At 28.5% G+C, this 57671-nt stretch carries 58 protein-coding genes; 49 read left to right on the top strand and 9 right to left on the bottom strand.

Translation table 11 applies throughout. From position 1 onward, the window contains the following. The first annotated feature begins 29 nt into the window (after positions 1-29). The 10 genes from ACRDDE_RS09715 to ACRDDE_RS09670 all read left to right on the top strand — a co-directional run bounded on the left by ACRDDE_RS09715 (position 30) and on the right by ACRDDE_RS09670 (position 8491). Positions 30-290, top strand: a complete 261-nt coding sequence (locus ACRDDE_RS09715) for a hypothetical protein (RefSeq protein WP_438627061.1) — start codon at positions 30-32, stop codon at positions 288-290. A 229-nt stretch (positions 291-519) separates the two neighbouring features. Next, a complete protein-coding gene (locus ACRDDE_RS09710; RefSeq protein ID WP_438627060.1) occupies positions 520-1062 on the top strand; it encodes a hypothetical protein in 543 nt (180 codons plus the stop codon). 399 nt (positions 1063-1461) lie between these two features. Next, the gene (locus tag ACRDDE_RS09705; protein ID WP_438627059.1) at positions 1462-2148 is read left to right on the top strand and encodes a polyphosphate polymerase domain-containing protein; all 687 of its coding nucleotides are present in this window, start codon (positions 1462-1464) and stop codon (positions 2146-2148) included. Positions 2149-2167: 19 nt separating this feature from the next. Beyond that, positions 2168-2857: a DUF4956 domain-containing protein gene (locus tag ACRDDE_RS09700; protein WP_438627058.1), complete on the top strand. Its 690-nt coding sequence runs from the start codon at positions 2168-2170 to the stop codon at positions 2855-2857. A 45-nt stretch (positions 2858-2902) separates the two neighbouring features. Then, positions 2903-4747, top strand: a complete 1845-nt coding sequence (locus ACRDDE_RS09695) for a CotH kinase family protein (protein ID WP_438627057.1) — start codon at positions 2903-2905, stop codon at positions 4745-4747. Between the two features lie 216 nt (positions 4748-4963). Next, positions 4964-5737: a TSUP family transporter gene (locus ACRDDE_RS09690; RefSeq protein WP_438627056.1), complete on the top strand. Its 774-nt coding sequence runs from the start codon at positions 4964-4966 to the stop codon at positions 5735-5737. Between the two features lie 158 nt (positions 5738-5895). Continuing rightward, positions 5896-6237 (top strand): zinc ribbon domain-containing protein YjdM, encoded by a 342-nt coding sequence (locus tag ACRDDE_RS09685; RefSeq protein ID WP_046823737.1) that lies wholly within the window; start codon positions 5896-5898, stop codon positions 6235-6237. A gap of 208 nt (positions 6238-6445) precedes the next feature. Further along, the gene (locus tag ACRDDE_RS09680; RefSeq protein ID WP_438627055.1) at positions 6446-7165 is read left to right on the top strand and encodes a DeoR/GlpR family DNA-binding transcription regulator; all 720 of its coding nucleotides are present in this window, start codon (positions 6446-6448) and stop codon (positions 7163-7165) included. A 13-nt stretch (positions 7166-7178) separates the two neighbouring features. Next, entirely contained in the window at positions 7179-7841 is a 663-nt protein-coding gene (locus tag ACRDDE_RS09675; RefSeq protein WP_438627054.1) for a B3/B4 domain-containing protein, read from the top strand. A gap of 35 nt (positions 7842-7876) precedes the next feature. Then, the gene (locus ACRDDE_RS09670; protein ID WP_438627053.1) at positions 7877-8491 is read left to right on the top strand and encodes a DUF488 domain-containing protein; all 615 of its coding nucleotides are present in this window, start codon (positions 7877-7879) and stop codon (positions 8489-8491) included. 72 nt (positions 8492-8563) lie between these two features. Here ACRDDE_RS09670 and ACRDDE_RS09665 read toward each other — a convergent pair whose 3' ends face one another. Both ACRDDE_RS09665 and ACRDDE_RS09660 read right to left on the bottom strand, forming a co-directional pair. Beyond that, on the bottom strand, positions 8564-9538 hold the full coding sequence (locus ACRDDE_RS09665; protein ID WP_438627052.1) for an L-threonine 3-dehydrogenase: 975 nt from the start codon (positions 9536-9538) through the stop codon (positions 8564-8566). Positions 9539-9566: 28 nt separating this feature from the next. Continuing rightward, positions 9567-10778, bottom strand: a complete 1212-nt coding sequence (locus ACRDDE_RS09660; protein ID WP_438627051.1) for a glycine C-acetyltransferase — start codon at positions 10776-10778, stop codon at positions 9567-9569. A gap of 253 nt (positions 10779-11031) precedes the next feature. On the opposite strand from ACRDDE_RS09660, the gene ACRDDE_RS09655 reads away from it, so the two are divergent. Next, positions 11032-11688: a YitT family protein gene (locus tag ACRDDE_RS09655; RefSeq protein ID WP_438627050.1), complete on the top strand. Its 657-nt coding sequence runs from the start codon at positions 11032-11034 to the stop codon at positions 11686-11688. 17 nt (positions 11689-11705) lie between these two features. Here the strand turns inward: ACRDDE_RS09655 and ACRDDE_RS09650 are convergent, their stop codons facing one another. After that, on the bottom strand, positions 11706-12356 hold the full coding sequence (locus ACRDDE_RS09650; protein ID WP_438627049.1) for a superoxide dismutase: 651 nt from the start codon (positions 12354-12356) through the stop codon (positions 11706-11708). Positions 12357-12542: 186 nt separating this feature from the next. On the opposite strand from ACRDDE_RS09650, the gene ACRDDE_RS09645 reads away from it, so the two are divergent. From ACRDDE_RS09645 to ACRDDE_RS09625, 5 genes are all read left to right on the top strand, one after another. Beyond that, positions 12543-14015 (top strand): phytoene desaturase family protein, encoded by a 1473-nt coding sequence (locus tag ACRDDE_RS09645; RefSeq protein ID WP_438627048.1) that lies wholly within the window; start codon positions 12543-12545, stop codon positions 14013-14015. Positions 14016-14535: 520 nt separating this feature from the next. Beyond that, on the top strand, positions 14536-15585 hold the full coding sequence (locus tag ACRDDE_RS09640; protein WP_438627047.1) for an efflux RND transporter periplasmic adaptor subunit: 1050 nt from the start codon (positions 14536-14538) through the stop codon (positions 15583-15585). Then, positions 15578-16258 carry an ABC transporter ATP-binding protein gene (locus tag ACRDDE_RS09635; protein WP_438627046.1) on the top strand — a complete coding sequence of 227 codons (681 nt, stop codon included), beginning with the start codon at positions 15578-15580 and terminating at the stop codon, positions 16256-16258. Before ACRDDE_RS09640 ends, ACRDDE_RS09635 begins: the two co-directional genes overlap by 8 nt. A gap of 2 nt (positions 16259-16260) precedes the next feature. Then, on the top strand, positions 16261-17499 hold the full coding sequence (locus ACRDDE_RS09630) for an ABC transporter permease (RefSeq protein WP_438627045.1): 1239 nt from the start codon (positions 16261-16263) through the stop codon (positions 17497-17499). A 20-nt stretch (positions 17500-17519) separates the two neighbouring features. Further along, on the top strand, positions 17520-18146 hold the full coding sequence (locus ACRDDE_RS09625; protein WP_438627044.1) for a YIP1 family protein: 627 nt from the start codon (positions 17520-17522) through the stop codon (positions 18144-18146). 45 nt (positions 18147-18191) lie between these two features. Here the strand turns inward: ACRDDE_RS09625 and ACRDDE_RS09620 are convergent, their stop codons facing one another. After that, a complete protein-coding gene (locus ACRDDE_RS09620) occupies positions 18192-18917 on the bottom strand; it encodes a tRNA 2-thiocytidine biosynthesis TtcA family protein (RefSeq protein ID WP_438627043.1) in 726 nt (241 codons plus the stop codon). 314 nt (positions 18918-19231) lie between these two features. Between ACRDDE_RS09620 and ACRDDE_RS09615 the strand changes: the two genes are divergently transcribed. Beyond that, positions 19232-20185: a carbohydrate kinase family protein gene (locus tag ACRDDE_RS09615; protein ID WP_438627042.1), complete on the top strand. Its 954-nt coding sequence runs from the start codon at positions 19232-19234 to the stop codon at positions 20183-20185. A gap of 49 nt (positions 20186-20234) precedes the next feature. Here the strand turns inward: ACRDDE_RS09615 and ACRDDE_RS09610 are convergent, their stop codons facing one another. Then, positions 20235-21464 carry an aminopeptidase gene (locus ACRDDE_RS09610; RefSeq protein WP_438627041.1) on the bottom strand — a complete coding sequence of 410 codons (1230 nt, stop codon included), beginning with the start codon at positions 21462-21464 and terminating at the stop codon, positions 20235-20237. 319 nt (positions 21465-21783) lie between these two features. Between ACRDDE_RS09610 and ACRDDE_RS09605 the strand changes: the two genes are divergently transcribed. From ACRDDE_RS09605 to ACRDDE_RS09575, 7 genes are all read left to right on the top strand, one after another. Beyond that, entirely contained in the window at positions 21784-22578 is a 795-nt protein-coding gene (locus ACRDDE_RS09605) for a nitroreductase family protein (RefSeq protein ID WP_438627040.1), read from the top strand. Between the two features lie 89 nt (positions 22579-22667). Next, the gene (locus tag ACRDDE_RS09600; RefSeq protein WP_438627039.1) at positions 22668-23924 is read left to right on the top strand and encodes a sensor histidine kinase; all 1257 of its coding nucleotides are present in this window, start codon (positions 22668-22670) and stop codon (positions 23922-23924) included. Between the two features lie 12 nt (positions 23925-23936). After that, positions 23937-24662 carry a LytR/AlgR family response regulator transcription factor gene (locus tag ACRDDE_RS09595; protein WP_438627038.1) on the top strand — a complete coding sequence of 242 codons (726 nt, stop codon included), beginning with the start codon at positions 23937-23939 and terminating at the stop codon, positions 24660-24662. Positions 24663-25055: 393 nt separating this feature from the next. Next, entirely contained in the window at positions 25056-25772 is a 717-nt protein-coding gene (gene pyrF / locus ACRDDE_RS09590) for an orotidine-5'-phosphate decarboxylase (RefSeq protein ID WP_438627037.1), read from the top strand. Positions 25773-25785: 13 nt separating this feature from the next. Next, positions 25786-26832, top strand: a complete 1047-nt coding sequence (locus ACRDDE_RS09585) for a carbamoyl phosphate synthase small subunit (protein WP_438627036.1) — start codon at positions 25786-25788, stop codon at positions 26830-26832. 39 nt (positions 26833-26871) lie between these two features. After that, on the top strand, positions 26872-30078 hold the full coding sequence (gene carB / locus ACRDDE_RS09580; RefSeq protein ID WP_438627035.1) for a carbamoyl-phosphate synthase large subunit: 3207 nt from the start codon (positions 26872-26874) through the stop codon (positions 30076-30078). 171 nt (positions 30079-30249) lie between these two features. Beyond that, a complete protein-coding gene (locus ACRDDE_RS09575; protein ID WP_438627034.1) occupies positions 30250-31446 on the top strand; it encodes a phospholipase C in 1197 nt (398 codons plus the stop codon). 44 nt (positions 31447-31490) lie between these two features. Here ACRDDE_RS09575 and ACRDDE_RS09570 read toward each other — a convergent pair whose 3' ends face one another. After that, the gene (locus ACRDDE_RS09570; RefSeq protein WP_438627033.1) at positions 31491-32003 is read right to left on the bottom strand and encodes a ferritin; all 513 of its coding nucleotides are present in this window, start codon (positions 32001-32003) and stop codon (positions 31491-31493) included. Positions 32004-32169: 166 nt separating this feature from the next. Between ACRDDE_RS09570 and ACRDDE_RS09565 the strand changes: the two genes are divergently transcribed. The 5 genes from ACRDDE_RS09565 to ACRDDE_RS09545 are packed head-to-tail and all read left to right on the top strand — an operon-like array spanning position 32170 to position 35153. Beyond that, positions 32170-33042 (top strand): class I SAM-dependent methyltransferase, encoded by an 873-nt coding sequence (locus tag ACRDDE_RS09565; RefSeq protein ID WP_438627032.1) that lies wholly within the window; start codon positions 32170-32172, stop codon positions 33040-33042. Continuing rightward, complete coding sequence (locus tag ACRDDE_RS09560) at positions 33042-33713, top strand: RluA family pseudouridine synthase (RefSeq protein ID WP_438627031.1); 672 nt, start codon at positions 33042-33044, stop codon at positions 33711-33713. Before ACRDDE_RS09565 ends, ACRDDE_RS09560 begins: the two co-directional genes overlap by 1 nt. Positions 33714-33715: 2 nt before the next feature. Continuing rightward, positions 33716-34420 carry a UPF0489 family protein gene (locus ACRDDE_RS09555; protein WP_438627030.1) on the top strand — a complete coding sequence of 235 codons (705 nt, stop codon included), beginning with the start codon at positions 33716-33718 and terminating at the stop codon, positions 34418-34420. A gap of 55 nt (positions 34421-34475) precedes the next feature. Continuing rightward, positions 34476-34982 carry an SEC-C metal-binding domain-containing protein gene (locus tag ACRDDE_RS09550; RefSeq protein ID WP_438627029.1) on the top strand — a complete coding sequence of 169 codons (507 nt, stop codon included), beginning with the start codon at positions 34476-34478 and terminating at the stop codon, positions 34980-34982. 9 nt (positions 34983-34991) lie between these two features. Further along, positions 34992-35153 carry a hypothetical protein gene (locus tag ACRDDE_RS09545; protein WP_021428093.1) on the top strand — a complete coding sequence of 54 codons (162 nt, stop codon included), beginning with the start codon at positions 34992-34994 and terminating at the stop codon, positions 35151-35153. A gap of 24 nt (positions 35154-35177) precedes the next feature. On the opposite strand, the gene ACRDDE_RS09540 is transcribed toward ACRDDE_RS09545, so the two are convergent. Then, positions 35178-36095: a pseudouridine-5'-phosphate glycosidase gene (locus tag ACRDDE_RS09540; RefSeq protein ID WP_438627028.1), complete on the bottom strand. Its 918-nt coding sequence runs from the start codon at positions 36093-36095 to the stop codon at positions 35178-35180. 1 nt (position 36096) lies between these two features. Continuing rightward, on the bottom strand, positions 36097-37185 hold the full coding sequence (locus ACRDDE_RS09535; RefSeq protein WP_438627027.1) for a PfkB family carbohydrate kinase: 1089 nt from the start codon (positions 37183-37185) through the stop codon (positions 36097-36099). Between the two features lie 219 nt (positions 37186-37404). Here ACRDDE_RS09535 and yabG point away from each other — a divergent pair, with 219 nt between their 5' ends. From yabG to ACRDDE_RS09485, 10 genes are all read left to right on the top strand, one after another. After that, positions 37405-38301 carry a sporulation peptidase YabG gene (yabG, locus tag ACRDDE_RS09530; RefSeq protein WP_438627026.1) on the top strand — a complete coding sequence of 299 codons (897 nt, stop codon included), beginning with the start codon at positions 37405-37407 and terminating at the stop codon, positions 38299-38301. 165 nt (positions 38302-38466) lie between these two features. After that, positions 38467-38733 (top strand): Veg family protein, encoded by a 267-nt coding sequence (locus ACRDDE_RS09525; RefSeq protein WP_021428036.1) that lies wholly within the window; start codon positions 38467-38469, stop codon positions 38731-38733. 94 nt (positions 38734-38827) lie between these two features. Then, positions 38828-40378 (top strand): DUF3794 and LysM peptidoglycan-binding domain-containing protein, encoded by a 1551-nt coding sequence (locus tag ACRDDE_RS09520; RefSeq protein WP_438627025.1) that lies wholly within the window; start codon positions 38828-38830, stop codon positions 40376-40378. A gap of 114 nt (positions 40379-40492) precedes the next feature. Then, entirely contained in the window at positions 40493-41374 is an 882-nt protein-coding gene (ispE, locus tag ACRDDE_RS09515) for a 4-(cytidine 5'-diphospho)-2-C-methyl-D-erythritol kinase (RefSeq protein WP_438627024.1), read from the top strand. Then, positions 41367-42050, top strand: a complete 684-nt coding sequence (locus ACRDDE_RS09510; RefSeq protein WP_021428109.1) for a GntR family transcriptional regulator — start codon at positions 41367-41369, stop codon at positions 42048-42050. Before ispE ends, ACRDDE_RS09510 begins: the two co-directional genes overlap by 8 nt. A 117-nt stretch (positions 42051-42167) precedes the next feature. Further along, entirely contained in the window at positions 42168-42830 is a 663-nt protein-coding gene (spoIIR, locus tag ACRDDE_RS09505) for a stage II sporulation protein R (RefSeq protein ID WP_438627023.1), read from the top strand. Between the two features lie 28 nt (positions 42831-42858). Beyond that, positions 42859-43386 carry a cell wall hydrolase gene (locus ACRDDE_RS09500; protein WP_438627022.1) on the top strand — a complete coding sequence of 176 codons (528 nt, stop codon included), beginning with the start codon at positions 42859-42861 and terminating at the stop codon, positions 43384-43386. Positions 43387-43514: 128 nt separating this feature from the next. Continuing rightward, a complete protein-coding gene (locus tag ACRDDE_RS09495; protein ID WP_438627021.1) occupies positions 43515-44582 on the top strand; it encodes a D-alanine--D-alanine ligase in 1068 nt (355 codons plus the stop codon). A gap of 17 nt (positions 44583-44599) precedes the next feature. Then, positions 44600-45409, top strand: coding sequence for a glutamate racemase (murI, locus tag ACRDDE_RS09490; RefSeq protein ID WP_438627020.1), 810 nt, complete (start codon positions 44600-44602; stop codon positions 45407-45409). A gap of 59 nt (positions 45410-45468) precedes the next feature. Next, positions 45469-45891, top strand: coding sequence for a DUF1934 domain-containing protein (locus ACRDDE_RS09485; RefSeq protein ID WP_438627019.1), 423 nt, complete (start codon positions 45469-45471; stop codon positions 45889-45891). A gap of 31 nt (positions 45892-45922) precedes the next feature. Here the strand turns inward: ACRDDE_RS09485 and ACRDDE_RS09480 are convergent, their stop codons facing one another. Then, a complete protein-coding gene (locus ACRDDE_RS09480; protein WP_438627018.1) occupies positions 45923-46621 on the bottom strand; it encodes a polysaccharide deacetylase family protein in 699 nt (232 codons plus the stop codon). Positions 46622-46885: 264 nt separating this feature from the next. Here ACRDDE_RS09480 and tilS point away from each other — a divergent pair, with 264 nt between their 5' ends. The 10 genes from tilS (at position 46886) to ACRDDE_RS09430 (ending at position 57445) form a co-directional block, all read left to right on the top strand. Further along, positions 46886-48274: a tRNA lysidine(34) synthetase TilS gene (gene tilS, locus ACRDDE_RS09475; RefSeq protein ID WP_438627017.1), complete on the top strand. Its 1389-nt coding sequence runs from the start codon at positions 46886-46888 to the stop codon at positions 48272-48274. Positions 48275-48305: 31 nt separating this feature from the next. Beyond that, positions 48306-50285 (top strand): ATP-dependent zinc metalloprotease FtsH, encoded by a 1980-nt coding sequence (gene ftsH, locus ACRDDE_RS09470; RefSeq protein ID WP_438627016.1) that lies wholly within the window; start codon positions 48306-48308, stop codon positions 50283-50285. A 65-nt stretch (positions 50286-50350) separates the two neighbouring features. Next, the gene (locus ACRDDE_RS09465; RefSeq protein WP_438627015.1) at positions 50351-51328 is read left to right on the top strand and encodes a biotin--[acetyl-CoA-carboxylase] ligase; all 978 of its coding nucleotides are present in this window, start codon (positions 50351-50353) and stop codon (positions 51326-51328) included. Continuing rightward, positions 51321-52280: a P1 family peptidase gene (locus ACRDDE_RS09460; RefSeq protein WP_438627014.1), complete on the top strand. Its 960-nt coding sequence runs from the start codon at positions 51321-51323 to the stop codon at positions 52278-52280. Before ACRDDE_RS09465 ends, ACRDDE_RS09460 begins: the two co-directional genes overlap by 8 nt. 157 nt (positions 52281-52437) lie before the next feature. Further along, positions 52438-53034 (top strand): ECF transporter S component, encoded by a 597-nt coding sequence (locus ACRDDE_RS09455; protein WP_021429522.1) that lies wholly within the window; start codon positions 52438-52440, stop codon positions 53032-53034. Positions 53035-53051: 17 nt separating this feature from the next. Then, the gene (locus ACRDDE_RS09450; protein ID WP_438627013.1) at positions 53052-53822 is read left to right on the top strand and encodes a type III pantothenate kinase; all 771 of its coding nucleotides are present in this window, start codon (positions 53052-53054) and stop codon (positions 53820-53822) included. Between the two features lie 102 nt (positions 53823-53924). Beyond that, positions 53925-54893: a tRNA dihydrouridine synthase DusB gene (gene dusB / locus ACRDDE_RS09445; protein ID WP_438627012.1), complete on the top strand. Its 969-nt coding sequence runs from the start codon at positions 53925-53927 to the stop codon at positions 54891-54893. A 101-nt stretch (positions 54894-54994) separates the two neighbouring features. After that, positions 54995-55474 (top strand): transcription elongation factor GreA, encoded by a 480-nt coding sequence (greA, locus tag ACRDDE_RS09440; RefSeq protein ID WP_438627011.1) that lies wholly within the window; start codon positions 54995-54997, stop codon positions 55472-55474. 15 nt (positions 55475-55489) lie between these two features. Further along, positions 55490-57016 carry a lysine--tRNA ligase gene (gene lysS, locus ACRDDE_RS09435; RefSeq protein WP_438627010.1) on the top strand — a complete coding sequence of 509 codons (1527 nt, stop codon included), beginning with the start codon at positions 55490-55492 and terminating at the stop codon, positions 57014-57016. Positions 57017-57241: 225 nt separating this feature from the next. Further along, complete coding sequence (locus tag ACRDDE_RS09430) at positions 57242-57445, top strand: hypothetical protein (protein ID WP_438627009.1); 204 nt, start codon at positions 57242-57244, stop codon at positions 57443-57445. Positions 57446-57671 lie beyond the last annotated feature (226 nt).

The following is a 57671-nucleotide window of genomic DNA, read 5'->3' as shown; positions in this document are numbered from 1 at the left end:
GTGAAATAGAGCAAAGTGAATTAGACAAATTGATTATATATGCAAATGGAGTCCGAAAAGATGTAGGTCTTGCAAAAGGTTTTAATAAGCATACTTATAAGTTAATATGGAAAGAAATAGAAAAGGAAGATGGTGAATATTTTACATCTGAAGATTTATCAGAAAAGATAAAAGTTGCTAGAGTAACTGTTAGAAGATACTTAGAATACATGGAAAAAGAAGGGCAGTTAGAAAAATTGGTTGAGTATGGAAAAGTAGGAAGACCTCAACATAAATTCAGGAAACTATAAAATTACAGTTTTAAATATAGCAATGATATTAAGATGATAATATGATATAGGCAAAATAGATTATACATTACGAATTTTAGATAATTAAATTATTGAAAATTTGACAATATAGCACATATTTCGACGTTGATACATATTATACACTAGAGGTTCTTTAATAAGAATTTCTTAATATTATATAAATGGAGAGATATAAAGATGATTTATTCAAATAGATGTCATAAATGCTATGATTGGTATGAATGGAATAAATATTATAAATGGTATAATTGTGATAAATGCTATGGATATGAAAACTATGAAGAATGGCATAAACCTTGTGAATGCGATAAATGGCATAAACATGATGAATGCGATAAATGCCATAAACATGATGAATGCGAAGAATGGCATAAACCTTGTGAATGCGAAGAATGGCATAAACCTTGTGAATGTGATAAATGGCATAAATATGATGAATGCGATAAATGCCATAAACATGATGAATGTAAGAAATGTAATAAATGGGATGAATGCGATAAATGGCATAAACATGATGAATGCGACAAATGCCATAAATGGGATGAATGTGATAAATGTCATAAACATGATGAATGTGATAAATGGCATAAACATGATGAATGCGATAAATGTCATAAATGGGATGAATGCGATAAATGTCATAAATGTCATAAATGGGATGAATGTAAGAAATGCCATAAATGGGATGAATGTAAGAAATGTCATAAAGCTCATGAATGTAAGAAATGCCATAAATAATGTAACGGCATAAACAAAATCAAAATATTTATAAATTCGAAGACAGTGTTAAGTTAGTTGCAAAAAAGTAATAAGTGAAGTTATACCAATAAATATATTCCCTTATTGCGTGAAAATGCAAGTTTTGCTGATAATAACTGTCATAAATTTATTTTTACTAATGATATTGAAGTACTTTTAGTATAAGTTTAATTAGAAATATTATAATTAAACTTATTAAGAACTATGATGATAAAAATCATAGTTCTTTTTCATGTATATAGTTGTATTTTTATCTATTTAGGAAGTTTATAAAATTTTATAGAATAAAAAAACTGTATTGCTTAATGGATATACAGTTTTTTTATTCTATTTTAGGTAATTTTAAGTTTGTTTATATAATATTGATTTCGAACAGATAGGGGGTGAAATTATGAAAGAAAAAAAGTTTAGACATGAAATTAAACACTATATAAACACGTCAGATTACTTAGCTATTAAAAATAGATTAACTCAAATAATGAGTTTAGATAAAAATGCTAATGAAAAAAAAGAATATAAAATTAGAAGTCTTTATTTTGATAATTTTAGAGATAAAGTTCTTATGGAAAAAATTAATGGAATAAGTGTAAGAGAAAAATTCAGGCTAAGATACTACAATGATGATCACTCTTTTATTAAGTTAGAGAAAAAGTCAAAAGTTAATGGCCTATGCTCTAAAGATAGCGAATTAATAACTAAGGAAGAATGTGAGAATCTGATTAAAGGAGATATAGATTTTTTAATTAAAAGCAATAAGCCTTTATTTATTGAATTTTACTCAAAAATTAAGTCAGAAATGTTGAGACCTAAAAGTATAGTTGATTATACAAGAGAAGCTTATGTATATAAGATGGGAAATGTAAGAATAACGTTTGATAAAAAAATTAGGACAGGAATTCAAAATACTAATTTATTTGACAACAATTTACCAACTATAGGGTCTATAGACAAGGATGTAATAGTTTTAGAAGTGAAGTTTGATGAATATCTACCAGAGATAATACAAGATATCATACAAACTAATAATCGTAGAGCGACTGCTATTTCAAAATATGCAGCATCTAGAATATATGGATAAAAATTAGGAGGAAAAAATAATGTCTAATCAAGCAGTAAATTTTAGCGACGTTTTTAAATCAAGTTTCATTGAAAAAATGACATCAATATCATTTTTAGATATGTTAATAGCAATGTCACTTGCATTTGTGTTGGGTTTATTTATAATGCAAGTTTATAAAAAAACATTTAAAGGGGTTATGTACTCATCCACATTTAGCATGTCTTTAATGGCTCTTACATTAATTACAACATTAATTATATTAGGAGTTACGTCTAATGTCGTACTTTCATTAGGTATGGTGGGTGCATTATCTATAGTTCGTTTTAGGAGTGCAGTAAAGGAACCTATGGATATAGCATTTTTATTTTGGTCAATTAGTGAAGGAATAGTATTAGGAGCGGGATTGATTCCACTAGCTGTATTAGGAGCTATTTTTATAGGGATTATAATGGTTGTATTTGCAAATAAAGAAACAACTGATAATCCATATATATTAGTTGTAAATTGTGATAGTGACAATAGTGAGAATAAAATATTAGAAAAAGTAGGAAATAGTGTAAGTAAGTATTGTGTTAAGTCTAAAACTGTTTCACCAACAAATGGAATTGAAATTACTGTTGAAGTTAAGTTAAAAAATATTACAACAAATTTTGTTAATGAAATATCTTGTATAAGTGGAGTTTCAAATGTAGTTTTAGTAAGTTACAATGGCGATTATATGGCTTAAAAGCAATAGCATACTAACTTATTGCAAATAAGGTGGTGAAGCAAGATGATAAATGACAAACAAAGTAAATATATATCTGTAATAAGTATTATACTAGTTGTAGTATTTATTATAGTGTCTATATACATACCCCAAAACGAAACTGATATAGAGACTGTAGCTAAAACAGAAGATGTTTTAGATAAAAACAGCATAACTAGTATAGATATAAAAATTAAAGAAAGTGATTGGGAATGGCTTTTAGAAAATGCTACAAAAGAGGAATATAAAAGTGCGGATGTAACTATAAATGGAGAAGTATTTAATAATGTTGGAATAAGGCCAAAGGGTAACTCAAGTTTAACTTCTGTGGCAAACGACAGTACTACGGATAGATATAGTATAAAAATTGATTTTGGACAGTATGTTGATGGTCAAACATATCATGGAATTAGAAAATTGGCTTTAAACAATAATATATCTGATGCTACTTATATGAAAGAAGCTATTTCTTATGATATATATAATTTACTAGGAATAGCAACTCCAGAATATTCTTATACAGATATAAAGATAAATGGATCTGATTGGGGATTATATTTAGGTGTAGAAGTTATTGATGAAAGATTTATTGAAAAAAATTATGGAGAATTAAGTGGTAATTTATATAAGCCAGAAACAATGAATATGGGCGGTAATAAGGGTAATAATGGAGAAATGCAAAGACCAGAGATGGATGGAAACATGCCTGAAATGGGTGATAACCCTCCAAAAATGGATGGGAATATTCCTAAAGAGGGTGAAGAGGCTCCAGAGATGAACGGAGATGCTCATAACATGGTCCAAAATCAAAATGTTTCACGTGAAGATGGAGATATTAAAAATTTAGAAGCTAATAAAAATAATGAGGAAGATAATGGTGGAGCACCTAGAATGAGAAATAAAGATAGCGAAGGTGCAGATTTAAAATATATAGATGACGATGTAGATAGTTACTCAATTTTAAGAGATAGTGCAGTTTTTAAGAGTACAACAGATAAAGATTTCGAAAGCGTTATTGATATGATGGAAAGTCTTAGTACTGGAAACGATATAGAAAATTATTTAAATGTTGATGAAGTTTTAAAATATTTTGCAGTAAATACATTTTTAGTTAATTTAGATAGTTACTCAGGAGGCATGTATCACAATTACTATCTATATGAAAAAGATGGAGTATCTGAAATATTGCCATGGGATTTAAATATGTCATTTGGAGGTTTTTCTGTTAAAGATGGAGAAAAAGCAATAAACTTTCCTATTGATTCGCCTGTTACAGGAAATTTAGAAGATGCCCCTCTTATAGGTAAACTTTTAGAAAATGATAATTACAAAGAACTTTACCATAATTATTTAAACCAAATAGTACACAGTTACTTTAGTAGTGGTGCATTTAATAATAGAGTTACTCAGATAGATAAACTAATTAGTAATTATGTAAAGAAAGATGCTACAGCATTCTATAATTATGAAGAATATAAAACTGGAGTGACTGAACTTTTAACTTTTGGAAAAGATAGAACTAAAAGTGTTCAGGCTCAATTGAATGGAGAACAATCAGCTACAGAATATGGGAATATAGTAACTACTTTAAACTTATCTGCATTAGGGCAACAAAATATGGGTAAAAACCAAGATGTAAATAAAAATCAAGATACAAATAAAAAAGAGCAACCTGGTGATAACAATCAAGAAAAGTCTCAAGAAATGATAAAAAATGGTGATCAAAATGATAATAAGCAGATGATGCCACCAAATATAAAAGATAATAAACAAAATACATGGATTTACTATGGGGTTTCAGTTATAAGTTTAATTACATTAGTAATTTCAACAATATTTATTAGTAAATATAAAAGAAAGCTATATTAATTAAGAAAATCTAGAAGATTATAGTCTTCTAGATTTTTAAATTTAAGAAATAAAAACCTTATATTTAATACTAATTGAATATGAAAAATAGATAATAATATTTAATGTATGGGTCAAATATTATTTTCACCTAATTTGAATTGAATAGATACTAGTTAACGGATTTAATAATAGGGTATAAATTTAATCAATATGAATTTTATAGGAGCGAGTAAAATGCAAATTATATATTTTTTAGTTGCACTTTTTTCAACTATATTAGGTTCTTCAGCAGGTCTTGGAGGCGGGATAATAATTAAACCTGTCTTGGACTCACTAGGAGATTATGCACTTCCAACAATAAATTTATTATCATCTTCAACAATATTTATAATGTCTATAGTAACTGTATTTTATCAATTAAAGAAAAAAGATAAGATAAACCCTAGAAATACTATAGTAGTTGCAATTGGGTCTATAGTAGGAGGAATAATAGGTCAGAAGCTTATGAGCTTGATATTATCAAAAGATATTAACATAGGCCTAATTAATAACATTCAGAGTATTATTATAATAATATTATTAATATCAGTATTTTTATATATGAGAAATAAAGATAATATAAAATCTTATAAAATCAATAATATTTTAGTAATTGGGTTGCTAGGTTTATTCTTAGGTGCAATATCTGCATTTTTAGGAATTGGAGGCGGTCCAATAAATGTAGCTGCATTTACAATATTATTTTCGATGACAGCTAATGAAGCTGCTAGAAATTCAATTTTAGTTATATTTTTTTCTCAAGGATCTAAAATTATTTCAATTGCAGCAACTACAGGATTTTTAAGTTATAATTTGGACATGTTACCATATATGCTTGTAGGAGGATTATTGGGAGGAATTATTGGATATAAAATAAATAAAGCTGTTTCTGAAAAATCTATAATTAAAATTTTTAATAGTGTAACTTTATCGATAATTTTATTAAATTTTTATAATATCTTTAAATAGATTTGTATATTTAGAAATTTAATGAATTTACAAGTTAAATAACCGAATATATCGTTTTTTAAGGTCAAATTGGATGAAAATTTGTAAATATGATAAGACTATGATATTATATATACCTATGAATGATTAGGAATAAAATTGTGAACGGAGGAATAAATATGGAAAATTTACCAAATTGTCCAAAATGTAATTCAGAATATACTTATCAAGATGGAAGTCTTTTAGTTTGTCCAGAATGTGCACATGAATGGAATCCAGAAGATTCTGCTGAAAAAGAAGTTGTTATAAAAGATGTAAACGGGAACGTATTAAATGATGGAGATTCTGTAACAGTAGTTAAAGATCTTAAAGTAAAAGGAAGTTCATCTTCTATAAAAATAGGAACAAAAGTAAAGAGTATACGTTTAGTTCCAGATGCAGCAGATGGGCATGATATAGAGTGTAAAATAGATGGTTTCGGAGCTATGAAATTAAAATCTAGCGTTGTTAAAAAAGCATAGTTAAAATTAAAAAGCACTAATCTTTTAAGATTAGTGCTTTTTAATGTATAAATATAATAATAAAAATATCACGCTAAGAATTAACTTATAACGCTATTTATATCATTAATATTATATTTTTAGTATAATATAGTAATTAATAAGAATCAATAAAAAATAATAATAAATAATATAAAATAAGAAAAACATAACAAAGAGGTGAAAACATTTGTTTTTAGAGGAAAGATATGAAAATATTGTAGGTATAATAAAAAAGAATGGAAGGGTAAAGGTTAAAGAGTTATCGAAATTATTTGAGGTTACAGAAGATTGTATAAGAAAAGATTTAAAAGAATTAGAATCTAGAGGCTATTTAATAAGGGTATATGGAGGGGCAATTGCTCAAAAAAATCACATAGATATCAAAAACATTGATGAAAGAAAAAATATAAATACTCAAGAAAAAAAATTAATTGCATTAAAGGCTATTGATTTAATAGAAGATAAAGATATAGTTTTTTTGGATGTTTCAACGATTAATTTAGAAATTGCAAAAGAGTTAAATAATATTAATAAAACAATTACTGTTGTAACAAATATGATAGAAATTGTGCTAGAACTAAGAATGAATAATAATATAAAAGTTATTTGTATTGGAGGAGAGTTTAATAAGGAAATAGGAGCAATAGTAGGAGCGGCAGCGGATAGATATATTAGAAAATTTGCATATGATAAAGCTTTTATAGGATTAGGTGGAATTAATAAAGAAACGGGGTATGTAAGTACAATATATTTAGAAGATGGAGATACAAAGAAAACAATAATAGAATGTTCAACTAAGATATATTTAGTTATGGAAAAAGAAAAATTCAATTATGATGAGTTTTATAAATTTGCAACTTTAGAAGAAATAACAGCTATAATAACAGAAGATACTATAATAGACTAAAGGGGTGTTAAATTTGATAAGTATAAAAATTGACGATATCTTAAAAGATAAGTGTGAAGAAGTATCTATTGGGAGTATAGAAGCAATTGTTGAGATTGGAGATGGAAATGAGGAATTATGGGAAGAGATTAATTTAAAATGTAATGAAATAAGAAATTCATTTAATCAAGGAGATATTGTTAGTATAAAAAATATATCAGATTCTAGACAAGCATACAAAAAATTAGGTAAAGATCCAAACAGATATAGGTTGTCATCAGAAGCTTTACTAAAAAGAATAGTAAAAGGAAATGATTTGTATAAGGTCAACAATATTGTAGACATTAATAACTTAGTTTCTTTATATAGTTGCTACTCAGTAGGGTCATATGATGTGAGCAATATAGATGAATGTGTAACTTTTACATTTGGAGGACCAGGTGAAAAATATAGTGGTATAGGAAAAGGGGACGTTAATTTAGAAAATTTACCTGTATTTGAAGATAGTAGAGGAAAGTTTGGGAGTACAACATCAGATTCTACAAGAGCTATGATAACTAAAGACACAAAGCATATAATAATGAATATAATCTCTTTTAATGGAGATGAAGATTTAGATATGTATATAAATTATGCTGCTAGTTTACTAAAAAATTATGCCAATGCAGATATAGTAAATACCACTATATTTAAATAGTATATTGTTACATTATGCCTAAGGAGGATGAAGTTATGGAGATTTTTGCAATTGGACATTCAAACTATCCTTATGGAAAATTTATTGAGATGATTAAAAAGTATAATATTAACTGTATTATTGATATAAGAGAAACACCATATTCTAAATATAATGTACAGTACAACAAAGAATATTTTAGAGAAATATTAAAAAAAGATGGATATACATATATTTATATGGGTGAAGAATTTGGAGCTAAAAGAGGTAGCAAAGAATCATATAATAATGAAGGATATGCAGATTTTGATAAGGTTATAAAAGAGGACATATTTTTAAAAGGAGTAAAACGAATCAAAAACGGAATAGATATGGGATATAGAATAGTCTTATTAGGGGCAATGCAAGAACCTATAAGATGCCATAGAAGCATTATGGTAGGTAGATTTTTAAAAAATAAAGGTATAGATGTGAAATATATATTACATGAAGGAACTTTAGCTACTCAAGATGATATAGAGGAAGATTTGCTTAATAAGTATTTTGAAGATAGAAATCAAATTACCATAGACAGTTTAATAGGCCAAGGACAAACCAAAGAAGATATAATAGAACAAGCTTATAAGCTAGCTAATAAGGATATTGGATATAGAACAGAAAATATTAAGTAAATAAAGAATAAGCTGCCTCAACATATGTAATATTGATTACAAAAACTTAGAGGCAGCTTATTTAATTATATTCTAAGCGTTATGCACACTTTCTTTACCTATACCTTTTTCACTTAGTTTTTGTAGCATATCTATGGTCATTTTTCTTAAATCATATTCAAATTTGAATCCCCATTCATTAACAGCACAAGATGGATCTATAGAATTAGGCCAAGATTCAGCTATAGATTGACGAACTGGATCAACATTGTAGCTAAATTCAAACTCAGGCATATTCTTTTTAATCTCAGCGGCTATCTCTTCAGGAGAGAAGTTCATAGCTGTTATATTGAATGCATTTCTATGAATCAATTTGGAACTATCGGCTTCAAGAAGGTCAACAACAGCTTGAAGAGCATCTGGCATATACATCATATCCATTTTTGTACCCTCAGCTATAAATGATTCATATTTCTTATTTTTTAAAGCCTCGTAGTATATATCAACAGCGTAATCAGTTGTTCCACCACCAGGAGGAGTTACGTATGATATAAGTCCAGGGAATCTTACACTTCTTGTGTCTACCCCAAATTTATGGAAGTAATAATCAGATAATAATTCCCCTGAAACCTTAGTTACTCCATACATAGTATTTGGTCTTTGTATAGTATCTTGAGGAGTTAAATCTTTTGGAGAATTAGGTCCAAATGCAGCTATAGAGCTAGGTGCGAATAATGTAGCACTAGTTTCTTTAGAAACTTCTAAAGCATTTACTAAACCACCCATATTTAATTTCCATGCAAATTGAGGTTTTTGTTCTCCTACTGCGGATAATAAAGATGCTAGATGTATTATAGTATCTGCATTGTGTTTTTTAGCTAGTTTTCCCATAGCTTCAACATCCATAACATCTAAAGTTTCAAATAAACCATTATTTACAACTTCACTTTCTTCTATTGAGCGGACATCAGTAGCTAAAACATTGCTTACTCCATATTCCTTTCGAAGTTTTGATGTTAACTCAGAACCTATTTGACCAAGAGCTCCAGTAATAAGAATTTTTTTCATATAATTACCCCCTACAAAATTAAAAAATTTATTTAATAACTCCTAATTCTTTTCCTACTTTTTCATAAATACTTAAAGCATTATCTAACATTTCTTTTGTATGAGCAGCTGTTGGCATATTTCTAACCCTTCCTGTACCTTTAGGAACAGTAGGGAATACTATTGATTTAGCATAAACACCTTCTTCTAGTAGCCTTTTACTAAATAATTGAGTTTTGGTTTCATCTCCGATAATACATGGAGTTATAGGTGTTTGACTATTTCCTATATTAAATCCTAAAGATTTTAATCCAGCTTTAAGATAATTTCCATTTTCCCAAACTTTTTGAACTAAAGTATCATCGTTCATAAGTATATTTATAGATTCGGTACAAGCAGCAGCAGCACCAGGAGTAAGAGATGTTGAGAATAAGAAAGGTCTACCTCTAACTTTTAACCAATCTATTAAATCTCTAGAACCTGCAACATATCCACCGACAACACCTATAGCTTTAGATAGTGTTCCTATTTGGAAGTCAACCTTATCTGATAGACCAAAGTGCTTGCAAGTTCCAGCTCCTTTTCCCGTAACTCCAGAACCGTGAGCATCATCAACATAAGTAATTAAGTCGAATTCTTCAGCTATTTCAACTATTTCAGGAAGCTTAGCTATATCTCCATCCATAGAGAAAACTCCATCAGTTATAACCATTATTTTTTTATACAATCCACTTTCCTGAGCTTGTTTAGCTTTTTCTCTCAAATCATTCATATCTGAATGTTTAAATCTTATTATTTTAGATCCAGAAAGTTTGCATCCATCAATTATTGATGCATGGTTAAGTTCATCTGATAAAATTGCATCGTTTTTGTCCATGACAGCTTGAATAGCTCCCATATTGCAGTTAAATCCAGATTGGAATGCTATAGCTGATTCTGTACCCTTGAATTTAGCTATAGTATTTTCCAAAACATCATGGATTTCTAAAGTACCATTTATTGTTCTTACTGCACCGGCACCAGCTCCATATTTTTCTGTAGCCTCAATGGTAGCATTTATCAATTTTTTATTTGTGGCTAGTCCAAGATAATTGTTAGATGAAAGGTTAATTAGATGTTTTCCATTTATTTGAATGATAGGACCATTAGAACTTTGAAGAGAATCGATTTTGTTATATAGACCCTTAGATTTTAAATCATTAAGATTTTCGTTAAGAAAAGTGGATAGGGCCTTACTTTTTGAACTTATATCTAAACTCATAATTTATCCCCCTAATATAAATTTGTACTAATATAATTTTAAGTTTCAATATTAAAGATTGTAAATAATAATCGAAAATCAAATTTTCTAAAAAAATAACAAAAATAAACAGCATGCATTATAAATGGGAGTTTTTTTATAAAATATAAAAAAATATACAAAAATGCTAAGACTTTTACTACCAAAAACATTGAAAATTTGATATTCTAATAATTGCGTTTAAAAACATTGACAACGAAGGAAGGTCTTAAACATGAAAAAATCAGATTTTATTAAAGGATTACAAGAATATATTGTTGTAACGATAGGAGTAATCTTAGTTGCTATTGGGATACAGTACTTTTTTGCACCTAATGATATAGCTGGAGGAGGACTAAGTGGTTTAGCTCTTATAATAAATCATTACGTACCTAGTGTATCTATGGGGATTATAATATTTATAGGTAACTTAATACTGTTTGCAATATCATTTATTTTAATAGGTGGAGATTTTGGATTAAAAACAATATATGCAAGTTTTATGTTGTCTGTAGTAATAGATTTTATGGATAAAATTTTAAACTCAACAGCTTTAACTACAAATTTACTAGCGGCTGTAATAGCAGGGACATTAGTAACAGCTATAGGGCTAGCTATGGTTTTTGCAACGAATGCATCTACTGGAGGTACAGACATTTTAGCTAAGATATTAAATAAATATACTACATTTAATATAGGAATATCACTTCTAATAGTGGATTTATTTGTTGCTATAATGGGAGGATTCACTTTTGGACTTAAAAAAGGAATATATTCTATGTTAGTTATAGTTTTAAATGGATTATTAATAGATAGAGTAATAGAAAAAATAGAAAAAAAGAAAAATATTAAAGAACAAGAGAATGAAGAGAAATTAGAAGAAGTAGCATAATTAATGCTACTTCTTTTTTATTTAGATAAATAGTTTTTATTTGCTTGTTCCCAATTAACTACATTCCACCAATTTTCTATATACTTATTACGTTCATTTTTGTATTTAAGATAATATGAATGCTCCCAAAGATCTATAGCTATTATAGGTTTTATTCCTGATGTAATAGGAGAATCTTGATTTGAAGTAGACATTATAGCTAACTCACCTTCATCATTAGAAACTAACCAAGTCCACCCAGATCCAAAAGTACTTAATGCTGATTTATCAAATTTTTCTTTGAAAGATTCAAAAGAACCAAAATCTTTTTCTATAGCTTTTAATAGTTCATCCTTAGCCTGGCCACCTTTGTTAGGACTCATTATATTCCAAAAAAAGTTGTGATTGTAAACTCCACCGGAATTATTAATAATACTTTGTCTTACATCGCGGGGAAGTGTAGTTGGATTAGATAAAAGCTGTTCTAAGCTTTTATATTTAACTTCTGGATGAGTTGAAAGTATTTTGTTTAAATTATCTACATATGATTGATGATGTTTATCATGGTGTAAAATCATAGTTTCCTTATCGATATAAGGTTCAAGAGCATCATAAGAATAAGGTAGTGGCTCTAATTTGAACTCTTTATTATCTGGAGTATCGGCATAGGAATTAATTAAAAACATCATAAAAAGAACTAAAAAGCTAAAAAGAATCCTTTTTGTTTTAATAAAAATCACCTCCTAATTGATATTATGCTCATTAGAAAAAAATAAATTTAAAGTTTCCTGGGAAATATAAATTTATATATAAATACATAATTATAAAGTTCAAATTAATGGAAATAATATTAAATAAAGTAAGGAGGGAAAAATATGAAGGAAGTTATAGTAATTGGAGCAGGAATAGGTGGACTAACAACAGGAATAAGATTATTACAAAATGGTTATAAAGTTACTATTTTAGAAAAAGAAAGTACAGTGGGTGGAAAAATAAATCAAATTAAAAATAAGGGTGATAAGTTTGATTTAACAGCTAGCATACTCATGACACCTCAAAATTATATTGAGATATTTAATTATGTAAATAAAGATTATTCAAAGTATATAGATTTAGTAAAACTAGATACTATGTACAAAGTTTTCTATCAAGACAATACTAATTATGAGTTTTATAGTGATATTTCTAAAACTATAAAATTTTTAGAATCTATAGATTTTAATTTAGGAGTAGATTATTTAAAGTACATATCAAATTCATATAGTAAATATGTTTTATCAAATGAAAAAATTTTAAATAAACCTATGGAAAATTTAAAAGAAATTTTAAACTTTGAATCTGTAAAAACTGCAATTAAATTAAATCCAATTTCAAGTTCATATAAGTATACTTCTAGATATATAAAAGATAATAAAATAAGAGACTTTTTGCTGTTTCAATGTATGTATATAGGAGTAGACCCATATGAGAATTCTAATTTATATACTTTAATTCCAGCTATATCTCAACTATACGGACTTTGGTATATTAAGGGTGGAATGTATTCGTATATAAAATCTTTAGAGAAATTATTTTGTGAAATGGGTGGGAAAATATATATAAATAAAGAGGTAAATGAAATTTTAATAGATAAAGGAATAGTAAAAGGTGTAAGTGCTGGTGATAGAAAGTATTCATCAGATATTGTAGTATGTAATGCAGATTTTCCATATGCAATAAAAGAATTAATAAAGGAAGATATGGATAAAGATAAAAAAATTGAAAAACTTAAACTTTCATGTTCCACGTTAATCATATATTTAGGATTAAATAAAAAATATAAAGATTTAAAAGTTAATAATATATATATTGGAGAAAACTTTAAAGAAAATATACAAGCCCCATTTAAAGGTAACTTGCCTAATAAACCTTCTTTTTACATGTATTGCCCTAGTAAAATAGATCATAGTGTATGTGGAGACTCTAAGGAGATTTTAAATATAATGATTAGAGTTCCTAACTTAGAGCATGAGAATATTGAATGGAATGAAAACCTAGTAAAAAAATTTAGAGATAATGTTATAAAATCAATAAATAAAATTAAAGGTATGGAAGATATAGAAGAAAATATTATTTATGAAAAATATTTGACTCCTAAGGATATAGAAACTAATTTTAATGCATACAAAGGATGTGCATTTGGGATAGCTCACAACATTAATCAAATAGGGTATTTAAGACCACATATAAAATCAAAAAGTGTTAAAAATTTATATTTTATAGGGTCCTCAACGCATCCAGGTAATGGAGCGTCTGTAATAGTAAAAGGAAGTAAATTAATTGCAGATGAGATAATAAAAAATAGTTAGTCATATTAATATAACTAACTATTTTTTATTAAATTTTTAAAATTAGAACATAATATGTTCTAATTTTATAACTTCGTATGAGATAATCGCTGAATTCAATTAAGATAAATTTTTTCTTAAGATACTCATTTATTATCTCACTTTTTAACGATAGTATGTTTGCTAAAAGTAAGATTAAAAATATACACAAAAAAAGTAATTTCAATTTAAGGGTAGTGCTAATTCAAATAAATTAGCATATAAGTGGCACTGCTATTTAAGAACGTTAAATAATATACCTTAGAAATTAGAATTACTTTACATGAATGCTAACATAAAAGTATATACAAAAGTAGAAAGTGGACTAACATTACGGTTTAGTGGAGTGAAATAGCAAAAATATACATTTTACTCCATTAAAACCGTGTTTTAGTCCATTTTTGATTTTTATAAGAATGTATATGTTAATATGAAATTTAAAGATTTATGTAGATTTAAAAAATGGGGATTTAAATTGTAAAGTTAATATTAGGAGGGAAAAATGAAAAAAAAGTACATAGCTATAGGATTAGCAATGGTAGTTATTTGGGGAGGAGCCATAGGTTTCTTAGCTTATAAAAGCAAAGATAAAAAGGTTAAGGAAGATCAAGCCATTAAAAGGTATATAATTCCTGAAAATAAAAAAACTTTTTTCAGTGGAGTTGTAGAACCGTCAAAATCTAAAATTTTCTATAAAGACATAAGTAAGGGATCAGACTATGAAATAAACAAGAAAAATGGTGAAATTGTAAGCAAAGGAAGTTTGCTTATAACATATAAAAATGAAGAAATAGCAAATCAAATATCAGATTTAGAAGATCAAATATCAGATTTAAAAAAAGAAAAAAATAAAAGTAGCGAACCTAAAAATAATGAAATTCAAAATAATACAGATGTCATGAATCCGAATGTAGGAGCTTCTATAGAAGACCAGATAAAGAGCAATAAAAAACAAATAGAGAAACTTAAGAAAAAAGAATATACACATGAATATGCCCCATTTGCAGGAAAAGTTAGTGTTCCAAATAAAGCAGCAGAGGGTGAAAACCAAGTTTTATTAAAATTAAGAAGTAATGATTTATATGTAAAAGCACAAGTATCAGAGAGGGATTTAGAAAAAACAAAATTAAATCAAGATGTAGATATATTAGTTTTAGCAAATGACAAAAATGTAAAAGGAGAAATACTGGATATCTCATACGATCCAGAAGAGCAAATTGTTCCAACAGAAGGAGCAGTATCAACATCTCAAGTTGCTAATTATCCAGTGACAATAAGTTTAGACTCAAAAGAAAATGTAGTAAATGGATACCATGTTCAAGTTAAATTAAAAGATACTGAAAAATTAATAGAGGTACCTAATACAGCTGTTAAAACAGAAGGAAGTAAAAAATATGTGTATTTAATAAAAGATAATAAACTTGTTAAACAGGATATAAAAACAAAAGGAGAAAAAGGAAAGTCAACAATAGTATCATCAGGCTTAAAGGAGAAAGATGAAATTGTAGAAGTTATAAATAGTGAGATGAAAGAAGGTCAGGAAATTGAATAGCTTTATCGAACTTAACAATATACAAAAATACTATGGACTAGGAAAAAATAGATTGCATGTTTTAAAGTCGTTAAGCCTGGAAATTAAGTATGGAGATTTTGTAATGATAATGGGTAAATCAGGAAGTGGAAAGACAACTCTGTTAAATATATTAGGGTTTTTAGATAAGTTTGATGAAGGAGAATACATCTTTGATGGAAAAGATGTTACAAATTTAACAGAAATTGAAAGATCTCATTTTCGTAATAAAAACATAGGGTTTATATTTCAGCAATTTCACTTGATAAATAATTTAAATATTTGTCAGAATATAGAACTTCCTCTTCTTTATAATAATAAATTAGGCAAAAAAGAAAGATTAAAAAAAGTTGAAAATAATTTAAAAATGGTTGGATTATTAGATAAAATAAAGCAATTTCCAAATGAGTTGTCTGGAGGTCAGCAACAACGTATTTCTATTGCCCGAGCTCTTATTAATGATCCTCAATTAATATTTGCTGATGAGCCTACAGGTGCATTGGATACTAATACAAGTAATGAAATCATGAACATATTAAGCTCACTAAATAAACAAGGAAAAACTATTGTTATGGTTACTCATGATCCAGACCTAAAAAAATATGCAACAAAAGTGGTATACCTTAAAGACGGTGTTTTTATTGAGGAGGGATAAATATGAGTATAGAAAATTTAATCAAAAGTTCTCTGCTAAGCTTAAAAGCGAATAAATTAAGGGTTTTCTTAACTATGATAGGAATTATTATAGGTATAAGTTCTGTTGTAGTTGTATTATCTATTGGGGATGGACTTAAGGAACAAGTTTCTAAAACAACAGGAAAAGTAAATGCAAATAAAGTTACTGTAAGTTTTTACTCTGAAAACCCTCAGGCAGATTTATCGTCTGTTGAACCGTTTATAGAAAATGATATTTATGATTTAAAACATATAGATGGGGTTGAAAAGGTTGAAAAACCAAAAGAACAGGAAAGTTTTGGTTTTGGAAATGGATTATATGGAGAGGTTAATTTTTTAGATAGAAATGTATCTATAGCAGCTACTCCATACGATGATGATAGTGAGAGTATGAACTTAATTCCAGCTAAAAAATCAGATAAAGTTGAATATGGAAGATACTTCGAAAAAAGTGACATAAAAAATGATGTAATAGTATTAACATATCAAAATGCAAAAAAACTATTTGATGATCCTAAGTTAGCTGTAGGGAAGGCTATAAACTTAAATGGAACAATGTTTGAAGTTATTGGAGTTCAAGAAAAAGGAGAGAGCTTATTTTCAGCTAATGAAGATTTAATACAAAAAGCGTCTATTGATAGAATAGATGAATTACAAAATAAAAATAAGGGAAATGAAATAACTTCTTTAGATGTTTTCATATCACCTGGATATGATTTTGATGTTGTTTCAGAGCAAGTTAAGGAAATGTTACAAGAAAATCATTCAGAAATACATGGAACATATGATGTTTTCAATCCAGGAAGTATAACAGAGGCATTTACTAAAATAATTTCAAGTATAACTATGTTTATTACCCTTATAACAGCTATATCACTATTTGTTGGAGGTATAGGTGTAATGAATATAATGTATGTCTCAGTTACGGAAAGAAAAAGAGAGATAGGAATAAGAAGAGCAATAGGAGCTACTCCGAATTCTATAATGTTACAATTTTTATTTGAAGCTATGTTTGTAACTTTAATAGGGGGACTATTAGGAATTTTAATAGGATTTGTTTTATCACAGATTGCAGGTATGTTCATGCCATTTAAGCCTGTGGTTACTATAAAAACATTTATAGGTGCTTCAGCTACATCTGTAATAGTGGGTATTGTATTTGGGATAATACCTGCATATAAAGCATCTAGACTTGATCCTATAAAAGCTATATATAATTAAAAATAAAAAGGAGAATATATATGAGGGATTTAAAAACATTAATAATACAACCAAAAGAATATTTCAAAGATTTTACAAAGGAAGAATATGAAAGTAAACAACCTATAAAATTAAGATACTGGTTTATAGCTCTTGTAGCTATAAGTATTTTAAGTGGAGTAGTAACAAATTTAATGATGCCTGATTTATTAGGAGAATTAGGGCTTGAAGGAATGGGAGAAACAGGATTTATTATATATCAAGGTGTAATATATGTTGTGGGATCGTTAATAGGCGCTTGGATATGTGTTAATATATTATATCTTGTAACTAAAATATTTATGGGGTTTGTTGAAAATGAAGAAATAAAAGATAAAAAGTATTTCAAAAGTCTTTTATATATTAGATTTATAGTATTTTCTATAGTTGGATGTATTTTGTCAATAATAACTATGTTAATTTTAAGAGATATGGAATTAGCAGCTATAGCAGATTCTTTAAATAATATGGTTGTTAAGTTATGGGCTACATATTTCCTATATGGAATATTTAAGTACTACTTACAAACTAAAAAACTACATAAAATACTTCCAACGATTTTATACATTTTAACATTGATATTTGCAATAGGAACAATAGTGAAGACTATAATGGCTCCTGCAATGTAAAATATTAAAAATAAAAGCTACTCATTTTGAGTAGCTTTTTGATTTCTATATATTCTTTATTTTATCTTTATCCCATATAAATAATTGATCTGAGTTATTTAGAGAGTTAAATAAATTTCTTTTAACATTAGGAATATCTAAGTTAAGTTTTTGTATTAGTTCTTTAATATTTTGTCTATTTGTATGACCATCAGCTGGGCATGGATTTTTAATTACAGGATAATTGAAATCTTTAGTGGCTTTTTTAGTCATATATTCTTCAATATAAACCATAGGTCTTATTATAGTTAAATCTTGTCTGTCTAAATAGGTTTTTGGGGAAAAGCAACTAACTCTTCCTTCGAAGAACATAGACATTACAAAGGTTTCAACAGCATCATCTTTATGATGTCCTAAAGCAACTTTATTACATCCAAGTTTTTTTGCTGTATCATTTAAGGCACCACGTCTTAAGTTTGCGCATAAAGAACATGGATTTTTTTCTTTTCTTATATCAAATATAATTTCTTTTATATTTGTTTGAACCTCGTGAAATTCAACACCTAAATTTAAACATAAATCATATAAAGGTGAATTATCAACACCACCTGGGTTTAATGTTATAGCTATAAGTTCGAATTTTTGAGGTGAAAATTTTTTATAATTATTTAAAATATGAAGAAGAGTTAAACTATCTTTACCTCCAGATAACCCAACTGCAATTTTATCTCCATCTTGTATCATATCAAAATCATTTATAGCTTGTCTTGCTTTACTTAATAACTTTTTCATAATTTGGATGCCTCCTAAAAGCATAATAGTACTTAAGAATTTATTATATCAAACTAGAATTTTTATAACAATTGAAATAAATTGTATTAAATAAAAAGTATTTTTTTCTTGGCAAAAATAGATAATAAAATATATAAGATGACTAATTAAATTAAAAAATAAATAAATTAAGAAAACGATATTAAGATATTTAACTTAAAAAAATTTTTAGGAAATATTGTAAAACGTCAAAATATGTGCTTTTTTGTCTAGAAAAGGCATATATTTTTATGTTAAAATATGAAAGTGATTCTTATGGGAGGTCGAAGATAAAAATGGTAAATAATAAACAACCATACGCTTTAGTTTTTGGAGTATCAATATTTGATATAATCGGATTTACAAATGATAATTATAGATGTAACGACTCAAATCCAGGAAAAGTTAAAACTTCTTTTGGTGGAGTATGTAGAAACATAGCAGAAAATATGGCTAGAGTAGGAATAAATACAAAGTTCATATCAATATTAGGTGATGATGAAACAGGAAGAAGAATGATGGAACATTCTAAAGTTATGAACTATGATATGGAAGACTCTTTAATAATTAAAGGTGGAAGTACACCTACATACATGGCTGTTTTAAATCATGAAGGAGAACTTGAATCAGCAGTAGTTGATATGAAAGTAACTGACATGTTTACAACGGAGTTTATAGATTCAAAAGCAGAAATAATAAAAAATGCTGAATATATGTTTTTAGACTCAGATAAACCTGAAATTGTTGAATATATATTAAAAACTTTTGAAGGGCAAACTAAATTTATTTTAGATCCTGTGTCTGCTTGTAAAGCTAAGCATATAAAACATTTAATAAAATATTTCCATACAATAAAACCTAATAGATATGAAGCAGAAATAATGTGCGGGTTTGAAATAAAATCAGAAGATGATTTAAGAAAAGCTGGTAAACACTTTATAGATTTAGGAATAGAAAATGTATTTATAAGTTTAGATGAAGATGGCATATATTATAATAACGGAACTGAAGAAGGAACTATAAAGGCAAATAATGTTCCTGTTGTAAATGTTACAGGAGCTGGAGATTCATTTGTAGCTGGGCTAGGATATGGTTACATGAGAAACGTAAGTTTAAAAGATACAGTTAAATATGCAGTAGCTATGTCTGTTTTAACTATAGCTCATGAAGATACTATACACCCAGAAATGAGCGATGATGTTGTTTTAGAACATATAGAAAAGCTTAATTGGACGGAAAAAACATATTAGAATTATAAAAGGACTATCTAAAATAGATAGCCCTTTTTTTATGCATTAACTAGAAAGCCCAGTTTCCATCTTGGAATATTTGAACTTTTTCACCGTTAGCTTTTTCACCAACTATGTTCATATCAGCAGAACCTATCATGAAGTCAACATGAGTTATACTGAAGTTTATACCATGTTTATCTAAATCTTCTTGAGGTATGTTAACTCCGTTTTCAACACAGCTCTTATAAGCTGTACCTATAGCAAAGTGACAAGAAGCATTTTCATCGTATAAAGTATTGTAGAATACTATATTTGTATCTGATATAGGAGATTTAAATGGAACTAAAGCAACTTCTCCAAGATAGTGAGAACCTTCGTCTGTATCTATTAGTTTAGCTAAAGTAGCATATCCTTCTTCAGCAGTAAAGTCTACTATCTTTCCATCTTTAAATGTTAATGTAAAGTTGTTTATAACATTTCCACCGTAAACAAGAGGTTTAGTACTTGCAACTACACCGTTAACACCAAATTTATGAGGTAAAGTGAATACTTCTTCTGTTGGTATATTTGGGTTGAAGTTTACTCCGTTTGGATCTTTTGAAGCTCCACTTGCCCATATATGACCTTCAGGTAATTCCATAGTTATATCTGTTTTACCAGATTTGAAGTATAAAGTTTTAAATTTGCTATCATTTAAGAAGCTCATTCTAACTTTTAAGTTTTTATTATGTTGATTCCAAGCTTCTATTGGATCTTCTTGGTCAACTCTTGTACAATGGAATATTGCTTCCCACATTTTATCTATTGCTTCTTCTTCAGAAACTCCTGGGAATACTTTTTTAGACCAGTTTGCTGTAGGAACAGAAACTATACTCCATTTTGATTTATCAGATAAAGTATAAGATCTCCACTCTTGTAAAGCTTCAGCAGATGCCTTTTGGAAGTTTGCAACTTTTTGAGAGTCTACATCTTTTAATAAATCTGGATCTTGAGCATAAACAGTTAAGAAAGCTCCACCTTCTTTAGCTATTTTTACGTATTGATCAGAAACCCAAGTTGGGAACTCGTTAAAAGTTTCATCTGGAGCATTTAAATATTTTATAAGAGTACACTTTTCATCTGACCATTCTATATGTACATCCTTTGCTCCTAGGTCATAAGCTTTTTTTACAACTTCTCTTACAAATGGAGCACACTCAATAGGAGATCTAACTAATAACGTTTGTCCAGGTTGTATATTAACTCCTACCTTAACAGATAGCTCAGCATATTTTTCTAAGTTTTTTTCTAAATTCATAAAGGCACATCCTTTCAAAATAATTGTATTTAAAATAAGAATAAGTCTTTCTTAGCCTAAGTATAACATCATTTTAGTAATACATTTATAGTTTTTTTTCGATTTAAAAAAGTTGTACTATTCTAAAATAAAAGACTATTCAAACTTATTATTTTAACAATATTATTTTTAAATACCCATAAATTTAAATTTTAAAAACGGATTGATTTTAAAAAATAAAGTAAATAATGTAACTATTTTGAGAACAATGAAAGATAGTATAAAATTATATATTTTGATATAATAATATTTATTATATTTGTAGATAGGAGGAATTAGATTGCAGTTATATGATGCTATTTTTTATAGAAAATCTATAAAAAAATACTCTACAAAAAGATTAAACATAAATATGTTTGAAGAAGTTCGAAATTTATGTGAAGATATGGATAGTTTAGATAAAGAAATAAAGATTAAGGCACATCCTATTTTAAAAGGGGATAGCTTGAAATTTATAATAAAAAAGAGACATAGACTAGTTGCTCCTCACTATATAGTTTTAACAGTTCAACTTCCTGAAGTAGAAGAGACAGAAGACAGTGAAGGTGAAAAGCCAGCTCCAATGAAATATTTAGATAGTGTAGGATTTGCTGGAGAAGAGTTAATTTTAAAATTAACAGAAATGGGAGTGGCAACGAGTTGGTTAGATGATAATTTTAATAAAGAGTCTATATTAGACTTTGTACATTTAGAAGAGAATGAAAAACCAGTAATGTTAATAGCTATAGGATTTCCAGATGGAAATGAATTGTTTAGAAAAGAAAATGAAAATATAGACAGAAAACCAATGAAAAAGATTGCTAAGAATGTAGATGAAAAATGGACTAATATAATTGAATGTGTAAGAATAGCGCCATCATACAAAAATTCGCAACCATGGAGATTTTATCAAAACAATGGGTCTCTTGATATATATATGAAAAAAGATTCAGATGAAAATATGAATCAAATTAATATGGGGATAGCTTTAAAGCATTTTGAAATTGGATGTAAATATCATAATATAGATTTTAAATATGTAAAATTAGACGTTAAAGACAAATTAAGAAAAGAATATTATATAAGTGTCGTATAATTAAGGAGTAACTCTATTTTTATATAGGGTTGCTCTTTAATTTTGTAAAATTTAATAGAAAGGTATATGGGGATATGTTTCATTTTTATATGCTTTTGACAAGTATAGGGGTCTATTTAAGTTTCACAAATCTTTACGATTTTAAGAGAAATAAAATAAAATTAACTGCTTATTTTATTATTTTATACATAGGATTGTCTGTAATAGCTAGGTATTTTAAAATTTCACCATTATATGGATTAAATATTATAAATGCCATTGTAGTTTATAAAATAACAAAAAAAACATTATTAACTATAGCGATACCTCTTATGTCCACGGTTCTGTATATAACTGTTAATGTATTTTGTTATAATATGATTGCCTTTTTAACTGGGGTAAATATATATAAATTAGGAAACTATATTTATTTGATTTGTTATTATATTATTACATATATAATAATTGTAATGGTATCTAGATTTTTAAATAATACATTTATAAATAATATAGAAGAATTTAGTATATTAGATAGATTTAAACTTCAAGTATTAATTATATTAACGAGTATATTATCTATTTGTATATACTTTGAAACAAATAGCCAAACAAATGTAGTTTGTGCATTGGGATTAGAAATGGATCGAAATGGAGTATTGCCATTTATATATTTTGTAACTTTTTTATGTACTATATTTCTTATTATGTTAATAAATAATCAAAAAAGGATTAAAGAAATAGATGAATATAATAAAAAGTTAGAATATGCAACTAATGAAATGAAAAAATTTAGGCATGATTATAAAAATATAATGTTATCTATGTGTGGACATATAGAATCAAATGATTTAGATGGGTTGAAGAAATTTTTTTATTCACACATTGAATGCTTGAGTAAGGAATTGGATTTATTCAATTTAACTTGGTCATCCATAGGTAATATAGAGTGCATAGAGGTTAAAGGGGTAGTAGCTTCTAAGTTAATACATGCTGAAAAAAATAAAATAAAAACAAACTTACACATTCCAAATATTATATCAGAAGTGAATTTTAATATATTGGATTTGTGTAGGATATTAGGAATCCTTTTAGACAATAGTATAGAGGCTTGCTTGGAGTCTCAAGACCCATCTTTAAATATTTTAATTTTAGAAAAAACAAATCTTACATCTATAATTATTTCAAATACGTATAAACAAAAGGTTGAAGATGTATCGTTATTATTTGAAAAAGGATTTTCATCAAAGGGAGAAGAAAGAGGAATGGGTTTAAACAATCTAAAAGATATATTGAAAAATTATGAAAATGCATTTTTTAATATAAAAATTGAAGATGAGTTTATTCAACAGTTAGATATATATAAATAAGGAGGAGTTAGGATGAGGATATTTATATGTGAGGATGATAAAGAGCAAAGGCGTAAGCTAGAAGAGTCTATATTATCTATTTTAGAAATTGAAGATATAGGTGGAGAAATAACATTATCTACTGATTCAGCACAAGAAATTTTAAGTTATATATCAGAGTCTAAGGATAGAGGGGTATATTTCTTAGATATTAATATTGGTGGAGATGTAAATGGAATTCAACTAGCTAAAAAAATAAATGAAATAGATACAAAAGCGATTATAGTTATAATTACATCACATAAAGATATGAGTCATCTTACTTTTAAATATCATATAGGGGCTATAGATTATATAGTTAAAGAAAGTTTTGAAGAAGTAAGTAAAAGAGTCAAAGAATGTATATTAGTTGCCAATGAAAAGATAAAGAATGAATTAGAAGAGGATTGCTTTTTTATTGACAAAGTGGATAAAATAGAAAAAGTTAAATATGATGATATTTTGTATTTTGAAACATGTAAAAAAAGATTTATAGCTCTTAGAACAGAGAATAGTTACATAGAGTTTAGCGGTACTTTAAAAGAGTTAGAATCTCAGTTGGATAATAGATTTATCAGATGTCATAAATCTTATATAATAAACAAATTAAAAGTTAAAAGTATAGATAAAAAGCAGAGAATTATTACTATGGAAGGTGGCAATAAATGCTATGTATCTTTATTACTGTTGAAAAAAACTATAGATAGTATTTTAGTCTAGCTTATTATATAAAGGTTTTAAAAATAGTTGACATGACTATAAATAAGTGTAATAATTATAAAAAAGAGAAAGCTTTAAATTATCCCGAGAGGATATTAAGCCAGAGTTTTAATAAAAAATGAAAATAAAACTTCCTTGAAAGTAGTCCAGAGAGGCTAGTAAGGTTATATATGAAGATATGTTTAATTTGTGTACATATAACCTCTAACTGGATTAGTTAGAGGTTTTTTTAATATAAAAATCAAATAATAAAGTCTTTTAAACTAGTCCAGAGAGGCTGGGAAAGATATCATCATAACAAAAAATCGTTATGAAATATTGAATCCTTACACCTCTAGAGGTGTAAGGATTTTTCTGATATTAGGGGCTTTATATAAAAAGGAGAGAGTAAAAATGATAAAAGGAAAAGAAAAGCTGATTGTAGCTATAGATACTAACGACTTTGATAAAGCTAAGGAATTAATAGATAAGCTAGAGGATAGTGTTGATATATTTAAGGTGGGGCTAGAACAATATGTAGCAACGAGAGGAAAGACTGTAGATTATTTAAAAGAAAAAGGGAAAAAGATATTTTTAGATTTAAAGTTTCATGATATTCCAAACACAATGCAAAGTGCAGTAAGAGCAGCAGTAAGAGATAATGTATGGTTAATGACAATACATGTTTCTGACATGGAAGGAATGAGACAGTGTGCATTAGCTGCAAAAGAAGAAGCTGAAAAGTTAGGAATAGAAAAACCAATAATAGTAGGAGTTACAGTATTAACTTCTTTAAGCGATAAAGATTTACAAGATATAGGATGTAATATGACAACTCAACAGTTAGAAATAAAAAGAGCTAAGTTAGCTAAAGAAGCTGGTATAGATGGAATAGTTTGTTCTGCTCAAGAGGTTGATAGAATAGTAGATGCTTGTGGAAGAGAATTTGTTACAGTATGTCCAGGGATAAGACCTAAGACATCTGATGCTGGAGATCAAAAAAGAGTTGTTACACCAAAAGATGCTATAAACAAAGGAGCTCACTATTTAGTTGTTGGAAGACCTATAACTAAGGCACAAAATCCAAGTGAAGCTGCTGAAAAAATAATAAATGAAATAGAAAATGCTTAAAGGGAGGTAAGTTATGAAAGCTAGATTAATATTAGAAGATGGAACTATATTTGAAGGTAAAGCTTTTGGATATTTAAAAGATAGTGTAGGAGAGGTAGTTTTTAATACTTCAATGACAGGATATGGAGAAGTTTTAACAGACCCATCATATTATGGTCAAATAGTAACAATGACTTACCCATTAATAGGAAACTATGGAATAAACCTAGAAGACGTAGAATCATCAGGAGTTCATGTGAAAGGTTTTATAGTAAGAGAGAAATCAGATAATCCAAATAACTTTAGATGTGAAATGGATATAGACACTTATTTAAAACAAAATAAAATTATAGGACTTGAAGGAATAGATACAAGAGCATTAACGAAGATTTTAAGAAATAATGGAACTATGAGAGGAATAATAACTTTAGAAAACTTTATGTTAGAAGATGTTGTTTCTAAAATAGGAAAATTCTCAAACACAGAAGCTGTTAAAACAGTTACTAGAAAAGAAAAAGAATATATAAAGGGAAATGGACCTAAAGTAGCAGTTATGGACTTTGGGGTTAAACAAAATATATTAAGATCCTTTAAAGCGAGAGGATGCGATTTAGTTGTATTACCAGCAACAACAAGTGCTGATGAAGTACTTAAGGAAAATCCCGATTTAATATTCTTATCTAATGGACCTGGAGATCCAGAAGATTTAGAAGATGTTATAAAAAATATAAAAGAATTGATAGGTAAAAAACCTATAGCAGGTATATGTTTAGGACATCAATTGCTAGCTTTAACACTTGGAGGCCAAACGGGAAAACTTAAGTTTGGACATAGAGGTGGAAACCATCCAGTAAAAGATTTAGAAAATCAGAAAGTATATATAACATCTCAAAATCATGGATATTATGTATCTAGAATGCCAGAAAACATGGAAGTAACACATATAAACTTAAATGATAATACTGTTGAAGGTATGAGACATAAAGAGTTACCAATATATAGTGTTCAATACCACCCAGAGGCTTGTCCAGGGCCAAAAGACAATGATTATATATTTGATAAGTTTTTAGAACTAATATAAGAGATTGTTTAAACTAACTTAGATAAGGAGAAATAAATTATGCCTAAAATAGATAATATAAAAAAGACATTAGTACTAGGTTCAGGACCAATAATAATAGGACAAGCAGCAGAGTTTGACTATTCAGGAACACAAGCTTGTCAAGCGTTAAAAGAAGAAGGAATAGAAGTTGTTTTAATAAACAGTAACCCAGCTACAATAATGACTGATGGAGAAGTAGCGGATAAGATATATATAGAACCCTTAACAATAGAATTTATAGAAAAGATAATAGAAAAAGAAAGACCAGATAGTATATTAGCAGGAATGGGAGGGCAAACAGGGCTTAACTTAGCGGTTGAACTTCATGATGCAGGAATACTTGATAAATATAATATAAGAGTTTTAGGAACTTCTATAGATTCTATAAAAAAAGGTGAAGACAGAGATTTATTTAGAGAAGTAATGAAAGAAATAAACCAACCAGTAGTAATAAGTGATATAGTAACTAATTTAGAAGGCGGACTAGCATTTGCTGAAAAAATAGGATATCCAGTAGTAGTTAGACCTGCGTATACTCTAGGAGGAACTGGAGGAGGTATAGCTGATAATGAGGAAGAATTAACAGAAATACTTTCTCAAGGATTACAGTTAAGTCCAGTAAGCCAAGTACTACTTGAAAAAAGTATAAAAGGTTGGAAAGAAATAGAGTATGAAGTAATGAGGGATTCTAATGGTAACTGTATAACAGTGTGTAATATGGAAAATATAGATCCAGTTGGAGTTCATACAGGGGACAGTATAGTAGTAGCACCTAGTCAGACTTTAAGTGATAAAGAATATCAAATGCTTAGAAAAGCATCTATAGACATAATAAATGCTATAGAAGTTCAAGGTGGATGTAATGTTCAAATAGCTTTAAATCCTCACAGTTTAGAGTATGCAATAATAGAAATCAACCCAAGAGTAAGTAGATCTTCTGCGCTTGCATCAAAGGCTACAGGTTATCCAATAGCTAAGGTTGCAGCTAAAATTGCATTAGGATATACATTAGATGAAATACAAAATGCTGTTACTAAAAAGACTTATGCATGTTTTGAACCTACATTAGATTATGTAGTTGTAAAAATACCTAAATGGCCATTTGATAAATTTAAGCAAGCTAACAGAAAGCTAGGAACAAAGATGATGGCTACTGGAGAAATAATGAGTATAGGAAGTAATTTTGAAGCAGCTATACTTAAAGGAATAAGATCTCTTGAAATAGGAAAATACTCATTAGTTCATAAGTCATCTGAAGATAGAAGCATAGAAGAACTAAAAGCAAGAGTAGTAGTTCCTGATGATGAAAGACTATTCGATTTAGCTGAAATGATAAGAAGAGGCTATAAGATAGAAATGATAGAACAAATCACTGGAGTTGATAAGTGGTTTATAAATAAATTTAAGTGGATAGTAGAACAAGAAGAAAAGTTAAGAGGAATGCATATTGAAGATTTAAATAAAGAATATTTACTAGAGTTAAAGAAAAAAGGATTCTCAGATAAAGGAATAGCTGATTTAATGAAAATAAGTCCAGCTAAAGTTTATGAATTAAGAAGCTTATATAATATAAATCCATCATATAAAATGGTTGATACTTGTGGAGGAGAATTCGATGCTTTATCTCCATATTACTACTCAACTTACGAACAATACGACGAGGTAGTAGTAAGTGATAAGAAAAAAGTAATAGTTTTAGGGTCTGGACCAATAAGAATAGGTCAAGGTATAGAATTTGATTATTGCTCAGTCCACTGCGTAAAATCTTTAAGAGCACAAGGGATAGAAACTATAATAGTAAATAACAATCCAGAAACAGTAAGTACAGACTTCGATACTTCTGATAAATTATACTTTGAACCACTAACAGAAGAAGAAGTTTTAAATATAATAGAGAAAGAAAATCCAGATGGAGTTATACTTCAATTTGGAGGACAGACAGCTATAAAATTAGCTAAATTCCTAGATGAAAAGAAAATAAAGATATTAGGAACTAGTTGCAAAGACATAGATGCAGCTGAAGATAGAGAAAAGTTTGATGAGTTATTAGAAAAGCTAGATATAAATAGACCAAAAGGAAAAGCTATATGGTCAGTGAATGAAGGTATTGAAGAAGCTAAAAAGTTAGGATATCCAGTACTTGTTAGACCTTCATATGTTCTAGGTGGTCAAGGAATGGAAATAACTTATGATGAAAATAAGTTAGCTCAATATTTAAAAGATGCATTTTTAAGAGATACTAAAAATCCTGTGCTTATAGATAAATACTTAACTGGTAGAGAAATAGAAGTAGACGCTATATGTGATGGAGAAGAAATATTAATACCAGGTATAATGGAACATTTAGAGAGAGCTGGAGTTCACTCTGGAGATAGTATAACAATGTATCCAAGCCAAAACATAAGTGACGAAATAAAAGCAAAAATATTAGATTATACGAAAAAAATTGCTTTAGAGTTGAACGTATTAGGAATGGTCAATATCCAGTTTATAGAGTTCCATGGAGAATTATATATAATAGAGGTTAACCCAAGAGCTAGTAGAACAGTTCCATATATAAGTAAGGTTAGTAAAGTGCCTATAATAGACTTAGCTACAAAATGTATGTTAGGATCTAAGCTAAAAGACTTAGGATATGGAACAGGAGTTTATAAAGAGCCTAAGTTAATATCTGTAAAAGTTCCAGTATTTTCAATGTCAAAGCTTGCTAAGGTAGACGTAAGTTTAGGGCCTGAAATGAAATCTACAGGAGAAGTTTTAGGAGTAGGAGAAACTTTAGAAGAAGCTTTATACAAAGGATTCTTAGGTGCTGGTAAAAAGATGTCTAATAAAAGAGGTGTTGTTTTAGCAACTATAAATAACTATGATAAAGATGAGTTTATAGAAATAGCTAAAGATATGAATGAGTTAGGGTATACATTTGTAGCAACAGAAGGAACAGCTGAATCTTTAAGAGAAAATGGAATAGAAGCTACAATAGTAAATAGAGTAGAAGAAGCTAGACCTAATATATTAGATGTTATAAGAAATAAACAAGTAGATATAGTGATAAATACACCTACAAAAGGTAATGATTCAACTAGAGATGGGTTCAAGATAAGAAGAACAGCTACTGAGTTTTCAACAGAAGTAATGACTTCGTTAGATACATTAAAAGCTTTAGTAGAAGTTAAGAAAAAAGAAATAAATAGAGATAGATTAGCAGTTTACAATATAGCAGATTAATAGATTATGGAGTTGTTTTTAGATAATTAAAACAACTCCATATTTTTAAAAAATTCTAATTTTACTCCCGTATATTGATATTTTAGTCCAAAAATATTGTTAAAAAAATAAAATATGGTAATATTTGACATGAAAATAATGAAGATTAGAGGATATTAGGGAGGGCGTCATATGAAAGCTTTAAAAAAAGTATCTAATATACTGTGCGTATTAGGGTTATGTACTCTTATGGGAGGAACTTCTTATGCATGGGATGGGAAAAAAGATGGAACAGGAACACATTCATTGATAGCAGAACATGGGTTAAGTATGCTAAATAATGATTTAAGTGGGAATGAATCTCAGAAAGTTAAGGACAATATTAAAATTTTAAATGAATACTTAGGTGATTTAAAGTTAGGGTCTACATACCCTGATTATGATCCTAATGCATATGACTTATATCAAGATCATTTTTATGATCCTGATACTGGAAATAATTTTACTATAGATAATAGTTGGTATGCATCATACCCTATATATGATACTGCAGAAACTCAAGTTAGAAAGTTTTCTACGCTAGCTAAGAATGAATGGGAAAAGGGGAATTTTAAAGAAGCTACATTCCTTTTAGGACAGGGGTTACATTACCTAGGAGATTTAAATACTCCATACCATGCTTCGAATGTAACGGCAGTAGATAGTCCTGGACATGTTAAATACGAAACTTTTGTAGAAGAAAGAAAAGATAATTATGCTTTAAATACTTCAGGAAATGATACTACATCAGGAGTATATAAAGAAGCTATGGAAAATCCAAGTTTTAATAAATGGATGACACAAAACTCTATAAAATATGCTAAGATAGCTAAAGATTTATATTACAGCCATTCAACTATGCAACATAGTTGGGATGATTGGGATTATTCTGGAAGAGAAGCTATAAAAAATTCTCAATTATGTACTGCTGGATTTTTATATAGATTTATGAATGAAGTGTCTAATGAAAATACAGGAGATAATGATGCATTAACTAATGAGTTTAATATAGTATTAAAAACAGCAGATAATAAATATGCAGGAACTGATGATAATGTGTACTTTGGATTTGAAACCAATGAAGGCAAGAAATTTGAATGGAAATTAGATAACGCAGGAAATGACTTTGAGAGAAATCAAGTAGATAACTATATATTAAAAATAAAAGATGGAGAAGAAGTAGATATAAATAATATATCTAACTATTGGATAAGAAAAGAAAAATTAACATCTATAAGTGATGATTGGGAATTAAGTAATTTCAAATTAATAGCAAATGGAAAAGTAATACAACAACAAGATGTAAATAAAGTGTTTACAGGCAACGAAACTTTTTACATAAATAAATAATAAAAAAAGCTGTTTAATAAATTTATTAAACAGCTTTTTTTATTTTAAGCATTTGGAGCAATTGGTACATAAGTTCTTTGAGATAATTCTTGGTCAATCATTAAAAGACCAGCAGGATCATTTTTTAGTAATCTTAACTTTCTAACTATTTTTTCCATGCTTTCTTCTTCTTCAGACTGTTCATCTATAAACCATCTTAAGAAAGAAGATGTTGTATGATCTTTTTCAGATATTGCTAAATCAGTTAGCTCATGAATTGAATTAGTTATAAGTTTTTCGTGGTTTAAAGCTAATTCAAACACTTCTAAAGGACTTTCAAAGGCACCTTTAGGTTGCTCTATAGATTGTAAAATTATTTTTCCACCAGCTCTACTTATGTAATTGAATAACTTATAAGCATGGTCTCTTTCTTCTTTAGCTTGCACATTAAAGAAGTTTGCAAAACCATCTAAATTGTTATCCATGAAGTATGCCTCCATAGACATATAAAAATATTCAGAGAAGAACTCCATTTGAAGCTGATTGTTTAATGCATCTAAAATTTTTTGACTTGCCATAAAAAACCCCTCCTAAGTAAACATTTAAAATTTTAATACAATACTATTATACAATAGTATTACCAAATTTTAAGAATAAGTATATAAACTCTTTAAAATACTCAAAATATCAAGTAATAATATGATATAATACATAAATTGAGATTAATTTTTTAGGAGGAAATCAATGTTATTATTAGCTGATAAATGGAAAGATTATGAACTTATAGATATGGGTAACGGAGAAAAATTAGAGCGTTGGGGAGATGTTGTTTTAAGAAGACCAGATCCTCAAGTTATGTGGCCAATTGCTGAAGAAAAAGGATTATGGAAAAACCCACATGGACATTACCACAGAAGTAGTAGAGGTGGAGGACAATGGGAACATAAAAAGAAATATCCAGAAAAGTGGACAATAAGTTATAAAAATCTTAAATTTAATATAAGTCCAACTGGATTTAAGCATACAGGATTATTCCCAGAGCAAGCTGCTAACTGGGACTGGTCAATGGACATGATAAAAAATGCTGGTAGACCTATAAAAGTTTTAAACTTATTTGCATATACAGGTGGAGCAACTGTTGCTTGTGCAGCTGCTGGAGCGGAAGTATGTCATGTAGATGCATCTAAAGGTATGGTAACTTGGGCAAAGGAAAATTTACAAACTTCTGGATTAGGTGATAGAAAAGTAAGATTTATAGTAGATGATGTTGTTAAGTTTGTAGAAAGAGAAATAAGAAGAGGAAATAAATACGATGCTATAATAATGGATCCACCTTCATATGGAAGAGGTCCTAAAGGTGAAGTATGGCAAATAGAAGAAAAATTATATGGACTAGTTGAACTATGTACAAAAGTTTTATCAGATAAGCCTTTATTCTTCTTAATAAATTCATACACAACAGGATTATCTCCAATTATACTTGAGCATATATTAGATGCAACAGTTGCTAAGCACGCTAAAGGTGGAAATATATATGGTGGAGAAATAGGACTACCTACATCAAAAGATGGTAAAGTTCTTCCTTGTGGTATATTTGGAAGATGGGAGTCTAAATAATGTTAAAAGTATTATATGAAGATAATCATTTATTAGTTGTAGAAAAGCCTGTAAATATATTATCGCAAGGTGATGACACTAATGATAAAGATATGGTTAATCTTTTGAAGCAATATGTAAAAGTTAAATACAATAAACCTGGAAATGTATTTATAGGACTTGTACATAGATTAGATAGACCTGTAGGGGGAGCAATGGTGTTTGCAAAGACATCTAAAGCTGCATCTAGACTATCTGAACAAGTCAGAAATAAAACATTTAAAAAGACATATAGGGCTGTATTAAACGGTAGTATGAAAAAAGATGTAGATACTTTAAAAGATTTTCTTTATAAAAATAAGAAGACTAATATGGTCAGTGTAGTTAATAAAGATCATAAAGATGCTAAAAATGCAGAATTAAGTTATACTACGTTAGGCAAAGAAGATAAATTTAGCATGGTTGAAGTCGATTTAAAAACTGGAAGATCTCATCAAATAAGAGTTCAATTCTCAAGTAGAAAACATCCTCTATTTGGAGACCAAAGATATGGTCAAAATATAAATAAAGTTGGAGATCAAATAGCATTATGGTCTTATAAAATTGAAATAGACCACCCAACTACTAAGGAAAAAATGGAATTTGTCTGTGAACCTCCTAATGAATACCCTTGGAATTTATTTGAGGTTTAAATATGGAAAAGTACAATGGATTTTATATAGAGGAGCCTGTTGGAAACAATATATTTTCTTATGATGAAAGAAAAAATAAAAAAATATTTGTTCCTAAGTTGATAGAAGGAGATTTGGATTCTGTCAAGGTTGGAGAAAGAATAGTATTTAGTGAAATTGATTTTGATAAAGAAATAAATGCTATCGGATTAGAAAATATGGTTAAGTTTAACTATAAAGATAAAGATATCTATATTTTTGATAACCATAATCACTCTTTTTATTTTTGGATTAAAAGTTTAAAAAAAGGAATGTTTAATAAAGGATGCAAATTAGTTCACATAGACCAACATAAAGACATGAGAGAACCAGAGGAGTATAACGTTGACGTAAATGATATAGATGATGTATTTAGGTACACAAATTATGTTTTAAATGTAGGGAACTTTATAAAGCCTGCATTACATCACGATATATTTTCAGAAGCTGTAATAATAGATAGCACTTATGGATTTGACATAGATGTTGATGGTGAAATAGTATTAGATATAGATTTAGATATATTTTCTAAAGATATGGAATATATATCCTATGATTTAAGAGTAAATAAGATAAAAGAATATATAGATAGAGCTAAGGTTATAACTATTGCAAGTAGCCCATTTTTTATAGAACAGGGCTATGCTATAAAAGTATTAAAAGAATTATTTAATTATGATATAATATAAGAGTTAGATATTTATAATTAAGCATGATTTATTCATGAACTAGGAGGAAATTAAAATGAGTTTATATACTACATGGAGATCATTAAGTGAAAACCACAATAGCCAAGAAGAAGAAATAAAGTTCTGGGAAGAGTACTTAAAGAAAGAAACAGAAATATACAATGAAATATTAAACAATAAAAAAGACGTTATAGAAGGAAAAATTAGCGATTTAGCAGCTGCTCACAATACATCTGTTGAATACATGATGGGATTCATAGATGGAATAAGTGAAAGTTTAAAAGAAGAATTCTCAGAAGAAAAATTAGAAACTATAGAAGTTGATACAGAAATAAAATTAGAAATAGACTGGGAAAAGTTATACTACAATATGGTAGCAGTAGAAGCTCATTGGTTATATAACTTAGAAGGATGGAATGGAATATTATCAGAAGATAAGAAAAAAGAATTACAAAAAGCTTTTAAAGCTACAAAAACAGTAGTTAAAGATGACAAGATAGGAAGAAATGAGCCGTGTCCATGTGGAAGCGGTAAAAAATTCAAGAAATGTTGTGGAAAATAAGGAGATAAAATGTTTTTACTAAAATTCATTGATGAAGATGATAATCTATCTACAAAAGAATTTACATCATTAAATTCTTTAAAGGATTACGTTAAGGATAACGACATCGATAAGACGTGGCATCAAGTGGAAGAAGTAAAAAAAGTAATTCCTAATTTAAAAGAAGAATAAAAAAAGGAGCTAACGCTCCTTTTTTTATTTTAACTCTGATAAGTCTTTAGCTATTTGAGCTGCAACCTTAGCGTTATTATAAACTAGTTCTATATTGGCATCTAAGCTCTTTCCTTCTGTAATAGTCTTTACTCTATCTAATAAGAATGGTGTTACCTTCTTACCAGTTATATTTTTTTCCTCAGCTTCTTTTAAAGCTGATTCAATAGCGTTATTTATAGTATTATAATCCATTTCAAATTCTTTAGGTATTGGATTGCCTATTACCATACCACCTTTTAAATTTAAATCCCATTTAGCTTTTAATGCTGAAGCTACTTCTAAAGAAGATTCAACTTTATAATCAACTCCAAACCCACTTTTTCTAGTATAGAATGCAGGGAATTCTTCAGTTTCAAAACCTACAACTGGAACACCGTTAGTTTCTAAATATTCTAAAGTAAGACCTATATCTAGTATAGATTTAGCACCTGCACAAATTACTGCAACATTTGTATTCGCTAATTCTTGTAAATCAGCAGATATATCAAATGTTTCTTGAGCTTCCCTATGAACACCACCTATACCTCCTGTAGCAAATACTTTAACTCCAGCTAAGTTAGCTAATATCATTGTAGTAGCAACTGTAGTAGCTCCATTTAACTTTTTAGATATAATAAAAGGTAAATCTCTTCTGCTAGCTTTAACAATATCTTTGCTAGTTCCTAAGAATTCAATTTCTTCAGTTGTAAGACCTACTTTTAAAACTCCATTTATTATAGCTATAGTAGCCGGAATAGCTCCATTTTCTCTAATTATTTTACTAACTGTTTTAGCCATCTCTATATTTTTAGGATAAGGCATACCATGAGAAATTATAGTTGATTCTAATGCTACAACTGGAAGACCTTCTGCTAAAGCTTTTTTTACCTCTGGATGTACATTTAAGTATTTTTCTAACATTTTAGATCATCTCCTTTAAAATTTTTTCAACACTATCAACAGACATACTTGGATTAATGGTATTTTTATGCATTAATGTAAGTACAGAAGCAGCTGTTGCGAATTCAGCTGTGTCTTTTAAATTAAAATTATGCAGGTATCCATATACGAGTGCAGATAAAAATGCATCTCCAGCACCTGTAGCACTAATTGTGTCAACTTTAACTCCTGGAAGTAATAAATGATTTTCTTCATTAGCACAAAATACTCCGTCTTTGCCTAGTGTTATAAAGACATTTTTAACGCCTTTTCCTAGGAAGTGTTTTGCACATTCATATAAATCTTCTTCGTTATTTATCTCTATTCCTGACAGAATTTCAGCTTCTAGCTTATTAGGTTTTATAGTATTAAATCTTCCTATAATATCTTTTATCTTCATACTTTTTTGAGTAGAAACTGTGTCTATAAAAATAGGTATATCTGTGTAAGTTTTACTTATATAATCAATAACATTGCAAGATAAATTTGTATCTAAAACAATGGCTAGTGAATCTTTTATAGCTGAGTGCTTTGAAATAACATAGTCAACATCAATTTTATTGATTATATCCATATGAGATATAGCTAGTTGCATATCTTGGTCATTGTTTAAAATTGATAAATACATAGATGTTGAGAATGAATCAGATATATAACAATCTGACGCATCTATATTTAGTTTTTTACATTCTGTTAATATGCGACTCCCATAAATGTCGTTGCCAATAGCGGATATAAGTTTTGTATTTACTCCTAGTTTAGAAATATTTTCACAAATATTTCGACCAACTCCTCCTAGAGAAATATCTATCTTTCCAGGGTTTGAATCAAACATTGTAATAGTATTGCTTGGAGAACCCTGTATATCGACGTTAGAGCCCCCTATAACTGTTACAAACTTGCTTGCGCTTATGATATAACCTTTTCCTTTGATATAGCCTTTCTTCATCAAATTTGTTATGTGCACAGCAACAGAAGATCTTGTTATATTGAGCATGTCAGCTAATGTTTGCTGTGAAACCATAGGATCATTTTTTAAAATATCTAAAATTTCTTTTTCTCTATCAGTCATTAGTATCACCATATCTAAATATTTGCTTATATAAATAAGCATTTGTTAAGAATATAATATCATTTAAATAAGTTAATTTCAATGATAAATAGCGCATATTGTAAATTATTTAAATGAGACTTAGTAATATAAAATAAATTAAAGGTACATAGTAACAATATTTGTCGACGGTCATATTATAAAGTAAGAACACAAATTTTATAGGAGGACAACTATATTATGAAGATAGGAGACATCGTTGTAAGAAAGTCTTATGAGAAAGATATTATATTTAGAATAATAGGATTTGAAATAGATGAAAACAATCAAAAGATAGCTATTTTAAAAGGGGTTGCCTTTAGAATAATTGCAGATTCAGGAATAGATGACTTAGAAAAAGTAAACTTTTACGATATGAAAGATACATTAATAGACAAAGATGTTGAAAATATTTTGCATAAAAGTATAAAAAAAACTAGAGAGAGAAATAGAAGACTAAACAGAGCTATGCAAAAGTCCTCAAATAATAATAAGCAAGCTCAAGGTCAAAATCAAGTTCAAAATTCGTATGGGATGCCAGGGAAAGTACTTCATATAGACGGAGATCCTGAATATTTAAAAATTTGCCTAGATGTTTATACTAAATTGGGAATTCCAGCAGTAGGTAAAGCTATACCCGAGAGCCTTCAATATAAAGAAGTTAGAAATTTATTAGAACAACATAATCCATCCATATTAGTTATAACAGGACACGATGCTATAGTTAATAGTAAAGGAAACCTTAAAGACATTAAAAATTATAGAAATACAGCTAATTTTATAAAAACAGTAAAAGAAGCTAGAAAATATGACCCATCACTAGATAGTTTAGTTATATTTGCGGGAGCATGCCAATCTAATTATGAAGAAATAATAAAATCAGGAGCTAATTTTGCAAGTTCTCCAAGTCGTGTAATGATACATGCGCTAGATCCTTTGTTAGTGGTAGAAAAAATTGCTTGTTCTAGAATAGATAAAGTTGTTCCTTTAGATGAAATATTAAGTCATACAGTTACAGGAATTAAAGGTGTAGGAGGCATAGAAACCAGAGGGAAATTTAGATTAACCATGCCTTTAGCTATATATAATAGTTATTGATTTAGTGTATAAAAAAATATATAGATTATAATCCAAATTTAGAAAAAAAAACAGTATTGACTTTTTATCAAAAAATATATAAAATATTTAGTTTGGGTTTGACAAAAAAGTTTGATTGTGGTAATATTAAAATGACAAACATATAATGTTAAAGAAGGTGATGTAATGGCCACTGTTCAAACTTTGAATAAAATAAGACAGACTTTAGAGAAGCACCTGGGAAGAAAGATTTTATTAAAAGCCAATAAAGGAAGAAAACAAATAGTTACTAAAAAAGGTGTACTAGAAAAAGTATATCCTAGTATATTTGTTGTTAAGCTAGATGATGAGGATAATGGATATTCTAGAGTATCATATAGCTATTCAGACCTATTAACTGATAACGTTAAATTGAAAGTAATTAAAGAACCAAATAAATTAAATGTAAGTTAAAAAATTATGCCTATTAAAAATAGGTGTAATTTTTTTTTTACTTTCTAAATATAAATATAGTGTGATAGTTATATTTAATTTAGGAGGGTAACATATGAATCTTATAAAAGATATTTTACAAGTTGACAACAGAATAGATTTTGGAAGGTTTCAAACTTTTATAGAAACAGAAGCTGTTGTATCAGATAAAAAGGACGACGTATATGAAATAATAAAAACAGAGGGGTACATAGCTTTAAAGAAACAAGAAATATTAGATGGTAAAATAATATTTAGAGGGAATTTTAATTATAATGTGATTTATCTAACTGAAGATAAAAACACTGTATCAAATGTAGAGGGAAGAATAGAAATAAATGAAGTAGTAGAAAAAGATAATATAGTAGCTGATATGGAAAATATGCTTTTCTACGATGTAGAACATATAGATTGTACAGTTATAAACGAAAGAAAGATAAGAGTAGGAGCACTTTTAAATATAAGAGGTAGTTTATTTGAAAAAAATACTATAGATATAGTAAAAGATGTTTCTCAAATAGAAAATGTTCAAAAACATAGAAAAGAAGTTCAATTTGAAGATATAGTTGGAATAGAAAAATCTGAAAGTGTAGTTAGAGATACTATAAATATAAGTACTGAAGATATAGATAATATAGTTTCTATAGGGCCTAGAATGAAATTAAAAGAAACTAGGGTATCTGACAATAAGGTTATAGTTGGTGGAGTTTTAGAATTGAATCCAGTAGCTTACACTTATGAAGGAGAACTAGTAGAATTAGATAGAGTTGGGTTAGATTTCACTCAATTTATAGAAGTTCCAGGTGCATGTGAAGGTATGAAAGAAGAAGCTATGGTAGAAATAGTTGACTTAAACTATATATTCAAGAGAAATGAAGAAACAAATACAGGTGCTTTAGAAGTAGATTGTACAGCAAGAGCTAAAGTTAAAGTATCAGAAGATGTTACGAGAGAGGTATTACAAGACGCATATTCACCTGATAGAACTCTTAAGTTTGAAAGCAGAAATGTTGAACTTAATAAAGTTATAAGTAGTGGAAGTGAATTTTTTAATATAAGAGATACTATAAAAAATAATAGTGATGATATACAAATAAAAGATATAGTAAGTGTAGATTCAAATATAATAGTTGAAAATTCATCATTTGAAGGTGGAAAGAGCATAGTAGAAGGTATAGTTTTAATTGATGTTTTATATACTCCGGTAGAAGGATTAAGACCAGTATATAGATTAACAGAAGAAATACCATTTACTCATGATGTTGAAGTTGGAAATGTAAAAGACAGTGCTAACGCATTTAATCATGTAAACATAGACAGGGTAGAATTTGATTTAAACAGAGATCAAATAGATGTAACTGTGAAAGTTAGAAGATACTGCGAAGTTTTAGATAAGAAAAAAGATAGTTTCATTGTTAAGGGCGAAGATCAAGGGCCTATAGATTTATCTCAAAGACCTAGTATAACGATATATGTTGCTAAAGAAGGCGATAAATTATGGAATATAGCTAAAAAATATAATACAACAGTAGATGATATAGCTGAGATAAATGAAATAAAAACAGATGATCAATTAGATGTAGGTCAATGTTTAATAATTGAGAAAAAAACTCCAGTAGAAGTATAAAATTATGTTCAAAATAGGATAATAGGGAATTATAGTTCCCTATTATTTTATTTTTTGTAGTATAATGTATACTATAAATACTTATGGTCGTTATAGCATAATAAGGAGGAAAGCATGAACTCTATAGATTTAAAGAGCAGAGCTAAGGTTAATTTATCAATAGATGTGCTTGGGAAAAGAGCTGATGGTTATCACATTGTAGAGATGATAATGCAAACAATAGATCTATATGATAAGTTAAAAATAACTGAAATAGAAGAAAACTCAATATTAATAAAAAGTAATAGTGTAGATATACCTTTAAATGAAGATAATATTATGTATAAAGCTGCAAATTTACTAAAAAATAAGTTTAATATAGAAAAGGGAATAGAAATTTCTATAGAAAAAAATATACCTGTAGCAGCAGGAATGGCAGGAGGAAGCTCTAATGCAGCTGCAGTTTTAGTAGGCTTGAATAAATTGTGGAACTTGGGGTTAAGTGAAAATGAATTAAAGGATATTGGGTTAAAGTTAGGAGCTGATGTTCCGTTTTGTATAACTGGAGGAAGTGCATTAGCAGAAAGTATAGGGGAAGAATTAACTAATATAAAAGGATTAACTGAAGATTTAAATATATTAGTATGTAAACCTAATATATTTGTATCAACAAAGGAAGTTTACCAATCTTTGAATATGGACAAAGTTAAAAGAAGACCTAAAAATAAAGAACTTATAGATGCTTTACAAAATGAAGATGTTAAATTTATTTCTGAGAATATGGTGAATGTATTAGAAGAAGTTACTTCTTTGAAATACTCAGAAATAGGACAAATAGAAGATATAATGATCAAAAATAAAGCATTAGGATCTATGATGAGTGGAAGTGGCCCTACAGTTTTTGGGTTATTTGACAATAAAGATTGTGCACTTAAAGCCAAAGAAGACTTACAGGCTAAGTACAATCAGGTTTATCTAGTTAAAAGCAGCAATAAAGGAGTTGAAATTTATGGATAGCTTAACAAAATTAAATTTAGACAATTATAAACCGTTAAGAGATGTAGTTTTTGAAAACTTAAGAGAAGCTATTTTAGAGGGGCAATTAAAACCAGGACAAAGACTTATGGAGGTTCAATTAGCTGAGCAATTAGGTGTAAGTAGAACTCCTATAAGAGAGGCTATTAGAAAACTAGAACTAGAAGGGCTTGTAGTTATGTTACCGAGGAAAGGTGCATATGTAGCTAATATGTCATTAAAAGATATAATAGATGTATTAGAAATAAGATCGAGCCTAGAAGGTTTAGCTGCATATTTAGCGGCAGAGAGAATACATGAAGAAGATGCTAAAAAATTACAAGATATAGCAGAAGATTTTAAACGTAGCATCGAAAGAAAAGATGAAATTGATGTACTATTAAAAAAAGATGTTGAGTTTCATGAATGTATATTCAACGCGACTAAAAATAAAAAGTTAAGTCAAATAATAAATTCACTTTGGGAACAAGTTCATAGATTCAGAGCAACATATATATCTGATTTTGACACATCATATAATTTAGTAGAAGAACATGAGAGAATTTTAAAAGCTATAATATCTGGTAATAATGAAGATGCTAAAAAATATGCTATAGAGCATATAGAAAAAGCTGAACAATTTATAATAGAGAGAGCTATGAATAATAAAAATATATAAAGAAAAAGACTGTTTAAATTAACAGTCTATTTTTTTGTCTTTTTTTTAACTGTATGAATAAAAAATATATATTAGGAGATACTCAAGATATTAAAATATATTAGGGGGATATATATTATGAAAAGGATAAAGTTAAGAATATTAGGATTGAGCGTTTTATTAATAACTATGATTATAATGAGTACTATATATATTTTTGGGGAAGTAAATAAAGTTGAAAGAGTTTCAAGCAATTATAAAGATAAATTAATAAGATTTCATGTTTTAGCAAATAGCGATAGCGATGAAGATCAGGCATTAAAGTTGAAAGTAAGAGATGAAGTTATTAAATTTTTACAACCGATGTTAAAAAAATCAAATAGTATTGAGGAAAGTGAAAAAATAATTTTATCTCAGAAAAAAAACTTAGAAAAAATATCTAAAAATATTATTGAGGAAAATGGGTATACTTATGAAGTAAAGGTCAATCTTGAATATACTAATTTTCCTGCCAAACAATATTCAAATATAGTTTTACCAGCAGGAGAGTATAAAGCTTTAAGAATCATTATAGGGGAAGGTCAAGGTAGGAATTGGTGGTGTGTGATGTTTCCTCCGCTATGCTTTGTTGATGAAAATAATGGTGTTATAGACAAGGAGACAGATGAAAAATTAAAAAAGGTATTAACAGATGAAGAATATAAGTTGATATCAGGAGAAAATATTGAAAAGGCATCTAATAAAAAAATCAAATTTAAAATATTAGAAATACTAGAGGATTTAAAGTCTAATAAGAAATAATATATTTTAAAGGAGTGGATTTTACGACATGAAGTATCACACCAAATTCTTTTTAGCGATGTGTACTCTGCTAATTTTAACATTTAATAGTAACAATGTATTTGCTGATAGCAATACACAAAATAGCTATAGAATTGAAAGTAATAAGTTCGTTAGCAATAATAAAGAAGATAAATCAGAATCAAAAGAAGTTATAAGTATTACAAATGATGAACTGTATTTATTATCCAAATTAGTATCTAGTGAAGCTAGAGGAGAAGAATATGAAGGACAAGTTGCCGTAGCGGCAGTTGTAATAAATAGAGTTTTAGATCCTAGATTTCCAGATAATATAAAAGATGTTATTTATCAAAGAAATGCATTTTCAGTAGTAGATAATGGGGAAATTTATAAGGATCCAACAGATAGTGCATATAAAGCAGCTAGAGAAGCCTTATATGGAAGTGATCCTACTAGTGGAGCAATATATTTTTGGAATCCGGAAATTTCAACTTGCAACTGGATTAAAAAACTAGATCCATATAAAAGAATAGGAAATCATGTATTTGCAAAATAGATAAATATTAAAAATAAAGGAGTAACTACTCCTTTATTTTTTTTGTTAAATGAACTATAATAATCACTTAGATAATAAAAACGCATATAATTATAAAAATACAAATTAAATTAGAAGGGTGAAATAAGATGAGAAAATTAAGTGTAGCATTAATTTTCGGTGGAAAATCCGGTGAACATGATGTTTCAAGAATTTCAGCTTCATCTATATTTAAGAATATAAATAAAGAAAAATATGATATACACACAATAGGAATAACTAAAGACGGAAAATGGATGTATTATAGTGGTTCCTCAGAAAATATTGCTAATGGAAAATGGGAAGAATTAGCGGATAAAACTGTTAAAATTAATTTGATACCTAATGGGAATTCTAAAGTAGGTATAGAGTTTAATGATGGAAGCTTTAAACAGATTGATGTTTTATTTCCTGTACTTCATGGACCTTATGGAGAAGATGGAAAGATACAAGGGTTGTTCGAGATAAGTAGTATTCCATATGTTGGATGTGGAGTTTTAGCGTCTAGTGTAGGTATGGATAAACTTATATGCAAGAAAGTATTTACTCAAATTGGATTACCTCAAGTAAATTATACTTATACAACTAAATGGGAATTTGATATAAGTAAGAATGACGAGCTTGATAGAATAGAGCAGACTTTAAATTATCCTATATTCGTTAAGCCAGCTAATATGGGCTCTAGTGTAGGTATATCAAAGGTATCTGATAGAAATGAACTTTTAAGTGGAATAAATGAAGCTTTAAAATATGATAGAAGAATAGTATTGGAACAAGGTATAGATGCAAGAGAAATTGAAGTTGCTGTTTTAGGAAATGATGAAGTTAAATCATCAATAGCTGGAGAAATAATACCTGCAAAAGATTTTTATGATTATGAAGATAAATATATAAATGGAGTATCTAAGCTAGAAATACCTGCTAATATTAACGCAGAAACTATGATGAAAATAAGACAAATGGCTATAGATGCTTTTAAAGCTATAGACGGTAAAGGTCTTTCTAGAGTAGATTTTTTTGTTGATAAAAAAGATGGAGAAATTTATATAAATGAAATAAATACTTTACCAGGATTTACAAATATAAGTATGTATCCAAAGCTTTGGGATGCAACAGGAGTACAATACACTGACCTTATAGACAATTTAATAAAATTAGCTATAGAGGATAGACAATAGAAGAAGGTGCATGTTAGATGAATAATAATTCAATTGGAGTTTTTGATTCGGGATTAGGAGGACTTACAGTTTTAAAAGAAATAACTAGTATACTTCCTAGTGAAAATATAGTGTATTTTGGAGATACGGCTAGAGTTCCTTATGGATCAAGATCTAAAGAAACAGTTATTAAATATACTTTTCAAGCTATTAACTTTTTAATATCTAAAGGTGTTAAGGCGATAGTAATAGCTTGTAATACAGCGACAGCTAGAAGTTTAGAATTAGCACAAGCAAAGTATGATATACCTATAATAGGTGTTATAGAAGCTGGAGCTAGAACGGCTGCCTATACTACTAAAAATAAAGTTGTAGGAGTTATAGGAACAGAAGGAACTATAAATTCAAAAGCTTATGAGGGCGAAATTCATAAGTTAGACGATAAAATAAAAATAATCGGTAAAGCGTGTCCATTATTTGTTCCTATAGTTGAAGAAGGATGGGCAAATACGGAAGTTGCAGAATTAACAGCTAAAAAATATTTAGAAGAGTTACAGGCTTTAAATATAGATTCGTTAGTTTTAGGATGCACTCATTATCCGCTTTTAAAGAAAACTATAAATAAAGTATTAGAGGGTAAAATATCTTTGGTAAATCCTGCTAGAGAAACGGCTAAAGATTTAAAGGATGTTTTAACTAAAAGTAATTTGTTAAATACTAATGTAGATAAAGAAGGGTACTATAAATATTACGTATCTGATATACCTGAAAGATTTGCATCTATAGGTAAAGAGTTTCTTAATCGAGAAATAACGGATATAGAACAAGTTGAAATTCAAAAATATTAGTGAAAGTATAAACTTTAGGTGAATTTCACCTAAGGTTTATATTATTATGGAGGTTAAATATGATAGATGTAAATATATCTATGAATACAAAACAATATGACAATTTAGGTAATGAAGATTTAATAGAAGTTACATCTAAAGGAAGTATGTATGAGAAAAATAATGATATATATATAGTTTATAAAGAAGAACTAGAAAAAGGGTCAGTTCATGTAACAACTACGATAAAAATTTCAGGAAATGAAGTTTTTATAAAAAGATTTGGAGATATTAAATCAGATATGAAGTTTGTTCAAGGAGAGGAGACAATAACTAAATATAGAACTCCTCAAGGGTTATTTGATATAAAAATAAATACTCAAAAACTAGAAATAAATAAATTAAATAAATCGATACAGTTAAATATAGAGTATAATATGTGTATAGATGGATTATTTGAAGGAATAAATAAAGTGAGTATATATGCAGAAGAGCTTAATTAAAAGCTGACTAATAATTAGTCAGCTTTTAAAATTAATAGAAATTTCTATTCCACCAATTCATTGGAGTTTGGTTTTGGTCTATGATTTTAATTTCATAATTGTTGTTTTTAAGATATTCTAATACACTAGGCAAAGCTTTTACAGTTGTTTGTTTGTCATGAAACAAGATAACTGAATTCCCAGACTCATTTAAGGAATTTTTAGTGTTAGAAACTATAGATGATACAGTGGCATTTTTATGTGTATCTGTGCTATCTATACTCCAATCCCAAAGATTATAACCAGAGTTAACTAAACTATCGTATTGATTTTTTGTTAGGTAAGGTTTACTACCATAAGGAACTCTAATTAGTTTAGTATCATAACCTGTTAAGTCTTTCAGTGTATGTCTTGTATTATTAATTTCGTTTAAAGCAGACGAACCAGAAGAATAAAATACTGCTTTTTCATGGCTTTGACCATGCAAGCCTATTGAATGACCTTCTCTAAGCATCCTATTGACGATGTCGGGATATAAGGTTATTCTATCTTCTAAGACAAAAAAAGTTGCTTTCATATTATACTTGCTTAATAAATCTAATATTTCAGGAGTATTTTTATTTGGACCATCGTCGAATGTAATATAAGCAGTCTTTTTATCGACCTTTGTGTTTTCTAAACAATGGGAATTAATTGAAATAAAAGATACAAATACAAATGATGTAATTAAAACTGATAAAATTTTTTTCATTTTGATTACTCCTTACTTAAAAAATTAATTTTGTAAAATAGTATTTTATACTCTTATTGTATGATATTATTTTAATTATATTTAAGTAATGTGAATTTTGTATTGATGGAATTAAATGTATGTAAAAAAACTACCCCTGGATTAATTTATTTGGTATTATATTATTTAACAAGGTTTTAAAATAAAATAATTTATACAAGGATTTAAGAAGTTTTTATAGAAAGTATACTTGAGTCAAAAAACTAAGTATAAGAGGTATGATTTATGATAGTAGATAGAGTACGAAGTACTATAAATAAATATAATTTATTACAAAAGGGTGATAAAATAGTATTAGGTCTATCAGGAGGACCAGACTCAGTGTGTTTATTGCATGTATTAAAGCAACTAGAGGAAGAATACGATATTTCTATATATGCAGCACACTTAAATCACCAAATAAGAGGTATAGAAGCGCAAAAGGATGTTATGTATATATCTCAATTATGTGATAGTTTAGGTGTTAAATTTTTTGTTAAATCAATAAATGTACCTGAATATTGCAAAAAAAATGGATTATCAATAGAAGAAGGCGCTAGAAAATTAAGATATGAAATGTTTTATGAGATAAAACAAAAAACTAAATCAAATAAAATAGCAATAGGACATAACTTAAACGATCAAGCTGAAACTATTCTTATGAGAATGATGAGAGGCACTGGATTACAAGGATTAAAAGGTATTGAATATAAGAGAGATGAAACTATAATTAGACCTATTCTTGATATAGAAAGAAGTAGTATAGAAGCATATTGTGAGGAATATAATTTAAATCCGAGAATAGATAGTACAAATTTAGAAAACATATATACTAGAAATAAAATAAGATTAGATTTAATTCCTTATATGCAAGAAAATTTTAATACTAATGTGATTGAATCTATATGCAGAATGGGTAATAACTTAAAGCTAGATAATGATTATATTGAAGAAGAAGGAAATAAAAAGTTCAAAGAGGTTTCAAAATTAAATAATAATGCAAGTGTTGAAATCATATTAGATAAATATATGGATTTACACAAAGCAATAAAAAGTAGAATAATTAGAAATTCTATTAAGTATATTTTAGGAGATACTAATTTTGTAGATCAAAAGCATATAGAAGATGTATTTGATTTAGAGAATGAAGAGAAAATAAATAAAAAATTAGTTTTACCTAGAGGTTTGTTTGTATATAGAAATAATGATAGTATATTATTTACGAATGAAGAAATAACATATGAAGATTTCGAATTTAATTATAATGTCCCTAAAGATGGAGTTATAAAGATAAAAGAAACTGGAGTCTTTATAGAAACTAAGACAATGAGTGTTGAAAGATTTAAAAGTATGAAAGCTGATAAATCCTCTAAAGGATTTGATTTAGATAAATTTAAAGGAGGGATAGTAGTAAGAAATAGAGAATCTGGGGATAAAATAAAACTTGCAGGAGGAAGCAAGAAATTAAAAAGTTTATTCATAGATTTGAAAATACCTAGGGAAGAAAGAAGTAAAATTCCCGTGTTGGTAGATAATGAAGAAGTAGTTTGTGTTGGAAATTATAAGATTAGTGAAAATTATAAAATTGATGCAAATACAAAAGAAGTCTTAAAGATTACCTTTAAGAAACTATAAATTAAAACAACTTACGAAAGGAGGGCTTCTTTTGAATAAGATTTTAAAGGGAGCAGGTTTCTATCTACTTATATTTATAATTATCGTGGGGATAGTACAGTTCTCAGGTAGTCCAACAGAGAAAGTAGAAGAAATGAAGTTTTCAAGTGTCTACAGAGAGCTTATGAAAGAAAACATATCTAGTATAAAGATTGTAGAAGACACGGTTATAGAGGGAACTATAAAGAGTACAAATAAAAAGTTTAAAACATACATACCACAAGAGATTCAATCAGAAAAGCTTGCAGATCAATTATTAAAACAAGCTAACGAAGGTAAATTACAATTAATTGGGGCGCCAAAACCAACAACTCCTTGGTTCTTTGATATAATACCATCGCTACTTATGCTTTTCTTTGTATTAATACTATGGTTTGTATTTATGAATCAGTCTCAAGGTGGAGGCGGAAAAGTTATGAACTTTGGAAAATCAAAAGCGAAAGTTCATAAAGATGATGATAAAACAAGAGTTACATTTAACGATGTAGCAGGACTTAACGAAGAAAAAGAAGATTTACAAGAAGTCGTTGATTTCTTGAAAAATCCGAAAAAATATATTGATTTAGGAGCTAGAATACCTAAAGGTATATTAATGGTTGGACCTCCAGGAACTGGTAAAACATATTTATCAAGAGCAGTTGCAGGAGAAGCGGGAGTTCCGTTCTTTAGTATAAGTGGATCAGATTTCGTTGAAATGTTTGTTGGGGTAGGAGCTTCAAGAGTTAGATCTTTATTTGAAGATGCAAAGAAAAATGCTCCAGCTATAATATTTATAGATGAAATTGATGCGGTTGGTAGAAAAAGAGGTGCAGGTCTTGGTGGAGGCCATGATGAAAGAGAGCAAACTCTTAACCAATTACTAGTTGAAATGGATGGATTTGGTGTTAATCAAGGTATAATAATAATGGCTGCAACAAACAGACCTGATATATTAGACCCAGCACTTTTAAGACCTGGTAGATTTGATAGACAAGTGGTTGTAGGAGCACCGGATGTAAAAGGTAGAGAAGCTATATTTAAGGTTCATTCTAAGAATAAACCATTAGCAGAGGATGTTAAGATTGAAGTTCTTGCAAGAAGAACTCCAGGATTCACACCTGCAGATATAGAAAACTTAATGAATGAAGCTGCTATACTTACAGCTAGAAAAAGAGAAAAGAAAATCCATATGGAAACTATAGAGGAAGCTATAACTAAGGTAATAGCAGGTGTTGCTAAAAAATCTAGAGTTATAAGTGAACCAGAAAGAAAGTTAACAGCGTATCATGAAGCAGGTCATGCTGTATGTGCACATGTTCTTAAACATGTAAGTCCTGTTCATCAAGTTACAATTGTCCCTAGAGGAAGAGCTGGTGGATTTACAATGCAACTTCCAGTTGAAGATAAATTCTATGCTACTAAGAATGAAATGAAAGAAAACATAATTGTTTTACTTGGTGGTAGAGTTGCAGAAGAGTTAACTTTAGATGATATATCTACAGGAGCTTCAAACGATTTAGAAAGAGTTTCAGCAACTGCTAGACAAATGGTTACTAAATATGGAATGAGTTCTGAATTAGGACCTATGACATTTGGAGATGGAGAAGAAGAAGTATTCTTAGGAAATAGTATAGGTAGCAAGAGAAACTATTCTGAAGAAGTTGCATTTGAAATAGATAAAGAAATAAAAAATATCGTTAATGTAGCTTATAAAAACACTAAACAATTATTAACTGATAATATGGATAGATTAGAATATGTAGCTCAAGCATTATTAATATACGAAACATTAGATGCAGATCAGTTTATAAAAGCATTTAATAAAGAATTATCATTAGATCCTAAATTAGAAAATGCTGCAACAGAAGAAACTATCAATAAAGAAGATGCTATTGAAGTTGATTTTAAAGAGGCAAAGAAAGATGAAATTCAGGATGTAGATGTTAACAATAACGATAATGTAGATAATGACAAAGATCAAATAGATGAGTAATAAAAAATGAGGCTAGGGTTTTCCCTAGCCTTTACTTTAATTATTAATTAGATAGAGGTGTTATTTTGAGAGAAAAAATTGTTAATTTATTATTAAATAGTGATTTGGAATTTATATCAGGAGAAGAAATTTCAAAACAATTAGGAATTTCTAGAACAGCTGTGTGGAAGCATATTAATGTTTTAAAAGAACAAGGATATGAAATAGAGTCAGTTAACAAAAAAGGATATAGATTAAAAGAATCACCAAATGATATTTTAAGTAAAGAAAACATACTACATAATCTTAAAACTAAGTTCATAGGAAGAGAAATAATACATTTTGATTCTATAGATTCTACTAATAATTATGCGAAGTCAATAGCTAACGAAGCTATAGATGGAACTGTGATTATAAGTGAAGAACAAGTAAGTGGAAGAGGTAGGTTAGGAAAGTGCTGGCACTCTGAAAAGCATGAAGGAATATGGATGAGTATAATTTTAAAACCGAATATACTTCCTATGCATGCTCCTTTTATAACTTTAGTTGCTGGAGCAAGTATAGTTAAAGCACTAAGAGAGTTAGGTGTAGAAGCTACTATAAAATGGCCTAATGATATTATATTAAATGGAAAGAAAACTTGTGGTATACTAACAGAACTTTCGGCGGAGATAGAAAGAGTTAATTATATTGTTGTAGGTATTGGGATAAATGTAAAAACTATTAATTTTTCTGAAGAGATAGGAAATATTGCAACATCAATACAGAGAGAAGGATATGATATATCAAGAGTTGATATTGTTAGAAATATACTTAGTGAATTTGAATTAAAGTACAATTCGTATATAAATGAAAATGATAAAGATTCTACGCTAGATGTATGTAAAAATTACTCTGCGATTATAGGCAAAGAAATATATACCATAAAAAATAATTTTAAAGAGCAAGTTACGTGCATAGATATAAATGAAAATGGAGATTTAGTAGTTAAAGATAAAAATGGAAAATTAAAAGAGATTATATCTGGCGAAGTTTCTATAAGAGGAGAGCATGGATATGTTTAATAATATTTTAGACGTAAAAGGTATAAAAGTTGGCCAGGTAGAGGATAAAGAAGGATTAACAGGATGCACTGTTATTATATGTGAAGAGGGTGGAGTTTGTGGGGTTGATGTTAGAGGATCAGCTCCGGGAACTAGAGAAACTGATTTATTAGACCCTATAAATATGGTTCAAAAAGTCCATGCTATTGTACTATCAGGAGGTTCTGCTTTTGGATTGGAATCTACATGTGGCGTTAGTAGATATCTAGAAGAAAAAGGAATAGGGTTTGATGTTAGAGTAGCGAAAGTTCCTATAGTTACTGGTGCAGTTTTATTTGATTTAGGAGTAGGAGATCATAAATGTAGACCAGATATAGAGATGGGGTATAAAGCTTGTCAAATAGCTAATAATATTGAACTTAAGCAAGGGAATTATGGTGCTGGATGTGGAGCTACAGTTGGAAAGATAAGAGGGAGTGAGTTTTGTACAAAGGGAGGTATAGGGAGTTATTCGATTAAACTAGATAATGGATTAGTTGTTTCTGCAATTATAGCTGTGAATGCATTTGGTGATGTATATGAAAATGGACAAGTTATAGCTGGGGTTTTAAATGATGATAAAACTGATTTTTTAAATACGTATGATTTAATGAAAAAAGGTGTAAATAAGGGTGGTTTTAATATAGATAATACTACTATAGGTGCAGTTGTAACAAATGCTAAGTTATCAAAAGCTGAATGCAAAAAAATATCACAAATGGCTCATAATGGTTTTGCTAAATCTATATTTCCTATACATACTCCTCATGATGGAGATACAATATTCACATTATCAACGGGCGAAGTTGAAACTGATATAACATTATTAGGTTCAATTGCAAGTGAAGTAGTGGAAAAAAGTGTAATAAGTGCAATAAAAAATGCCTCAAAAACTAATAACATACTATCGTATAATGAAATTAATTTGAAATAAGAATTATTGACAATGTTATTTCATATTGATAAAATTGTTTTGTTGCAGCTGGCATCCATAAAAAAATAGGAGCCTGACTGATTTATTGTATAGATAATTTATTAGTAAAAAAACAAAAAGTCCGGCATCTATAAGAGCTGGAACGGAGGTATATTTTATGATGAAAACACAGGTTCAAACAAGAAAGAAAATAAATGTTAGACAAATGGCGATAATAGGTATGTTATCTGCCATATCGATAATGCTATCAATGACACCTTTAGGATTTATACCAATTGGACCCATTGATGCAACTATAATGCATATACCTGTAATAATAGGTTCCATAATAGAAGGACCTGTGGTAGGTGGAATAATAGGATTTATTTTTGGATTTACAAGCTTTATAAGAGCTATTACAATGCCAAAGCCAACTTCATTTGTATTTATGAATCCTTTTATATCTATACTACCTAGAGTTATAATGGGAATTGTGTCATTCTATGTATATAAAGGTGTATTTAAAATAATGAAAAAAACATCAGTTGCAGGTGCTTTTTCAGGATTGATAGGTTCTCTTATAAATACATTTGGTGTTTTAGGAATGGTATATTTCTTATATGCACAAAGATACGTAGAAGCTATAGGAGGAGACACATCCACGGCTGGAGCTGTAATATTAGGTATTGCTACTACTAATGGAATCCCCGAAGCTATAATTGGAGCTTTAGTAGTATCTGGAGTTGTAGCTATACTAAAGAAAAGCAAAAAATAGAAAGAAGGTTAGAGTAGATGCTTTTAGTATTTGACGTTGGTAATACAAACATGGTCTTAGGTATATATGAGGGAAAAGAGTTAAAAAATTATTGGAGAATTAGTACGGATAAAGCAAAGACATCTGATGAATATGGGATGTTAATAAATAATTTATTTCAATATGATAATGTAGACAAAAATTCAATAAAAGATATAATAATATCATCAGTTGTACCTAATGTTATGCATTCACTTGAAAATTTCTGTGTGAAGTATTTCAATAAACAACCTTTAATAGTTGGACCTGGTATAAAAACAGGATTAAATATTAAATATGATAACCCTAAACAAGTAGGAGCGGATAGAATAGTAAATGCTGTAGCTGCTATAGAAAAATATAAATCACCGATGATAATAATAGATTTTGGAACAGCTACAACATTTTGTGCAATATCAGAAAAGGGAGAATACTTAGGCGGAACTATAGCGCCGGGTATAAAGATATCAAGTGAAGCTTTATTCCAAAGAGCATCAAAACTTCCTAGAGTTGAACTGTTAAAACCTGGAATGACGATTTGTAAAAATACAGTTTCAGCTATGCAATCGGGGATAATATATGGATATGTGGGATTAGTAGATAAGATTATAGCTATGATGAAAAAAGAACTAGGAAATGACGATATAAAAGTAATAGCTACTGGAGGACTTTCATCATTGATAGCATCAGAAACTGATAGTATACATTGTGTAGATAAAAATTTAACCTTAGAGGGATTAAAAATTATTTACAATAAAAATAAAGAATAGTAACAGGGAATTGGATTTTACATCCAGTTCCTTTTTTATGATAAGATTATTAAATAAATTGGGTATATTTATAATAAAATATATTAACAAAGGAGACCGTATATGAAAATAGGAAATGTTACGTTAGACAATAGAGTGTTTTTATCTCCTATGGCAGGAGTAACAGATTTACCTTTTAGACTTATATGTAAAGAACAAGACTGTGGAATGTTGTATACAGAGATGATAAATGCGAAAGCTCTTTGCTATGATGATCAAAATACTAAAAAAATGCTTAAAATAGAAGAGGAAGAACATCCTGTAGCAGTGCAAATTTTTGGATCGGATCCAGCTTTTATGGGTGGTGCGGCAGAAATACTAAATGAATACCCTAATGAAATTCTAGATATAAACATGGGATGCCCAGCTCCTAAGGTTATAAAAAATGGGGATGGATCAGCTCTTATGAAAAATCCTAAGTTAGCTGAAGAAGTTTTAAAATCTGTTGTAAAGAACTCTAAAAAACCTGTTACTTTAAAGATTAGAAAAGGCTGGGATGACAATAATATAAATGCAGTTGAAATAGCTAAAATCGCAGAAGCTTCTGGGATAAGTGCGTTAGCTATACATGGAAGAACTAGAGAACAATATTACTCAGGAAAAGCAGACTGGGATATAATAGCTAAAATAAAAGAAAATATAAATATACCTGTAATAGGTAACGGAGATGTTTTTGAAGTTGAAGATGCTATAAATATGATAAATAAAACTAATTGTGATGCTATAATGATAGGTAGGGGAGCTCAAGGTAACCCATGGATATTCAAAAGAATAAATCATTATATGAAAACAGGCGAGATTTTACCAGAGCCTACAGGTGAAGAAAAAATCAATGCAGCTTTAAAACATCTTAAATTAGCAATAGATGAACATGGAGAATATGTAGCTGTAAGAGAAATGAGAAAACATATTGCATGGTACTTAAAAGGACTTAGAGGTTCGGCTAGATTAAGAGATGAAATTAACAAGATAGAAAGCTATGAAGAAGTAGTAAACAAGCTATGTGACTACTTATCACACTCCTTGACATAAGGGGGATAGTAATTTATAATATAGCGCAGAAATAGTATAAGATATAAAATTAATTTTGTTTAATGTTAAATAAAAATCAAAGAGAAGGAGTTGTAGGGGTTATGGAAGATAATAAGGAAATATTATTAACTCAAGAAGGATATCAAAAATTAGAAGATGAGGTTGAACATCTGAAATCAGTAAGAAGAAGAGAAGTTGCTGAGAGAATAAAGGTAGCTATATCTTTCGGAGATATATCAGAGAATGCTGAGTATGACGAAGCTAAAAATGAGCAAGCACAAGTTGAAGAAAGAATAATGAAGCTTGAAAATATGCTTAGAAAAGCAGTTATAATAGATGAATCTAAAATAGATTCAAATATAGTTACTATAGGATCTATAGTTAAGGTTAATGATGTGGAGTTTGAAGAAGAAGTAGAATACACGATAGTTGGTTCTGCAGAAGCTGACCCGTATGAAGGTAAAATATCTAACGAATCACCTGTAGGAAAAGCTCTTTTAGGTAGAGCTAAAGGAGAAGTAGTAGATGTTCAAGTTCCTGACGGTATTGCTAAATTCGAGATATTAGAAATAAGAAGATAATCTGGAGGTATACAAATGAATAATGATCAACAAAACGTTAATGATCAAGCTAAAGAAGAACTTACAGAAGTACTTAAAGTAAGAAGAGAAAAATTAGCTAAATTACAAGAGATGGGAAGAAATCCATTCCATATAAGTAGATATGATAGAACTAACTGTTCTACAGATATAAAAAATGACTTTGAAGCTTTTGAAGGTAAGGTTGTTAAACTAGCTGGACGTATAATGAGCAAGAGAATACAAGGTAAAGCTGGATTTATAGACATACAAGACCAAGAAGGAAAAATACAGTGCTATGTAAGATTAGATAGAATAGGTGAAGAAGAATATGCTGTGTTCTCTACATATGATATAGGTGACATAATAGGTATCGAAGGAGAAGTATTTAAAACTAAGAAAGAAGAGATATCTATAAAAGCTAATGATGTAAAATTATTAACTAAGTCTCTTCAAGTTCTTCCAGAAAAATATCATGGATTAAAAGATCAAGATTTAAGATATAGACAAAGATATGTTGATTTAATAGTTAACCCAGAAGTTAAAGATGCTTTCGTTACAAGAACTAAAGCTATGAAAGCTTTAAGATCTTATTTAGATGAAAGAGGATTCTTAGAAGTTGAGACTCCTATATTAAATACTATAGCTGGTGGAGCGAATGCTAGACCATTTATAACTCATCACAACACATTAGATATACCAATGTATTTAAGAATAGCTAACGAGTTATACTTAAAGAGACTTATAGTTGGTGGATTTGATAAGGTATATGAAATGGGAAGAATGTTTAGAAATGAAGGTATGTCAATCAAACATAATCCTGAGTATACTGCTATAGAATTATACCAAGCATATGCAGATTATACAGATATGATGGAAATAGCTGAAAATGTAATAGCTCACATGGCTGAAGCTGCAACTGGAAGCATGAAAATAGATTATCAAGGAACAGAAATAGACTTTACACCTCCATGGAGAAGAATGACTATGGAAGAATGTGTAAAAGAGTATGCTGGAGTAGACTTCTCTACTATAGATACTGATGAAGAAGCATTAAAAGTAGCTAAAGAAAAAGGTATAGAAATAACTCCTGGTATGAGAAGAGGAGAAGTTATCAACGCTTTATTTGAAGAATTTGGTGAAGATAAGTTAGTTCAACCTACATTTATAACTCATCATCCAGTAGAAGTTTCTCCGCTTGCTAAGAGAAACGTAGAGGATCCTAGAAGAACAGATAGATTTGAAGCTTTCGCTAATAAGTGGGAGTTAGCAAATGCTTTCTCTGAACTTAATGACCCTATAGATCAAAAAGGAAGATTTATGGATCAATTAAGAAAGAAAGAATTAGGTGACGATGAAGCTTGTGATATGGACGAAGACTTTGTAAATGCACTAGAAGTAGGTCTACCTCCAACAGGTGGTCTAGGAATAGGAATAGATAGAGTTATTATGTTATTAACAAACGCTCCATCTATAAGAGACGTTATATTATTCCCTACAATGAAACCTATAAAAGAAAACTCTGTAGATGAAATAGAAGAGTAAATAATAGATTAGAACCTTTCTAAATAATATTTTAGAAAGGTTTTTTTATGTTTAATTCAACAGTAAAAAATTAATAGTGATATATAATTTTGAGAACAAATATTAAATGCTGAAAAAAACTGAAAGATAATATTAGAAAATGAGAAGTAATGATGAAAAGTATATAAAGGAAAATGGAATAAAAATTTAGAAGTAAGTATTAATAAAAAATTAGGGGGATTTGATATGAAAAATTTAATTAATTGGATGTGTCTTTTATCTGTTATGGGATTAGTTGTACAAGTAATGATTCATATAAGTTTAGAAATTATAAGAGAGTTTAATAGTATTAAATATAAAAAAATTAATATGAATACTAAAGGTAAGAGGGTTGCGAATACGAGGGTTAAAAGAAATAGAGAATATTATCAAGAAAAAATTGCAAAATAATTAAAAAAAATTTATAAAAAGTGTTGACGCTGTTTAATAAAGGTGATATAGTATTACTTGTCCTTAAGAAACGGACGAAACACAAAAGAAAAAATGAACTTTGAAAATTAAACAGTAGGTTAATTATAAAAATTCTTTTTAAAAGAATTAAACACAAACAACCAAGCCAGATATTCAGATAATGATTAGCTGAGCGATGGACAACTTTTTAAATTATATTTGAGAG

The sequence above is a fragment of the Paraclostridium sp. genome (assembly GCF_051656405.1).
Taxonomy (GTDB): Bacteria; Bacillota; Clostridia; order Peptostreptococcales; family Peptostreptococcaceae; genus Paraclostridium.
This window is presented reverse-complemented; position numbering and strand designations above follow the sequence as displayed.

Bases quoted from the DNA above. Each gene is read 5' to 3' on its own strand.
- ACRDDE_RS09500 (WP_438627022.1), top strand. From the start codon at position 42,859: ATGAAGTATCACACCAAATTCTTTTTAGCGATGTGTACTCTGCTAATT.
- ACRDDE_RS09645 (WP_438627048.1), top strand. From the start codon at position 12,543: ATGAAGGAAGTTATAGTAATTGGAGCAGGAATAGGTGGACTAACAACA.
- pyrF (WP_438627037.1), top strand. From the start codon at position 25,056: ATGATAAAAGGAAAAGAAAAGCTGATTGTAGCTATAGATACTAACGAC.
- ACRDDE_RS09450 (WP_438627013.1), top strand. From the start codon at position 53,052: ATGCTTTTAGTATTTGACGTTGGTAATACAAACATGGTCTTAGGTATA.
- dusB (WP_438627012.1), top strand. From the start codon at position 53,925: ATGAAAATAGGAAATGTTACGTTAGACAATAGAGTGTTTTTATCTCCT.
- ACRDDE_RS09460 (WP_438627014.1), top strand. From the start codon at position 51,321: ATGTTTAATAATATTTTAGACGTAAAAGGTATAAAAGTTGGCCAGGTA.
- ACRDDE_RS09665 (WP_438627052.1), bottom strand. From the start codon at position 9,538: ATGAAAAAAATTCTTATTACTGGAGCTCTTGGTCAAATAGGTTCTGAG.
- ACRDDE_RS09670 (WP_438627053.1), top strand. From the start codon at position 7,877: ATGGAGATTTTTGCAATTGGACATTCAAACTATCCTTATGGAAAATTT.
- ACRDDE_RS09535 (WP_438627027.1), bottom strand. From the start codon at position 37,185: ATGACTGATAGAGAAAAAGAAATTTTAGATATTTTAAAAAATGATCCT.
- ACRDDE_RS09615 (WP_438627042.1), top strand. From the start codon at position 19,232: ATGGTAAATAATAAACAACCATACGCTTTAGTTTTTGGAGTATCAATA.
- ACRDDE_RS09550 (WP_438627029.1), top strand. From the start codon at position 34,476: ATGAGTTTATATACTACATGGAGATCATTAAGTGAAAACCACAATAGC.
- yabG (WP_438627026.1), top strand. From the start codon at position 37,405: ATGAAGATAGGAGACATCGTTGTAAGAAAGTCTTATGAGAAAGATATT.
- ACRDDE_RS09640 (WP_438627047.1), top strand. From the start codon at position 14,536: ATGAAAAAAAAGTACATAGCTATAGGATTAGCAATGGTAGTTATTTGG.
- ACRDDE_RS09525 (WP_021428036.1), top strand. From the start codon at position 38,467: ATGGCCACTGTTCAAACTTTGAATAAAATAAGACAGACTTTAGAGAAG.
- ACRDDE_RS09480 (WP_438627018.1), bottom strand. From the start codon at position 46,621: ATGAAAAAAATTTTATCAGTTTTAATTACATCATTTGTATTTGTATCT.
- ACRDDE_RS09560 (WP_438627031.1), top strand. From the start codon at position 33,042: ATGTTAAAAGTATTATATGAAGATAATCATTTATTAGTTGTAGAAAAG.
- ACRDDE_RS09685 (WP_046823737.1), top strand. From the start codon at position 5,896: ATGGAAAATTTACCAAATTGTCCAAAATGTAATTCAGAATATACTTAT.
- ACRDDE_RS09655 (WP_438627050.1), top strand. From the start codon at position 11,032: ATGAAAAAATCAGATTTTATTAAAGGATTACAAGAATATATTGTTGTA.
- ACRDDE_RS09520 (WP_438627025.1), top strand. From the start codon at position 38,828: ATGAATCTTATAAAAGATATTTTACAAGTTGACAACAGAATAGATTTT.
- ACRDDE_RS09610 (WP_438627041.1), bottom strand. From the start codon at position 21,464: ATGAATTTAGAAAAAAACTTAGAAAAATATGCTGAGCTATCTGTTAAG.
- ACRDDE_RS09585 (WP_438627036.1), top strand. From the start codon at position 25,786: ATGAAAGCTAGATTAATATTAGAAGATGGAACTATATTTGAAGGTAAA.
- tilS (WP_438627017.1), top strand. From the start codon at position 46,886: ATGATAGTAGATAGAGTACGAAGTACTATAAATAAATATAATTTATTA.
- ACRDDE_RS09555 (WP_438627030.1), top strand. From the start codon at position 33,716: ATGGAAAAGTACAATGGATTTTATATAGAGGAGCCTGTTGGAAACAAT.
- ACRDDE_RS09705 (WP_438627059.1), top strand. From the start codon at position 1,462: ATGAAAGAAAAAAAGTTTAGACATGAAATTAAACACTATATAAACACG.
- ACRDDE_RS09695 (WP_438627057.1), top strand. From the start codon at position 2,903: ATGATAAATGACAAACAAAGTAAATATATATCTGTAATAAGTATTATA.
- ACRDDE_RS09510 (WP_021428109.1), top strand. From the start codon at position 41,367: ATGGATAGCTTAACAAAATTAAATTTAGACAATTATAAACCGTTAAGA.
- ACRDDE_RS09700 (WP_438627058.1), top strand. From the start codon at position 2,168: ATGTCTAATCAAGCAGTAAATTTTAGCGACGTTTTTAAATCAAGTTTC.
- ACRDDE_RS09600 (WP_438627039.1), top strand. From the start codon at position 22,668: ATGCTTTTGACAAGTATAGGGGTCTATTTAAGTTTCACAAATCTTTAC.
- carB (WP_438627035.1), top strand. From the start codon at position 26,872: ATGCCTAAAATAGATAATATAAAAAAGACATTAGTACTAGGTTCAGGA.
- ispE (WP_438627024.1), top strand. From the start codon at position 40,493: ATGAACTCTATAGATTTAAAGAGCAGAGCTAAGGTTAATTTATCAATA.
- ACRDDE_RS09570 (WP_438627033.1), bottom strand. From the start codon at position 32,003: ATGGCAAGTCAAAAAATTTTAGATGCATTAAACAATCAGCTTCAAATG.
- ACRDDE_RS09485 (WP_438627019.1), top strand. From the start codon at position 45,469: ATGATAGATGTAAATATATCTATGAATACAAAACAATATGACAATTTA.
- ACRDDE_RS09620 (WP_438627043.1), bottom strand. From the start codon at position 18,917: ATGAAAAAGTTATTAAGTAAAGCAAGACAAGCTATAAATGATTTTGAT.
- greA (WP_438627011.1), top strand. From the start codon at position 54,995: ATGGAAGATAATAAGGAAATATTATTAACTCAAGAAGGATATCAAAAA.
- ACRDDE_RS09650 (WP_438627049.1), bottom strand. From the start codon at position 12,356: ATGATGTTTTTAATTAATTCCTATGCCGATACTCCAGATAATAAAGAG.
- spoIIR (WP_438627023.1), top strand. From the start codon at position 42,168: ATGAAAAGGATAAAGTTAAGAATATTAGGATTGAGCGTTTTATTAATA.
- ACRDDE_RS09495 (WP_438627021.1), top strand. From the start codon at position 43,515: ATGAGAAAATTAAGTGTAGCATTAATTTTCGGTGGAAAATCCGGTGAA.
- ACRDDE_RS09660 (WP_438627051.1), bottom strand. From the start codon at position 10,778: ATGAGTTTAGATATAAGTTCAAAAAGTAAGGCCCTATCCACTTTTCTT.
- ACRDDE_RS09630 (WP_438627045.1), top strand. From the start codon at position 16,261: ATGAGTATAGAAAATTTAATCAAAAGTTCTCTGCTAAGCTTAAAAGCG.
- ACRDDE_RS09575 (WP_438627034.1), top strand. From the start codon at position 30,250: ATGAAAGCTTTAAAAAAAGTATCTAATATACTGTGCGTATTAGGGTTA.
- ACRDDE_RS09690 (WP_438627056.1), top strand. From the start codon at position 4,964: ATGCAAATTATATATTTTTTAGTTGCACTTTTTTCAACTATATTAGGT.
- murI (WP_438627020.1), top strand. From the start codon at position 44,600: ATGAATAATAATTCAATTGGAGTTTTTGATTCGGGATTAGGAGGACTT.
- ACRDDE_RS09430 (WP_438627009.1), top strand. From the start codon at position 57,242: ATGAAAAATTTAATTAATTGGATGTGTCTTTTATCTGTTATGGGATTA.
- lysS (WP_438627010.1), top strand. From the start codon at position 55,490: ATGAATAATGATCAACAAAACGTTAATGATCAAGCTAAAGAAGAACTT.
- ACRDDE_RS09545 (WP_021428093.1), top strand. From the start codon at position 34,992: ATGTTTTTACTAAAATTCATTGATGAAGATGATAATCTATCTACAAAA.
- ACRDDE_RS09455 (WP_021429522.1), top strand. From the start codon at position 52,438: ATGATGAAAACACAGGTTCAAACAAGAAAGAAAATAAATGTTAGACAA.
- ACRDDE_RS09710 (WP_438627060.1), top strand. From the start codon at position 520: ATGATTGGTATGAATGGAATAAATATTATAAATGGTATAATTGTGATA.
- ACRDDE_RS09625 (WP_438627044.1), top strand. From the start codon at position 17,520: ATGAGGGATTTAAAAACATTAATAATACAACCAAAAGAATATTTCAAA.
- ACRDDE_RS09595 (WP_438627038.1), top strand. From the start codon at position 23,937: ATGAGGATATTTATATGTGAGGATGATAAAGAGCAAAGGCGTAAGCTA.
- ACRDDE_RS09540 (WP_438627028.1), bottom strand. From the start codon at position 36,095: ATGTTAGAAAAATACTTAAATGTACATCCAGAGGTAAAAAAAGCTTTA.
- ACRDDE_RS09565 (WP_438627032.1), top strand. From the start codon at position 32,170: ATGTTATTATTAGCTGATAAATGGAAAGATTATGAACTTATAGATATG.